Genomic DNA, 56,199 nt, shown 5'->3' on the forward strand with positions numbered 1-56,199 from the left:
GGCGGCGGTGGCTTCGGTTTCAGTGGTCATTTCCTGATCTCCTATTAGTGGTTTCGGCATAGTTGGTGTCGGCCGACGTGCATGTCCCAGGTAGCGGCAGCCGGATCTGGTCCGGGAAAGTGCCGGCGTTTAGAACGGTTCCAGGATCAGCCGCGCGGAACGGGCCCGGGAGACGCAGGTGGCGATCTGGTCGTTGGCCCTCTTTTCGCTGGCGGACAGGCAGTTGTCCCGGTGCTCGGGTTCGCCTTCCAGCACACCCATGACACAGGTGCCGCAGATCCCTTCCTTGCAGGAGGTGTCCACCGGAACCCCGTTCTCCTGCAGCACCTCGACGATGGAACGGTCGGCTGGAATCTCGAAGACCTCCCCGGAGTCCAGCTCCACCTCGAAACCGGTATCGCCCGAAGTGTCCGCCAGCTCGCCGGCCTGGAAGTGCTCGATATGGACGTTCTCTTCGCCGACCACCGGCCCGGCCAGGAAGAGCACGCGCTCCATGAAGCCCTCGGGCCCACACGTGTAGACGTGGGATCCGCCGGTCAGGCCCGTGAGGATCTCCTGCAGCACCGCGGGCTGCTCATCGCGCGGAATCCCGAAGTGGAAACGCACCTTCTCCGCGAAACCGCACCGTTCCTCGAGCAGTTCGGTGAAGGCTGCCAATTCCCGGGAACGGGCAAAGTAATGCAGTTCGAACGACCTGCCTTCCCGTTCCAACTGGTAAGCCATGCTGATCATGGGCGTCACGCCGATGCCTGCAGCCACCAGGACATGGCGATCGCCCGTTTCGGCCACCTGCATCAGGTTCCGCGGTGCGCTGACCTCCAGTTCGCTGCCGATGTCCAGCTGGTCATGCAGCGCGGCCGATCCTCCCCGGGACTCCGTCTCGCGTTTGACCGCCACTAGATAGGCGTCCAAATCATAGGGAGGGCAGCACAGCGAATACTGGCGCACCACGTTCGTTGGGCCGACGATGTCGATATGCGCTCCCGCCAGGTAGGGGTCGAAACCCTTTCCGTCCGCACGGACGAGCTTGAACGATTTGATGTGGTCGGTTTCCTCGAGAATCTCGGATACCTTCACGCGGAACATTCCCATGTCCCTGCTCCTTACTACTTCAGTTTCCGGACTCGGACCGCCGGCCCGCCGCCAGGGCGGTCAGCGCATGAACAGCCCGCCGTTGATGTCCCAGCAGGCTCCGTTGACGCTGGCAGCATCCGGGGAGGCCAGCAGGGCGACTGTGGAGGCGATGAACTCCGCGGAGCCCAACTGACCCACTGGAATGTTGGCCTTGATGCCCTCGAGTTTGTCCGGCGCGACGGTCTCATAGACCACCGGCAGGTCCAGCGGCCCGGGCGAGACGGCGTTGACCGTGACTCCCCCGGCCGCCAGGTCCCGCGCGAACACCTTGGTCAGGGTTCCGACGCCGCCCTTGGCTGCCGCGTAGTGCGCGCCGGTGGCCGTGCCGCCGTTCTGGCCAGCCAGCGAGCCAATGTTGACGATGCGGCCGTAGCCTTGGCCCGCGAAGTGCCGGCCGAACACCTGGCAGCCGAAGAACACCCCGTCCAGGTTCGTCGACACGATCGCCGAGAATTCCTCCGGACTGATGTCCATCACCGGCTGGACCTGGGAGCGGCCGGCGTTGTTGACCAGCACATGCGCCCCTCCCCAGCGTTCGACGGCGAGCGCGAGCGCGGCTTCGAAGTCGCCCTTGCGGCGGACATCCACCGCAGCCGCAGCCGCGGTGGAACCGCTCGGGTCAAGTTCGTCGGCCAGTTCCTGGACCTTCGCCAGGCGGCTGCCGGTAGCCAGCACCCGGTAGCCTTCACGGTGAAGCGTGCGGACAATGACTTCGCCCAGGCCGCGGGTGGCGCCGGTGACGACCGCGACCTGCCGCTCCCCCGCTTCGGTCCGCACAGGTACTGCCGGGCTTGATGTGGATGCCATGATCATGCCTTCCTAGAGCAGGAATCCGGAGGCCGTGACCGCGCCGTCGGAATTGACCAGCCGGACAACCTTCAGGTCGATCAATGCGCCCGCGTCCGTGAACCGGATGCGGTGGGTCAGGTCCGCGGCCAGGAGGAGATGCTTCTCGCGCTTGAAGCCCACCAGCACCTGTGCCGAACGCAGGGTGACGGATTCTTCATCGAGTTCCGCAACGGTGAACCGGGAAATGGTGCGGGCGGTGCGGGCGGCAGCCACCGCAGACATCGAATACCCTTCGACCAGGCGGGTCACGCGCATGCGGCGCATCCGCGCGTCGTCGTACACCATGTTCAGGTGCGTCTCGAAGTCCTCGGTCTCCGGATCGATCGGGATGATGTACTTGCCGTCCACGGTCCAGAGCCGCTCCCAGGCCTCATATTCCTTCGCGTCCAGCAGGGTGGCTTCGTGCCAGACCAATTCAATGGCCTTGGCCACCCGCGGGTCTGCCAGCCTGCCCGGCCCCAGTTCAAGGCCGCCGGCCGCTTCCAGTCCGGCCACGGTTGTCGGGCTAGTCATTGCTCATCATCCTTTTCCACTGTGCATAGGCCTCGCGCATGCCGGATTCGTCCGTGACATGCGATGTCTTCCAGCCCTCTTCGGTGATTTCCTCGCGGCCCAGACCGCGGTTGACCAGGATGGGCATTTCCTGGTTCCCGTAGGCTCCGCGCTGCACGCGGTCCCAGGCTTCCGAGTCATCCGGGGTGCCGAAACCGAAGGGGCCCTGGAAGTGTTCGTGGATCCTCAGCCGTTCCCGGTTGACGCTCTCCGGTCCCCCCTCCAACCCCAGGGCCAGGTGCTGGATTTCGGTCTCGTTGACGGAGACCGGGCGCAGCACGCGGAAGAAGGACATCGACATGGCCACGTTCGGGAAGAGGTTCAGGTTGAAGCCGGCCCCGTGCATGGAGCGGACAATCCGGCGCACCTGCTCCGGCGGCATGGTCTGCGAGAGTTCCTCGATGATGTGTCCGAAGCGTTCCTGAAGGTCCTCGGTCCCGTCGTCTTCGGCCAGGTCCACGTGCTCCGGAACCATGATGGCCACGCTGTGGCCGTTGCCTAGCGCGTGGGTCACGGCCTTTTCGTCGGTCATGAAGGAGAGCATGTCGGCCGTTTCGGCGTCCACCGAAGCCATCCAGGACCGGTGCACGATCGGGAAGTGGTAGCCGTCGGTAGTGTTTTCCAGTTGGATCTTCCAGTTCCCGTCGAACCGGAATCGGTGCTCGCCCTGGACCTTGATGGGGTAGCCGGCGCCCTGCTTCATGAACCGGTCGATCCAGATCTTCGCGTCGCCGAGGAAGTCCTCCAGCGGTTCGATGTCATGGTTGAAGGAGGCGAAGATCATGCCGGCATAGCTTTCCACCCGCAGGCGCTGCAGCGGCATGTCCTTCTTCTCCACGACGCCTTCATAGCCTTCGGGATACGGGATGCCGCGCAGCTGGCCCTCCAGGGAGTAGGACCAGGAGTGGTAGGGGCAGGTGAAGCCGTTGGCCTTGCCCTTGGGGACCTCGCAGACGCTGGCACCCCGGTGCCGGCAGCGGTTGAGCAGGACATTGAAGTTGCCCTTGCGGTCGCGGTTGACGATAACCGGCTGGCGGCCGATGGTCGCCATCTTGAAGCTGCCGGCCTCGGGGATTTCGCTCTCGTGGGCAACCCATACCCAGGTCCGGTAGAAGATCTTCTCCAGCTCCTGTTCGAAGATCCCGGGGTCGGTGTAGAGCTGTCCGGCCACGCGGTCGGTGCCGGCCAGGGCCGCGAAGTTGCGGCCGGTTTCCACTGGTGTCGTGGTCATCTGGTTCTCCTTTATGGTGCTGCAGTCAGCGGGTGGGGCGCTCGCGCCCCACCCTTGTTGGGCGCCGGGGCATCGTCCAGCGGCGCGGCGAAGAGCCTTTCGGTGCGGAAGCGCCGGATCGTGGCCAGGGCGCCGTCGAGGGCGAAGTCCACGTTCAGCCGGGCGGCCAACAGTTCCCGTCTCCCGTCGGCATGGACCGACAGCTGCTGCATGACCCACGTACCGTTGGCGGTGCTGCCGGTGACGTTGATGCGGCCGTCCCCCAGGACATGGGCATTGGCCGTGAAATGCTCCGACGGCGGCAGGTAGCCGGCGAGCATGGCCACGATGGCCTCGCGCCCGGTATGCCGGCCGAACTTGTCCGCGTAGTCCCGGCCGGCTCCCTCCCAAACGGCGTCAGGCTCGAAGAGCGAGCCGAGTTCGCCCAGGTCCAGCTGGGGATTCGGTACGTCGCACAACTGGAAGTAGCGGCCCATCACCCAGCGCACGGAGTCGGCGGCTTCCAGGATCCGCAGCCGGGCCTCCAGCCCGGCGACGGTCGTGCGCGGACGCGGGGATGCAGCCGGGCGGGAACCGGTGCCGGTCACGGCCGTTTCGGCCGGCGTGGATCCAGGCATGGTCAGGAGCCCGACTCGACGTCGTCGCGGATGGTCAGCGCCCGGCCCATCCGCGCCTCGATGGCCGCATAGCGCCAGAGCGCATGCTCGTCCACCGGCGTGGTGCGGAACAGGTTGCAGGCGGTCTTGACCGTTTCCTGCGTGTCGACATCGGCCAGGATGTAGCAGGTCCAGGGCCAGCCGGCGGACGGACCGACCATGTGGGAGTCGTCGTCCATGGTGCCGACCACCTGCACGCCGGGCAGCGCGGCGAGCTGGCTCATCATGCCCGAGAAGGCGGTCCAGACCATGCCGATCTGGCTCTTGGGCAGGTCGAAGAAGTTCTGGTTGATACCGATGCAGAACAGGACGCGCAGCGGTTCGGGTGTCTCAGCCATGGGATGCTCCCTTCGGACGGGTGGTGGATGGTTCAGAGGAAGGCAGGGATGGCCGGCGGCTGGCCCATCAGGACTGCGCCGGCGCCGTCGTACATTCCGTCGCCGAGGAAGGCATGCTGGGTCACCACGTTGGCATCGCGCAGGTAGCCCTGCAGCGGGTTGTCGTCATAGATGGCCGCCGTGCCGGACAGCGAATAGGCGGTCTGGACGGCGGCGGCGCCGGCCTTGGCGGCGTGGGTGCCGGCCAGGCGCAGCAGCGCCTTCTGCTTGTCGGTGGCAGGGTCCCCGGCGGCCACGGTGGCGTAGGTTTCCTCGGTGATGTCGTAGAAGAAGGCGGCCGCCGAACGCAGGCCGGCCTCGGCCTTGGCGATGTCGATACGGTAATAGGCGCGGTCGGCAAGCTTGGGGGCACCGGTGACACCGGTACGGCCGGCGCCGATTTCGATGGCGTAGTCCAGAGCGCCGCGGCCGGCGCCGAGGTTGACGACGGCGAGCACCTGGGCGGCGTACGCAATGGCCGGGTACCGGTAGAGCGGCTCATCGACGGTGGGCTCGCCACCGCGGATGAAGGTCCACTCCTGCGGTACGTCGACGCCGTCGACCACGATGTCATGGCTGCCGGTGCCGTGCAGTCCGATCACGTCCCAGTTGTCCTCGATCCGGGCCTGGTCCGGCCGGAGCAGCGCGGTCCGGGGCTTGCCGTTGGCTTCCTCGCCGCCTGCGATGCCGACGCCGAGGATGTCGGCGCCCTTGCTGCCGCTGGCGAACCGCCAGCGGCCGGACACGCGGTATTTCCCGCCGTCGAACGCCGCCGGCTGTACGGGGAACAAGCCACCGGCGAAGGCAAGGTCCGGGCCGTCCCTGTACAGCTCGGCCTGGGTCCCGAGCGGCAGGGCCGCAAAGTAAATGAGCGCGGAACCGAAGCTCGCCACCCAGCCCGTGGACGGGTCGACGGCGGAGATGCGCTCGATCCTGCGCAGGAACTCCGCCGGAGGCAGGGCGTCGCCGCCGAACCGGCGGGGCGTGGCGGCCCGGTAGAGGCCGGCCTGCTTCAGCTGGTCGATCACGTCCTTCGGAACGAACCGCTGCCGTCCGAATTCGCTGCGGCGGGCGGTGACCTCCGCGAGGACTGAGTCGAGTCCGTCCCTGGCGGGTGTGTCCAGCACTGCCGTCATTCGAACCCCTCCTTGTAGCCTGATGGTCTTGGTGTTGTGGTGTCGCCGATCACGCTATTTCCGCAATTACTGCGGCTCAATCGGTGCTTTTCCGCCCCGGCGCACAGGTTTCCGCCGAACCCCTAAGGGAATTACCTATGGGCAGGTAAGCGGGACGATGTACAACTAGGGAGTGTGGATGCGATATCTTTCCAGCCTTCCGACGGTGACTTCGGGGCCATGCTCGCCGCACTGCGGCACTGCATCCTGATCCACGACGCGGAAAGCAAGGACATTCTCTGGGCGAATCCCGCGGCCTGCGAGATGCTCGGGTTCACGCTTGAGGAACTCCGGCCGCTCAAGGCCCCCGACATGAGCAGTTCCGAACGCCGCTACCGCCGTTCAGTGGGCAGGCAATGGCTGCAGAACGCCGTCGAGCATGGCACCAGCCGGACGGAATGGATGTACCGGACGAAGGCCGGCGTCGACTTCCTGACCGAAGCCATCGCGACCAGGGTCCGGCTGTCCGAGCGGACGGTGGTCATGGTCCAGTTCCGGGACATCGAGAAGGAAGACGCGCTCAAGTCGGACCTGCAGCGGACCGAAAGCCGGCTGCGGGCATTCACCGACAGCATGCGTGAGGCGCTGCTGGTGGTGGCCGATGACGGCGTGGTCAGCTATGCCAGCCATTCGGCCGAATCCCAGCTCGGGATCTCCCTGGGCGAACTCCTCGGTTCGCGGCTGGCGGATTTCTGTACGGACGACTCCAAGCCCGCTTTGGAGCAGGCCCTGTCGGTGACTGGTACCTCCCCCCGTTCCAGCAGCTTCCGGCTTGCCCTCCGCCGCGACGATGGCAGCGACAACTGGTTCGCGGTCAATCCGCACCGGATCGACCTCCAGGACGACCTGCGCGGCACGCTGCTGTTCCTGCACGACATCACGGACCGGATCAGGTTCGAAAAGGAACACCAGCACGACCAGGACCGGCTCAACTACCTTGCCAGGCAAAACGTCATGGGAGACCTGGCCATGGCCCTGGCACACGAACTGGGACAGCCGCTGACCGCCGCGACCAACTTCATCACCGGCGCGAAACGAAGGCTGGATGCAGCCGGCGACGTGCCCGAGGGTTTGGCGTACGGGCTGGACAACGCGCAGAAGCAGATTGAGCGGGCCAACCAGATCCTGCGCAGCCTCAAGGGATTCGTCGGCACCCTGGAAACGTCCGAACAGGTAGTGGACCTGAACAAGATCGTGCGCGACTGCCTGTATTTCATCGACCTGACCGCAGAAGCCCACCAGACCAGCGTGAAGGTCAATCTGCACGAGGCCCCGATCCCGATCCGGTGCGAGATGGTGCTGATCGGCCAGGTGGTAATGAATCTGTGCCGCAACGCGGTCGAAGAGATGGCGCGGTTCCCGCAACAGGAACGGGAGGTCACCATTGAAACCCGGCCAGTGGATGGCTTCGGCGAGTTCAGCGTCAGCGACCGCGGCAGGGGTTTGGCGCATTTTCCGGATGGGCGGATTTTCGACGGCGCCTTCACCACCAAGGTGGGTGGCAGCGGCGTCGGACTGGCCCTCAGCCACCGCATCATTACCCGCCAACGCGGCACCATCACCGCGATGGAAAACCATCCCGGCGGCTCGATCTTCAGGTTCCGGCTGCCGCAGGCGGCCACAGCAGAAGTGAGCCAGTAGGTCCTCAGTCGAAGGACATATCCTCACGCACCTCGTGGCGGCCGTCCCTGTCTTCCGGCAGCGTGCGGCCCGGTGACGTGGAACGCGAAGGCGTCGCTTTTTTGTCACCGGCGGTTGCGGGGTACGCGATCATCAGCCCGGCCGAAACAACCCAGATGAGGCCGATCCCCGCCACGGTGAGCCCGCCGCTGAGGCCTGTCGCGGACCCAGCCAGTGCGGCACCGGCCGCGGCGGCACTGGTCCGGAGGCCTGCTCCGACGGTGAAGACCTGGGACCGGAGCCGGGGCGGGCTAAGCCGGCTGCGGAGGTGGAGCATGGCGGCCGTGGCGGATGCGGTGAAGGCCCCTGACAGGCCGATGGCGGCGGCCGTCCAGGCTGTCCCCAGATCCAGGGCGGCGGCGATGGTGGACAGCCCGGTGAAGACAAACCCCAGCATCATGACCGCCGGAAGCCGGGCGCGGGTGGGCCGGACAGTCTCCCACAGGGCACCCACGAGGCTGCCGATCGCAAAGGACGTGACGAGCAGCGCCCCATCGCCCGGTGCCCCGGTCCGTTCGATCGAGAGGGCCACCGCGGCGACGGCCAGGCCGCCCTGACCCAGCTGGCTCAGGGTGGATGCGGCGGTGACTACGGCCAGAGGACGGTGGCCGAGGATGTGGCCGAGCCCATCAAGGACCGACCGCGCTACGGAAACACCTGCGGCGGCATGGGACCGCAGCCCAATGGCCGCTGTGCTCAGGGCACCCAGGACTGCGGCAGCGGCCAGTAACCCGAGGGCGACCTGGGCCGGAAAGAACAGCGCCGCGAGGCCGACCAGGGCAGGTCCTGCGACCGCGGACACGTTGTAGGAGAGCGCGTCATAGGCAAAGGCACGCCGCCGGTCGGGCATCGCATCCGCGACAAAACTTGACAGGCCACCGAAATAGAACGGTGAGACAGCGCCGGCCAGGGCCAGGGATGCAAAGACCACGGGGAGCGGAATCTGACCGAGGAACGCAGTCACGGCAAAGGCGATGGCGGAAAGAAGACCCGAGCCGGCGATCAGCAGGCCGGGGCGGCGGGCCCGGTCCAGGGCGGCACCGACCAGCGGAGCCGCGAGGACACTCGGACCAAGCGAGACGGCCACCAAGGCACCGCCCAGGCCAACGTCGTTCATCTGCTGCACGGCCAGAATCGGGATGGCCACAGCCGAACCGGCAGAAGCCAGCCTCGGAGGCACCGAAGCAGCAAGGTATCCGAGCGTACTCATCCTTCGGTAAAACTGCCTTTCGGCCGGGACCGGTACGTCCATCGGACAACCGAGGTCCAGACGGACCGGCGGCGCATTGTCCGGCATCGGGGTGGAATGCTTCGACCCTACGCAAAGTGGAGATGCGAGGGGCAACGGCAAGCCGCACAGTGAAATATGACTTCATCCCGGACCGCCCGAGACCCCGGCCCCGGCGAGCCGGATGTGGTGCCGAGGTCGGGCTGCACCTCGACCCAGCGGTGCCGGCTTCCCCTGGCGACAGGAATCTTCCGCAGCTGTGGCAGCGTCCTGATCCGCCCGCGAAGGCAGGCGCGCATGGCGGTCAGGACCTGATGGCTTCGGGCCAGGGGCCGACCTTTTCGCGGCGGGGCAGGTCCCCTCCGGCGTCGGCCAGGTCGCCGACGCGGTGGACCTTGATCATGTTGGTGGAGCCAGGGACCCCGGGAGGGGACCCGGCGGCGATGACCACCAAGTCGTCCAACTCGACCAGGCCCGCATCGAACAGGGTCCGGTCCACTTGGGCGGTCATCTGGTCGGTGTGCGAGACGGGCTCGGCCAGGACCGGGGTGATGCCCCAGGCGAGGGCCAGCTCGGCGCGGACCTGCTCGGTGGGGGTGAAGGCGAACAGCGGCCGGACCGGGCGCAGCCTCGAGAGCCGGCGGGCCGAATCCCCGGACTGGGTGAAGGTGCAGATATACCTGGCATCCAGCTGCCCGGCGATCTCCACGGCAGCCCGGGTGATCGCCCCGCCGCGGGTACGTGGCATGCTGCCCAGGGCCGGAATGCGCTCCAGCCCGTGCTGCTCGGTGGATTCGATGATCCGCGCCATCGTGGCCACGGTCGCGACCGGGTACTTGCCCACGGAGGTCTCGCCCGAAAGCATGACCGCGTCGGCGCCGTCGAGCACGGCGTTGGCGCAGTCCGATGCTTCCGCGCGCGTGGGCCGGGGGTTTTCGATCATAGACTCGAGCACTTGGGTGGCCACGATCACCGGTTTGGCCCAGCGGCGGGCCAGCTCGACGGCGCGCTTCTGCACCACCGGGACCTGCTCCAGCGGCAACTCCACCCCGAGGTCACCGCGGGCGACCATGATCGCGTCGAATGCGTCGATGATCTCTTCAAGGGCGTCCACGGCCTGGGGCTTTTCGATCTTGGCGATCACCGGCACCCGCCGGCCCTCCTCGTCCATGATCTGGTGTACCCGCTTGATGTCAGCGGCATTGCGCACGAAGGACAGCGCGACCAGGTCGACCCCGGTGGCCAGCGCCCAGCGCAGGTCCGCCTCGTCCTTTTCGCTCAGCGCCGGTACGTTGACCGCAACCCCGGGCAGGTTGATGCCCTTGTTATCGGACACGGCCCCGGCCACGGTCACCTCGGTGACCACATTCAGGCCATCAACCTCGACGGCGCGCAGGGCGACCTTACCGTCGTCGATCAGCAGGGTGTCGCCCACTGCCACGTCCCCGGGCAGGCCCTTGTAGGTGGTGGAGCACATGTCCTTCGTTCCGGGCACGTCCTCGGCGGTGATGGTGAAGGTATCGCCCACTGCCAGGTGGTGCGGCCCGTCCTGGAAACGGCCCAGCCGGATCTTGGGTCCCTGCAGGTCCGCCATGATGCCCACGGCGCGGCCGAGTTCGGCGGCTGCCTGGCGGACATCGGCATAGGTGGTCTCGTGCACGGCGTGATCGCCGTGGCTCATGTTCAGCCGGGCGACGTCCACGCCGGCCTCCAGCACCGCCAGCGTCTTGTCGTACCCGGCGATGGCCGGCCCGAACGTGGCTACGATCTTTGCTCGTCTCATGGAAAGTCCCCTGTTGTAGGTGGTAATTGAACGGTGGAGGCGGCCGTGCGGTCAGCCGAACAGCACCGCCGCTTCCTCGTAGCGTGCTTCGGGTACCGTCTTGAGTTTCCCGAGGGCGTCAGCAAAGCCGGTCCGCACGATGTCGGTGCCCCGGAGCGCAACCATCGTGCCCCAGGCCCCGGCAGCAGCGGCGTCGGCAGCGGCCATGCCCAGACGGGTGGACAGCACCCGGTCATAGGCGGTGGGCACGCCGCCGCGCTGGATGTGCCCGAGCACGGTGGCCCGGGTCTCCAGGCCGGTGCGGGCCTCGATTTCCGGGGCAAGCCGGTCGGCAATGCCGCCCAAACGCGGCCGGCCGAAGGCGTCCAGGCCGCGGTGGGAATGGGCGGTATCGGCGCCTTCGGGCACGAAGCCCTCCGCCACCACGACCAGCGGCGCCCGTCCGCGCTTGTGCGCGTCGGTCACCCATTCGGTGACCTGGTCCATGGACACCTGCTGCTCGGGGATGAGGATGGCGTGGGCGCCGGAGGCCATGCCGGCATGCAGGGCGATCCACCCGGTGTTCCGGCCCATGACCTCGGCGATCATGCATCGGTGGTGTGACTCGCCGGTGGTGCGCAGCCGGTCGATGGCCTCGGTGGCGATCTGCACCGCGGTGTCGAAGCCGAAGGTGTAGTCGGTGGCGTCCAGGTCATTGTCCACGGTCTTGGGCACGCCGATGATGTTCAGGCCCGCCCCGGTCAGCCGCTGCGCGGCGGCCAGCGTCCCCTCGCCGCCGATGGCGATCACCGCCCCGACGCCCAGGCGCTCCAGGTGGCCCCGGACCACCTCGGGGCCGCCGTCGGGCCCGAACGGATTGGTCCGGGAGGTGCCCAGGATGGTGCCGCCCTGCTTGGAAATGCCGCGCACGCTGTGCCGGGGCAGATCCATCACGTCGCCCTCGACCAGACCCCGCCAGCCGTCCCGGAAGCCCACGAACTCGTGGCCGTGGGACTTGATGCCCTTCAGGACCGCCCCGCGGATCACCGCGTTCAGGCCCGGGCAGTCGCCCCCGCTGGTCAAAATGCCTATTTTCACAGTGTTGGGATCCTTCGTCTGTTCGATACAGGGCAGGGAAGTAGTCGCGGACCGTGATTCGTTCCGCAGCCGGATGGCAGCAGGCATGCGCCGTCTCTCGTTCGGGATGGTGTTGTTGCGAAGCCTCCCGACCGGGCGTGTTCAGACCAATTTTTATATAGTCTCTAAATTTATTGCCTGCCCGGCCATGATGCAATTCGCGCCCGGAGCGGGACCGCGCCTGCCTGCCTAGAACAGCGTGTACCCGCCGTCGACGACGAGGACGGTGCCGGACATGAAGCTGGATGCGTCGGAGGCAAAGAACACGACAGCGGAACTGGCCTCGTCTGGTGTTGCGTACCGCTGCTGGGGTGCGTCCTCGATCCAGTAGCGCTTGAAGCGGGGCTCGTCGACCGGTGACCTATCCGTCTTCCAAACCAATGACGAGGGGCTCCCGGACCCGGTCCTGAGCGAGCGTCTCAAGAACGCGCTTGGCCTAGGAAATTGTCAGGTGGTCCGCTCCAGCGGTAGCGACGACACGGTCCGCCAGCAGATCGGCGCTCGAACATCTGCCGCGCCTGTCCATCGTGCAGCTCACCGGTTTTATCGCCGGTGGCATCGGATCATCACCGATCGAAGTCGCACGGCAGGCATCCCGTCAGTCGGGCGGCGACGTCTACCCGCTCTTCGCTCCCCTGTTCGTCCAGGACCGTGAGACTGCAAAAGGCCTGCGCAACCACCCCGACATCCGCGGCGCGATGAACGTATTCCCCGCCATCATCGCCGCGCTCCTCTCCGTCGGTGCGTGGAATCCACCGGACACCCAGGTACGCGATGTTCTCCGTCCGGACGACTTCGAGAAGGCCGTCTCCGGCGGCTGCGTCGCCGACATCACCGGCATCCTCATCAAAGAGGACGGCACGCCCGTCGACCCCGCCTTCCAGGAGCGCTGTATCAATATCTCCTACGACCAGCTCCGCAACGTACCCCGCGTCGTCGCCGTCGCCGGTGGCGCCGCCAAGGCAGAAGCATCCGTGCCGTCATGCGCGGTGGCCTTGTCACCGAACTGGTGACCGACCACGCCCTCGCAATCCTGGGAGAAACAAATGCCTACGACAAACCCCACCGGAGTCGAACCGGCGAGGGTCCATGCGCGCCGGTGTGTCGGAATCAATTAATTTCGGGAAGCTTCGTCCATCCGGCAGTTCCCGTGGTTACCCGGTGCTTCCACATGCCTCGACAAGCTGACGCCGGTCCGCTGACGCCCTGCGCCCGCTGCGGCTCCTGTTGAAGGGCCAGGAGATCCACACCAAAGAGGAGCCGGAGGCGCTGCCGGTCGGCACCGTCGTCATTCTTCAGGGCTGGCAGACCGGAACCGGTTCACTATCTCCGGCGGAAACCGGCCCAACCGCTCCTTCACCCTCAACGCGGCTTATCAGATCCCCGGCGCCGGCTACGCCTGCGGCGGGAGGCGGTTTGCCTCCGGGCGCGCGCTGTGCGGGCCGGCGGTTATCGAACCACCGCGCACACCCGGGACCGCGGAGCGGAGCGTAGCCCACGTAACTTCAGCTCAGTAGATGACGGTTCCGGTGCTCTCCACCGTGGTGCCGGAATTGGCGTTGCGGCTGCTGACCTCGATCTGGATTCCGGTCCGCCGCATCGGTGTCTCCAACGCGGTGGACAGGTCGGGAAGGACACCGGTGTTGATCCGGTGCAGGAGGTCCTGGATGTCGGCTCGGTTGTTGACGGTGATTTTCATGGTCAGATCCGGTTCCGTGGCCGAGCCGCGCAGCAGGGCCGAGGAGCCCACCACGCCGGGCAGTGTATTGACCTGGTGCTCCACGGCCGAGGCCAGTACGGAGGGATCACACAGGGTGGTTCCGGAAGCCGGGTCCCGATGCAGCCGGTACTTGCCGGCGGGATTCTTCCGCGGAATCTGCGCCAGTATCCACCACAATCCCAGGCCACCTATGATGAGCCCGGCGACAAGGACAATGGCCGTGGCGTAGGCGGGGCCGAAAGCGGCATGCAGATCCATGGTTAGGACAGGACTGCCGGCAGGGGCGATTGCACTGCTCATGGTCTGCAGGGTTCCGCTGGCGATCAGCAGGATCAGGACACCGCCGGCCAGGGCGAGAACGCCGAGGATGGCCAGCCAGGTACGGTTCAGGGCTCCGGCGTGTTGCCGCATAGGGGTGCCTCCTTTCGGAAAACGGGCGGATGGACGGATGGCTGCCGCTCTTACTCCCTGGACCGGATGGAAGCGGTGACCTTCGGGACCGGATCGAGACCGGTCCCGGCCAGACGTTCGCTGACCGCGGCAATGACCCGGCCGCGCAGCTCAGCTGTTTCGTGCAGGACCGTGGCCACGTTCAGATGGACCGCACGCGGTGAGGCCTTGGCTGATGCGGAACGGACACCGTCGATGTGTTCACAGTGCGCGGCAGCAAGGCGCGCCACGGCGCGGCGGGTCATGATGGTCTCCTGGGTTCCCTCCACCTGTGCAGATCCGTCTCCGGGCGAGCCCAGCGGCAGTGCGTTGAAGCGACCTGGCATCAACGCCGCCAGCAGCAGAATGACACCGGCCACCGCCGCCACTGTCCCGACCGCCCAGACCCCGGGAGCGTTCCAGGTCAAACCGGCCAGCCAGTCCCGTGGCCCGGCCAGAAACGCCGGCCACGAACCGGTGAGCATCCGCGCCACTGCCGCCCACACCAGTGCCACCCCGGCCGCCAGCAGCAGCGTTCCCAGGATCAGGGCCGGAACGGCGCGGCTGGGACGGTGCCGCAGGGGCGTGGCCTTGCGGTCTCGCCGGCTCACAACAGCCTCCGGCGTCCGGTGGATTCAGCGGCAGGTTTCAGCCAGGACACCGTGATGTCGACCTGGCGCACCTGGACCCCGGTCAGGGCCGTGACGCGTTCGCTGATCCGGCGGCGCAGCTGTTCGGTCGCCTGCCGCAGTGGTACGGGATAGAGCAGGCCAACTTCCACCCTGAGGGCGGCGATATTGCCCGCGAGCTCCACCGAGGCCTGGGGACGGGCGGCAAAGTCCGCATGCGCCCCGATGCCCAGGAACCCTCCGGAGGCACCGCCGGCGAAGGACTCCTCGCCGGCAACCTGGCTGGCGATCTTCTCCACCACCTTCTGGTCCAGGACGGTACGCCCCCGCGAATCCAGGTCACCGGCATCCGGCAGAGAGCCCGCGTGTGCTGCGGGGGCATTCATCGGCTTGAGGCCTTGCCGAACAGGGCCTGCACGTCCAGTTTCCCTTCCGCGATGCGGCCCACGACCAGCCCGATCAGGCCAAAGAGGACCGCTATCAGCAGGGCGACGAAGCCTCCGAAGGCCAAGACAATTCCCAACACCAGACCAACTGCCAGACACCATCGTGTAGTGGACATGGGGTCCTCCTTCCAAATACGGCGGCCCCGGAACGGGGCGGGTTGCTACTGCAGCTCAGGGGTCTTTCTGGTCTCGGCCTCCTGCCGGTCGTCTTCCGGCAGATGGACATCGGTGACATGGACGTTCACTTCGAGCACTTCCAGACCGGTCGCACGCTCCACAGCCTGGATGACATTGCGCCTGATACCCTGGCTGACCTCGACAATGGATGTTCCATAGTCGACGACGATGCTGACGCCGATGGCTGTCTGGAGCTCGCCCTTTTCCACCACGACCCCGCCGCTGACATTCGTCTGGGCACCGGGAATGCGTTCGGCCATGGCGCTGAACGCACGCCGGGCCGCGCTGCCCATCGCATACACCCCGGGCACCTCGCGGGTGGCCATTCCCGCGAGCTTCTGCACCACGGTTTCCTCTATGGTGGTATCCCCCCGGTCCGTGTGCAGCGGCCCCGCCTTGCGGCGCTGCTCATCGACAGCGTTGCGCCTCTGCTCCTCCCCTGCCGCCGCTATTCCGCCGGACTGTGCGGGAATCTTCGGGGCTTCCGTCACGGGAATCATCTCCTCAATCAACAATGTGCTGCTTACATGGAGAAAGACGTACGTCACCACCAACCATCACGCTGCCAACACAAACTCTTTTGTCCTGCATCCATCCCCGTGCACGGCGTTCCGCTCGCCAGCCTCGTCTGGGATAGTGGTCATAAGCCCTCCGCCCTCGTGTTCGGGGAAAGGCCATGCAGATGGATAGGCGTGAACCCGTGGTCGTGATACGGCCCGATGAGCTGGACGAAACGACCGTCGTCGCCCGGGCACAGGACGGCGACCTGGATGCGTTCGAATACTTGGTCGGGGAATATCAGGGAAAACTGTTCCGCCTCGCTTTCCGGATGCTCAACGACCGGGGCGAAGCCGAGGATGTTGTGCAGGACACCCTGGTGGCCTGCTGGAGAAAGCTGCCGCTGCTGACCCATGCGCAGGCCTTTGGCGGCTGGCTATACCAAATGGCCACCAACCGGTGCCTGGACACTCTGCGCCGGCGCTCCATCCACCCGGAAACCATCCAGGAACCGGCAACCCTGGAAGAAAGCGCCGGTTGCACTGTCAGCGGCCCGGAAGCAGGAGGCGATCCGGCCCGCGCGGCGGAAATATCACTCGAGCTGGATGGCTTGGCCGCGGCACTGGAAACCCTCCCGCCTACGCAGCGTGCCTGCTGGCTCCTGCGGGAAATCCACGGGCGCAGCTACGCTGAGATAGCCTCAACGCTCAAGGTCAGTGAACAGACGGTCAGAGGCCGCCTGGCCAGAGCACGGATACAACTCGCGGAAAAGATGAGCCAATGGCGCTAGACGACAACATCCCCCGCCTCGGCTGCGGCCGCAGCATCGACGAGGTGTGGACCACCATCGACCAGCCGCCCAACGCCCACGAGCAAGACTGCGACCAGTGCCGGACGGCACGGGCAAGCTTGGCGCAGCTTTCGGAAGCCACCCGCACCATGCGCGGGCATGATGAGGAAGATCCTGGCCTGCAGCCGCGCAGTGCCGTCAAGGACGCCATCATGAGCTTGGCCCGCGCCGAAGTCCGGCGGGGCAACCGGATCCCCATCCACCAGGTCGAACAGGGGGTCATCGAGGTCAGCGAACAGGCCATCTCCACAGTCATCTGGTTCGGAGCCGACGCTCTTCCGGGAGTGCGGGCCCGCCGCTGCCGCGTCCATCCCGACTACCCGGATATCGCGGACAACCCCGGGCCCCCTGCCCGCACCGCCGGTCTCACAGTGGACCTCCGGATCGCCGTCGCCACCGGCACCTACATCCCCGAAGCCGCCCACCGGCTGCGTCAGCGGATCACCGGCATGATCACCGCACACGTCGGACTCAACGCCGGGACCATCAACATCGTCGTGGAGGATCTCTACGATGTCTGAGCGTCCCCTCGAAGCCCGGCTGATCAACAGCGACCTTGTGGCCGATCTGGCTGCCCGCGCCGCCCTCGATACACCCGGCGTTCTCCGGCTCGAACCGACCCTGAAGAACCTCCTCGCTCATCTGGGTGCAGGAACAGCCCACATCCTCGACAGAACCCGTACCGACTCCACCCCCACCCGGCGGGACGGAGTCTTCGCCACCGTCCACGACGGCGTCGCCGACATCCACCTCGACATCGCCACCGACATCGCCTACACAGCCCTGACAGTCGCCCAGGCCGTGCGAGTCCAGATCGCCCGGGCAGTCAGCCACACCGGCCTGACCCCGGGACGCATCGACATCGCGATCCTGGCCATAGAACACCCGCCCGCCGCCACAGAAGCCAGCCGCCCCAAGCCCGTCTGATCAGGGAAACCGACCGCCTTTTCGGGTCTCCAGAACCGTCACAGACGCATCCGACGTCAGCCGTCATTACGGTGGATGTGCGCAGGTCCGCACCACGGCTCTGCACCCCTAATCCGCTGGAACCCACCGCGGCCCGCTGCCACCGGCAGGGCTCTTCGACTACCGTCTCATCGGCACCCTCAACGATCCGGACGCCCGCGAAGCCTTTACCGTCCCGGCCAGGCAGGTCGGCCCGGGTTACAGCCCCGAGGCCCTGGAGGAAATGGTCAGGGTTTCCGGCCGCTACCCCTACTTCATCCAGGAGTTCTCCGGCGCAACCAGGAAACGGTCCGGCAGGCCGCCGGTCAGCCGCTCATACTCCTCTGCAACCGCATCGACAATCCCGTTGATCCGCTGTGCCCGTGTGGTCAGACCCGGAACTTCCGGTACATCCACAACCCATGAGTCGCCGGATCTGTGGGGGAAGGCCGTCAGCTCCATGCAGGCATTATGAGTGCACGAAAGCGCGGTGGCCAAGTAGCAGCCGTCGGTCTTCACGCGCCGAACACCTCGGCTCCTTTGGGATGACGAGTTGGTTGTCACGCGTGCCAACCAACTCGTCACTCCTCACCTGCATCTCACGCCAGTCGGTCTTTACCAACACCGCAGTCGCCCCATTTCGCCAACTGTGCGGCGAACCGCCCACGAACTCCAGGCCTCGCAGTGTTCCTAGGAACTGGTACCGCCTAGTTGGAAGAACTTCCAACTACCCGTACCGTTTCTTCCAACTAGGCCTGCATCTCACATGACCTAGAAATCCCAGTCCTCGTCCTCGGTGTTCACGGCCTTGCCGATCACGTAGGAGGATCCCGACCCGGAGAAGAAGTCGTGGTTCTCGTCGGCGTTCGGGCTCAGCGCCGAGAGGATCGCCGGGTTCACATCGGTCACGGAGGACGGGAACATCGCCTCGTAGCCCAGGTTCATCAGCGCCTTGTTGGCGTTGTAGTGCAGGAACTTCTTCACGTCCTCGGCCAGGCCCACCGCGTCGTAGAGGTCGTGGGTGTACTGGACCTCGTTCTCGTACAGCTCGTAGAGCAGTTCGAAGGTGTAGTCCTTGAGCTCCTGGCGCTTCTCCTCGGAGACCTGCTCCAGGCCCTTCTGGTACTTGTAGCCGATGTAGTAGCCGTGCACCGCTTCGTCACGGATGATCAACCGGATCAGGTCCGCGGTGTTGGTCAGCTTGGCCCGGGAGGACCAGTACATCGGCAGGTAGAAGCCGGAGTAGAACAGGAAGGACTCCAGCAGCGTGGAGGCCACCTTCTTCTTCAGCGGATCCTCGCCGTAGTAGTAGTCCATGATGATCTGCGCCTTCTTCTGCAGGTTCACGTTCTCAGTGGACCAGCGGAAGGCCTCGTCGATCTCCTTGGTGGAGCACAGGGTGGAGAAGATCGAGGAGTAGCTCTTGGCGTGCACGGACTCCATGAACGCGATGTTCGTGTAGACGGCCTCCTCATGCGGGGTCAGCGCATCGGGGATCAGGGACACGGCGCCGACGGTGCCCTGCACGGTGTCCAGCAGGGTCAGGCCGGTGAACACGCGCATGGTCAGCTGCTGCTCGGCCGGGGTCAGGGTGCCCCAGGACTGCACGTCGTTGGACAGCGGCACCTTCTCGGGCAGCCAGAAGTTGTTCACCAGCCGGTTCCAGACCTCCACGTCCTTGTCGTCCTGGATCCGGTTCCAGTTGATCGCCTCGACGTGGTGGAGGAGCTTGACCTTGTCAGTCATTTCCAATCCTCGGGTTTCTCTTTCGTTTCGTGAAATCTGTCAGGGGTGCGACGACGGCGGCAGGCTGCCGCCGTCGTCGCACTTTTAGTTGCTTGCAGAAACTAAAGCATGCAGCTGACGCAGCCTTCCACCTCGGTCCCCTCGAGGGCGAGTTGGCGCAGGCGGATGTAGTAGATGGTCTTGATGCCCTTCTTCCACGCGTAGATCTGCGCCTTGTTGATGTCCCGGGTGGTGGCGGTGTCCTTGAAGAACAGCGTCAGGGACAGGCCCTGGTCCACGTGCTGGGTGGCCGCGGCGTAGGTGTCGATGACCTTCTCGTAGCCGATCTCGTACGCGTCCTGGTAGTACTCCAGGTTGTCGTTGGTCAGGTACGGCGCCGGGTAGTAGACGCGGCCAATCTTGCCTTCCTTGCGGATCTCGATCTTCGAGGCCACCGGGTGGATGGAGGAGGTCGAGTTGTTGATGTAGGAGATCGAGCCGGTGGGCGGGACGGCCTGCAGGTTCTGGTTGTAGATGCCGTGCTCCATGACGGAGTCCTTCAGGGCGGCCCAGTCCTCCCGGGTGGGGACGTGGACGTCCTGGAAGAGCTCCTTGACCTTCTCGGTCTGCGGCAGCCAGTCCTCGTCCGTGTACTTGTCGAAGAACTCGCCGGTGGCGTACTTGGAGTCCTCGAAGCCGCCGAACTTCTCCCCCGTCTCCTTCGCGATCGCGTTGGAGGCACGCAGGCAGTGGTACAGCACGGTGGCGAAGTAGATGTTGGTGAAGTCCAGGCCTTCTTCGGAGCCGTAGTGGACCCGCTCGCGGGCCAGGTAGCCGTGCAGGTTCATCTGGCCCAGGCCGATGGCGTGGGACTGGGCATTGCCGGCAGCGATGGAGGGCACCGAGTTGATGTGGGACATGTCCGAGACCGCGCTCAGTGCCCGAATGGCCGTCTCGATGGAGGCGCCGAAGTCCGGCGAGTCCATGGTCTTGGCGATGTTCATCGAGCCGAGGTTGCAGGAGATGTCCTTGCCGACGACGTCGTAGCTCAGGTCTTCGGCGTACTCCGACGGGGTGGAGACCTGCAGGATCTCCGAGCAGAGGTTGCTCATGGTGATCTTGCCGGCGATCGGGTTGGCCCGGTTCACCGTGTCCTCGAACATGATGTACGGGTAGCCGGACTCGAACTGGATCTCGGCCAGGGTCTGGAAGAACTCGCGGGCGTTGATCTTGGTCTTCTTGATCCGCGCGTCGTCCACCATCTCGTAGTACTTCTCGGTGACGGAGACGTCGGAGAAGGGCACGCCGTAGACGCGCTCGACGTCGTACGGGGAGAACAGGTACATGTCCTCATTGCGCTTGGCCAGCTCGAAGGTGATGTCCGGGACCACCACGCCCAGCGAGAGGGTCTTGATCCGGATCTTCTCATCCGCGTTCTCGCGCTTGGTGTCCAGGAAGCGGTAGATGTCCGGGTGGTGCGCGTGCAGGTAGACGGCGCCGGCGCCCTGGCGGGCCCCGAGCTGGTTGGCGTAGGAGAAAGAGTCCTCGAGCAGCTTCATCACGGGGATGACGCCGGAGGACTGGTTCTCGATCTGCTTGATCGGGGCGCCGTGCTCGCGGATGTTCGTCAGGGACAGGGCCACGCCGCCGCCGCGCTTGGACAGCTGCAGGGCCGAGTTGATGCCGCGGGCGATGGACTCCATGTTGTCCTCGATGCGCAGCAGGAAGCAGGAAACGAGCTCGCCGCGCTGCTTCTTGCCGGCGTTCAGGAACGTGGGCGTGGCCGGCTGGAAGCGTCCCTCGATGACCTCGTCCACCAGGCGGGTGGCCAGCTCCTCGTTGCCGCGGGCCAGGTGCAGGGCCACCATGCAGACACGGTCTTCGTAGCGCTCCAGGTAGCGCTTGCCGTCGAAGGTCTTGAGCGTGTACGACGTGTAGAACTTGAACGCGCCGAGGAAGGTCTCGAAGCGGAACTTCTTCTTGTACGCGCGCTTGAACAGGTCACGGATGAAGTTCATCGTGTACTGGTCCAGCGTCTCGCGCTCGTAGTAGTCGTGCTTGACCAGGTATTCCAGCTTCTCGTCCAGGTCATGGAAGAAGACCGTGTTGTTGTTCACGTGCTCCAGGAAGTACTGGCGCGCTGCCCAGCGGTCCGCCTCGAACTGGATCTTCCCGTCCGGCCCGTAGAGGTTCAGCATCGCGTTGAGCTCGTGGTAGCCGAGCCCCTTGTAGGCGGCCGGCAGCTCCTTGGCGTTGTCTGCGGCCTTCGCTACTGCGCCGTCTGCGACTGTCGTGTCCAAAAGTCTTCCAAGCCCTTCTTCACGCGGTCGACGTCGTCCGACGTCCCCATAAGTTCGAATCGATAGAGTGCAGGCACATGGCATTTGGCCGCGATCTTGTCCGCGGCCAGGCAGTACGTTGTGCCGAAGTTCGTATTGCCTGCCCCGATGACTCCGCGCAGCAGGGACCGGTTCCGTTCCTGGTTGAGAAACTTGATCACCTGCGGCGGAATCGAATTCCTGCCCGACTCCCCGCCGTAGGTGGGGAGGACCAGGACGAAAGGCCTGCGGGCGTAAATCGTTTCATCATTGGTATGAAGCGGGATGCGCGCGGCTTCCAGCCCCAGTTTTTCAACAAAGCGGTGGGTGTTCTCCGAGGCCGAGGAGAAATAAATCAGCTGGGCGTCGGTACTTGACCCCGGCGCCGCTCCACGGCCGTGCCCGACGGCGCCGTCGGCCATCTGGACAGCGGTCATGGAGGATTCCTCCGTAGCTTCCGGGAGCCTCAGGCCACCGAAGCGGCAGCCTGGGCGAGTTCTTCGATCTTGTCGGGGCGGAAGCCGGACCAGTGGTCCTGCTCGGTCACGACAACGGGTGCCTGCATGTAGCCGAGGGCGCGCACGCGCTCAAGGGCGGCCGGGTCCTGGGACAGGTCAACGCTGTGGTACTCGATGCCCTTCTTGTCAAGAGCGCGGTAGGTGGCGTTGCACTGAACGCAGGACGGCTTGGTGTAAACCGTGACAGTCATGATCCCTCTTCCCCTTGGGAAACTATGCGAATGTCTGAAATATTCCGAGGGGCTCCGCGGTGTTTCCGCGGAACCGGCAGACCGCGCCCCTCCAGCTGGTTCAATACTACATCTAGTGCAGGCGACCGTCCGGGACCCCTAGATGATGTATTACAAGTATGTCATTTATCACCCCTCCAGTCCACAGGCACTGGGGATAATCTTGGCCCGGAAACCGGCGGAAATCCGCGGCTTTCACCAGGCCGTCCACACCCTGTGGACGGCCTTCTCCCCAGTTGAAAAGGGGGCGTGTCGCCGATCCCTCGGCGTGTCGCTGCCACCGGCGGTTTGACGTCCTTCTGGTTCAATGAGCACATGGTCAATCCGGTCCACCTGCGGACCCTGCTGGAGGTCACCCGCAGGGGTTCCTTCGCCGCCGCCGCCCTGCAGCTGGGCTATACCGCCTCGGCGGTCTCGCAGCAGATGTCCGCGCTCGAGCGCGCGGCCGGGGTGAAGCTCTTCGAGCGCTCGGCCCGCAGCGTGCAGCCCACCGAGGCCGCCGTCGTGATGTCCCGCCACGCGGCCAAGGTCCTCACCGACATCGACGCACTGCTGGCCGCCACCTCCAGCACCTACGAAAGCACCCACGAGGAACTGCGGGTGGGGATCTTTCCCAGCCTGGCCACCTATGCGCTCCCCCGGCTGCTGCGGACCCCGGCCTGGCGCGACCTGGGGCTGAACCTGAAAGTCTTCGTGGCCGAGCCGGCCCAAACGATCCACGGCCTGCGCACCGGCGGCGAACTGGACATCGCCCTGGTGTACCAGGTGGGCCAGGGTGGCCTGGCGTGGCCGCACACGGTGAGCCGGCAGTGGATCGGCGATGACAACTTCCGTGTGGTGCTGCCCCAGTCCTGGGGCATCCGCTCCGGCTCGGAGGTGTCGGCGTCGCAGCTGGCGGAGATGCCCTGGATCATGCACCATCCCGGAACCGCGGACGCGACGGTGATCGAGCGGCTGTTCGCCAGCTGCAGCCTGCATCCGCGGGTGGCGGCCTACTGCGATGACTTCAATGCCAGCCTGGAACTGGCCGCGGCCGGCGTCGGCGCGGCGCTGGTGCCCGAACTGGCCCTGCAGCGCGGAACCTCCGGCGTCGTGGTGCTGGATGTGCCCGAGATCCGGCTGGCACGCAGCATCTTCGCCCTGCTCCTGAACGAAAAGCAGAACGTCCAGGTGGACCTCTTTATGGACCAGCTCTCCGGGATCCTGCGCGGGCTGAGCATCGCGCCGAAGCACCAGTAGGCCGCCCGTTCCCTAGCCCGGCCCCGGTCCCTATACTCCATCTATGGGCCATGCCCGCCGGACGCGGAACGCGACTCCCACCAGGCAGCACCCCTGGGTCGATAGCTATGTTCCCGGGATCAATGCCGCCCGGAACTACCGCCGCGGCGACCTGAGGCCCGACCTGGTGGCCGGCCTCACGCTCTTCACCCTGTTGATACCGGCAGGCATGGCCTACGCGGAACTGGCCGGGCTGCCCCCGGTGACCGGGCTCTACGCCACCATCCTGCCGCTGCTGGCCTACGCGCTGTTCGGCCCGTCGAAGGTACTCGTCCTGGGTCCCGATTCCTCGCTCGGGCCCATGATCGCCGCGGCCATCCTGCCGCTGGCCCTCGGCAACACCGACAGGGCCGTGGCCCTGGCCGGGCTGCTGGCCATCATCGTGGGGCTGCTGATGGTCCTGGGCCGCTTCCTGAACCTTGGCTTCGTCACCGACCTGCTGTCCAAACCCATCCGGCTCGGCTACCTCAACGGGATCGCGCTGGTGGTTTTCGCCGGCCAGCTGCCCAAGCTGCTGGGCATCTCGGTCCCCGGCGAAACCATCTGGGCGGAACTGACCGGCAGCGCCGCCGCGCTCATCTCCGGCGCCTTCAATCCGGTGGCCCTGTTGATGGGACTGGGATGCCTGGTGCTGATCAAACTCCCGTCCTGGCTGCACTTGAGGATCCCCGGCACCATGCTGGCCGTGGTGGCTGCCGTGGCGGTCACCTTTATCTTCGGCCTGACCGACAAGCTGCCCATGGTCGGCGCCCTCCCGCCGGGTCTGCCCGCGCCCGCATTATCCGGGTTGGCCTGGCCCGATGTCGCGGCGCTGGCCGGCCCGGCCGCCGGCATCGCGCTGATCGCCTTCGCGGACACCGGCGTGCTGTCCCGGACGATCGCAGCACGGCGGGGCGAATCGGTCAGCGGCAACGCGGAACTGGGTGCCCTGGGCGTCGCCAACGTGGCCTCCGGGCTGTTCGGCGGCTTCCCGGTGTCCTCCAGTACTTCCCGTACCCCGGTGGCGATCCAGGCCGGGTCGCGGACCCAGTTGACCGGCGTCGTCGCCGCGACGCTGCTGGTCGCCTTCATGCTGTTGGCTCCCGGCGTCACTGCTTACCTGCCGGTCACCACGCTGGCCGCCGTCATCATTGTTGCGGCGGGGTCCATGGTCGACATCGCCGGCCTGCGCCTGATGTGGCGGGCGAGCAGGACCGAGACCGTGCTGATGTTTTCCGCTTTCCTGGGCGTCGCCGTGGTGGGCGTGCTGCAGGGCATCCTCGTGGCCATCGCGCTGTCCCTGCTGGCCTTCGTGCAGCGCGCTTGGAACCCCTACCGAACCGAACTGGTCCGGGTCCCGGGCATGCCCGGCTACCATGATGTGGACCGCCACCCGGATGGCACGCGCATCTCCGGATTGATCATCGCCCGCTTCGACGCGCCGCTGTTCTTCGCCAACGGCGCCGTTTTCGCCGCCCACATCCGTGAACTGGTGGATCAGGCTCCCGGACCCGTACACCGCGTGGTGGTGGCAGCCGAAGCGATTACCGGAATCGATACCACCGCCTTGGATGACCTGGTGGAGCTGGACAAGTACCTGGAGCAGCATGGCATCGACCTGGTGTTCGCCGAAATGAAGGGGCCGGTCAAGGACCGTCTGGCGCGGCTGAGTGTGGGCGCCCGGTTCGGACCGGAAAATTTCTTCCCCACCATCGAGAGCGCCCTCCGCTCCGTGGGCGGCAACGGATCCGGGACCGGCTGACGGGACCGGCTGAATGGGTTCCGGGCCCGGTCAGGTGGTTTCCTGCACGGCGGCAAGGAGAAAGACGAGAGGTCCGTGAGCGTGCAGCGCAAATGGATTGACCGGTTCGTTCCCGGAATCGGCGTCGCGCTGGAATACGACCGCTCGTGGCTGCGCTCCGATCTGGTGGCCGGAGCGGCCTTGTTCACCTTGCTCATCCCGGCGGGGATGGCCTACGCCGAAGCCGCCGGGCTGCCGCCGGTCACCGGTCTTTATGCCACGATCATCCCGCTGCTGGCCTATGCGGTCTTCGGCCCGTCCAAAGTGCTGGTGATCGGGCCGGACTCGTCGCTGGCCCCGATGATCGCCGCGGCAGTGCTGCCGCTCGCCGTGGACGACACGGACCGGGCCGTTGCCCTGGCCGGACTGCTCGCCATCCTCACCGGCCTCATTCTCATCGTCGGGCGCGCCCTGAACCTGGGCTTCGTCACCGGACTGCTGTCCAAACCTGTCCGGGTCGGTTACCTGAACGGCATCGCCCTGGTGGTCTTCGCCAGCCAACTGCCGAAACTCATGGGAGTCTCCGGATCGGCCGAATCAACGTGGGACCACTTCGGGCAGGTGCTGAACGCCGTTGCCGCCGGAGGCATCAACGCTACGGCGTTCCTGATCGGGCTGGCCTCCCTCGTGGCCATCGGCATTCCCAAACTGCTGCATTGGAAGTTTCCGGGCATTGTTGTGGCCGTGGCCGGCTCCATGATTGCGACGGCGGTGCTGGGGCTCACCGACGTCGTGCCCGTCGTTGGTGCCCTGCCCCAGGGGCTTCCTGCTCCTGCACTGTCCGGGCTGCAGCCGTCGGATCTTGCGTCGCTGATCGGACCCGCGGCCGGGATTGCCCTGATCGCGTTCGCGGACACCGGTGTGCTGTCCCGGACGCTGGCCGACCGTTATGGCTACCGGGTGGACGGCAGCCAGGAAATGGGTGCCCTGGGGGTAGCCAACCTTGCCGGCGGCGTCCTGGGCGGATTCCCGATCAGCGCCAGCACCTCACGTACGCCGGTCTCGATCGAGGCCGGCGCCCGCACCCAGTTGGCAGGTTTCGTGGCGGCCCTGCTGGTGGCGGTCTTTATGCTGTTGGCACCGGGCCTGATGGCGTTCCTGCCCTCCAGCACGCTGGCCGCCGTCGTGATCGCCGCCGTCGCCTCGATTGTGGATATCAAGACCTTGGTGCGGCTGGCCCGGATGAGCCGGACCGAAACGGTGCTGCTCATTGCGGCCTTCCTCGGCGTTGTTTTCGTGGGAGTGCTCCAAGGCATTGCCATCGCGGTCGGGCTGGCTTTGCTGGCCTTTGTGCGGCAGGCCTGGAGCCCCTACCGGACGGAACTGGTGAAGGTAGGCGACGTGCCGGGATTCCACGACATCGACAGGCACCCTGAGGGGGAACGGATTCCGGGGCTGGTCATCGCCCGCTTCGACGCGCCGCTGTTCTTTGCCAACAGCACCCTGTTCAGCGACTACATCAGAGGCCTGGTGGCCGAGGCTCCGGAGCCTGTCCTCATGGTCATTGTGGCCGCCGAACCGATCACCGGCCTGGACACCACGGCCACCGATACCTTGGTCGAACTGGACAAGCACCTGGAGCAGGAGGGTATCGATCTGGTGTTTGCCGAGATGAAGGGGCCGGTCAAGGACCGACTGGTGAAGTTCGGGGTGGGCAGCCGGTTCGGGCCGGACCATTTCTTTCCGACAACCAATAACGCGGTCAAGGCCTACAAAGGGGACCTGGACGACTAGCGTACTCACCAGAGGTGATGGCATGGCTATGAGGCAATCGACGAGCGTCCGGCCAGTGCTGCCGGTGTTTTGCGCGGCGGTCCTGGCCGGGGCGTTGGTGCTCTCCGGCTGCAGCCCGCCGACAGAATTGCCGCAGGCCGGCACCTCGATTCCGTCCGCGGCGCCGGCCACGAAGCCAGCAGACGGGACCTCGGTGCATTTCACCGCGGCAGGCGACTTCGGCGCCAATGAGCACACCAAAGCGGTCCTGGCCGAAACCGCCCGGCTGCAGCCGGACCTGAGCCTGGCCCTGGGCGACTTCTCCTACGGCGAGACGGCCAGCGAGCGCGACTGGTGCCGTCTGGTCACCGACGCAGTCGGGCCGGAGCATCCCTTCGAGCTCATTTCCGGCAACCACGAGAGCGACGGCGCAGACGGCGACATCGCCGAGTTCGTCCGCTGCCTGCCCAACCGGCTGCCCGGGCTGGTCGGAACCTACGGGCGCCAGTGGTACGTGGACGTGCCGCAGCAGGACCCGGTCCTCCGGCTGATCATGATCTCTCCCGGTCTGCAATTCCCCGATTCCAGCGACACCGACTACACGGCAGGCAGCCCGCAGTACCGCTGGACGGCGGAGGCGATCGACTCCGCGCGGTCCGCCGGCATCCCCTGGGTAGTGGTGGGTGCGCACAAGCCGTGCCACAGCCTGGGCAGGTACGGCTGCGGCCTGGGCCAGGACATGACCAACCTGCTGGTGCAGAAGAAGGTGGATCTGGTGCTGCACGGCCACGAGCACTTCTACCAGCGCACCGTCCAGCTCGGCCTGGGGCCGGGCTGCCCCTCGCTGGCCGCGGGCGCTGCCCTTAACGCCTGCATCCGGGACAAGTCAGGTCCGTTCGATGCCGGGGCCGGCACCGTGTTCGCCACGGTCGGCACCGGCGGCAAGGAACTGCGCAACCTGAACCTGCAGGATCCGGAAGCGCCGTATTTCGCTGCCTACTCCGCCGAAAACGTCGAACCGACATACGGGGTACTGGACGTGCATGTGACCCGGACAGCACTGTCCGCCGCGTTTGTCCCGGCCGCCGGAAACGGCTTCCGCGACCAGTTCACCCTGCGCCGGCGCTGACAGTTCTCCTGCGGGAGATGCTAGGTCGGCGGGCCGGCCGCCAGGTAGTTGTGCACGCCGACGAAAGTGGTATCCCCGAAATGCAGACCCTCGTCGGCGGCGATTGGGTCGACGTGGTCCCGGTAGAAGGCGTCGAACTGTTCCCGGCTCTCCCAGACGTCCGTGATGCGGATGCCGGGGCGGGTGCTGGCCACCCAGTGGAACAGCCTGCCTGCAGGAGCCGAACCTCCCGGCGTCGAATGCAGTCTTCGGATCACCTCGTCATACTGCGCCAAGGTTGCTTCCGGAAACTCCACGATGGCAGCGATCGCCATGATGGCCTCCTTATGTTGTTGCTGATACGGACGGCTACTGTTCCGGCTGCGGTATCGGCTGCTCTGGAGCGAGCTTCTTCGCCACTTCGGCCAGGATGGCGCCGTCGGCCTCGACATAATTGCCCTCGGCGTCGAACGCGCTGGACGCGTAGGTGGTGGCCACGGCGATCGACAGCTTCTCGGGGGGCAGGTAGCCGGCCGCCGCTCCGGCGCCGGCGAAGAGCTTGTCCTGGGTGATCCAAGGCCCGCGCAGGATGACGCCAAGGCCGTAGGACGCCGCCTCGGTGTTCGCCCGGCAGGCTGCGCAGCCGGGCACCTCCTTGCCGAATCCTGCCAGTTCCGGTGACACCTGGGCGCTGTGTGAGGCGCTCGAGAGCAAGGTGCCCTCCCCCACTGCGGCTATGGACGTGGCCACGTCCGCGATATCGGAGACCTGGACGGCACCGCCGGCGGTGGTCCACGAGGGATTCCAGAAGGTGGCTTCTTCGTAGAAGGGCGTGCCTGCCGGGATGTCCAAGGCCTGGCGGCGCTCGGAGGTGAAGCTGTGCAGCACCGGTTCGGGCACTACCGGCGTGGCCAGGCTCTGCGTCTGCGTCAGCTTCAGCGGGTCGATGATGTAGGTCCGCATCAGCTGGTCCATGGAGACGCCCGAAGCCTTCTCCAGCACCCGGGCCAGGATGGCGTAGTCGGTGTGCGAATAGCCCCAGTTGGTGCCGGGCTCGAACATCATCGGTTTCGACGTCCCGATCCGGATCAGTTCGTCGGTGGTCCACTGCTGGAACGGATTACGGGAGATCCCGTCCAGGATCTCGGGCTGGTAGACATAGTCCGCATAGCCGGCGGTCATGTTGGCGAGCATCTTCAAGGTGACCGCGTCGGCGTGGGGCAGATCGGGATAATACTGCGAGAGCTTGTCATGCAAATGCAGCTTCTGGTCGTCCACCAGCTTGAGCAGGATGGTGCTCATGTAAGTAAAGGCTACGGCACCGTTGCGGAAGTGCATCTGCGGCGTGGCGGCCACTCCGGTCATGGTTTCGCCGGCGGCACCCTCGTAGAGGACCTGGCCGTCCTTGGTCGCCCGCACGATGAGCGCGGCGAGGTTGTGCCGGGACAATAAGGAACGCAGGAGTTTGTCCATCTCTGCCTGCTGCTCCCCGCCGCCGGAAGCCGATTCCGGATCCGACTGCCGGCTCGGTTGTTCCGCCGTCTGCGACACGGCCGTGGGCGTCCGGTCCGGCGACACAGTGCCGGGCCCGGCGGAACCGGTTACCACAATGAGCGTGGCGGCAGCGCCCAGTCCCAGGACCGTGCGCCAGGGATGTGACCAGAGGAAATCTCCCATGGATGTAGCTCCTTACTCGTACGGGCCGGGCGGGCCGGGCTCATCGGAGTGGTTCCATTCCCGCCGGACCGGCGTACACCTGCCTGGCGACGGCGCGGGCGATGGTGGTGGCCGGGCTGCGGCCGTCCGGGGCCGGGGTGAGGTTGGCCCAGACCACCAACGTGACATGGTTGGCCGGATCATAGCCGGCGAAGGTGCTGAAGCCCGGCAGTTCGCCGGCGTGGCCGTAGAGCCCACCGAACTTGGCCAGGGCCAGGCCGTACCGGGCAATGCCCAAGGTGCCGGCGGCCGGTGATTCGGTGCTGGCCAGCCGGGTGCGCTGCTGGCGGGCGTTCAGCAGCTTCCCGGCCGCCAGTGCCCGGGCCCAGGTGGCCAGGTCCGCGGCGCTGGAGACCCCGGCGCCGGCGGCCCAGATCCAGGATGGGTTCAACGCCGTGACGTCGCCCGGTTTCAGCGATCCGGCCCGGGCCCGCTGCTGCAGGAAGGCCGGGAGTCCCTGGCTGTACAGCGTCTCAGTGTTGGTGCCGTACATGTAGCCTTGCGGATGTGGTGCGGGGATGCCGCCTGACTCCGCGGCGGGGAACATACTGTCCTTCATTCCCAACGGGGTGAACAGGCGGTCCTGGAAGATCCGGGCCAGCGGCTTGCCGTCCAGCTTTTCGGCAATCAGGCCGAGCAGGATGGCGTTGGTGTTGGAGTAGTAGAACCCATTGTCCGGCGCAAAGTAGGGTCGCTGGGTCCAGGCCAGGGCCAGCAGGTCCGCCGGCGCCCAGACCCTGCCCGGCCGGGCGTCGATCGCCTCATTCAGCTCGGGGGTCTCACTGTAGCTGTACAGTCCGCTGCGCATGTCCAGCAGTTGGGCAATGGTGATCTTCCTGCCGTTGGGCACGCCGCGGCGGTACTTCGAGACCGGGTCATCCAGTTTCAACTTGCCTTCCTGGACGAGTTGGAGGATCACGGTGCCGGTCCAGGTCTTGGTGATGGAGCCAATCCGGATATGGTCCGCCAGGCCGACCGGAGTGGTTCCGCGGTAGGTCCTGGTTCCGTAGGCGTAGCTGAACTCCCCCGCGGGCGTCTGCACCAGGACGACGGCGCCGGGCACCATCAGCTCGGCGGCCAGGGACCTGACCGTCTTCTGCAGGGCGCGTGCGTCCAGCGGTCGCAGCGCCGGGTTGCGGGGAACCGCGGTGGCCGTGGGCTTGGCCGTGGGCGCCGTCAGGACGGGGGCCGGGAACGGGACAGACGCCGCCGTCGCGGGGGCTGTGGCCGAGGGCGTCGCGGATGCGCCGGCAGCTGACGCCGGCATCCCCGCCGCCGTGGCGGACGGCAGCACGGAGCCGGCAGGTACGGGCGCCGTCGTCGTGCACGCACACAGCAGCACGCAGGACACCGCCGCCAGCGCGCCGGAGAATGCCGTGCTGCGGCCTCTGGGACTCCCCCTCTGTCCGGACGCAGTGCGTGGACCCCGGTACGCCGTCACTGTCCGGCCGGGCGCGTCTCTGGGTTCATCACTGGTGAAGCGTCCCATGGTTGCTCCAGTGCTGCGCACAGCACGTCGAAGGGCACTGCGTAGCTGCCATGATGGCACAGGAGCCTCGTCACTGTCTGCTGGATCCATTCACCGCCGGTGCCGCGGCACCGCGCCCCGGCGACGCCACCCAGCACGGCACGGGCCAACGCCGCCTCATATGGGTAGGCCATCACCCCAGGACGGTGTCCTGGCTCCCGTCCGACGGCGTGGGATCCGGCAAACGCATCATCCGGAACGAGTTCACCAAACCGATCAGCGTGGCGAGCAACGGAATGAGAAGCGCCACTTGGAGAGCGAGCGGCCGGGCCTCGGTGTTGATGCGGATGATTTCGTCCCGGATCTGCGGCGGTTGATCAACGAGCAACTGCTCAAGCTGGGAATTGCTCATCACTTGCGCGTCCTCCTCGAGCACCTGGGCGACCTGCTGCTGTTCGGCCGGCGGGAGCACGTCGCTCTGCTCCGCCATGGTGGTGAACGTGGTAGCAAGCGTGGCCAGCATGATCGCGCCGGCGAAGGCCAGACCGAATGACAGCCCAAAGGAGCCGGCCGCGGAGTTCACCCCGGCGGCCTCGCTGACTCGTTCCTCCGAGATCGGTGCAAGGGTGTAGTTGTTGAGCTGGGACACCAGCAAGCCCAGTCCCGAGCCGACCAGCACCAGCGGGCCAACGAGGTACCAGCCGGAGTCTGCGCGCGGCACGATGAAGATGAGGAATCCCATCCCAATGGCGGCCAGCAGGAACCCCCACCGGATGATGGCGGCCGCCCGCCGGTTTCCCGCCTTCTTCCCGGCGAGCAGCGCTACGCCGAACATGGTCAGCGAGAGCGGGGCCAGCGACAGCCCCGCCTGCATAGCGTTGTACTCGAGCACCATCTGCAGGTAGATCGGCAGCGCGATCATGATGCCGCCCAAGGAGATCTGCTGCAGCATTTGCCCGGAGATGCCCAGACGGTAGCCCTTGGCTTTGAAAAGGTCGGGATCCAGCAGGACTGTCCTGCTTTGACGTTTGCGCGAGACCAGCCAGTAGGCCAGCAGGGCCATCGCGATAGCGCCAATGGCAAACAGCAGGCCGACAGCTTCGCCACCCTCCTGCCAGGCCAGGATGCTTAGCACCAGGCCGCCCATGCCCAGGATCGAGAACAAGGCGCCGATCAGGTCCAGGCTGCGAGGTCCCTCATATGCCACATCATGCACGAGTTTGATGCCGGACAGCACGACCGCGATGACAACGACCTCGAACAGGAACGCGATCCGCCAGGACAGGTAGGTAGTGATGAAGCCGCCGAGCAGCGGTCCCACGGCGGCGGCAATCGCCGCTGCCGCCCCGACCAGGGCATACGCCTTCCGCTGGGCGGGTCCTTCGAAATTGCCATGGACCAAGGACTGCATGGCGGGCAGCAGCAGCGATGCGCCGAGCCCACCGATAATCGCCCAGAACACGATGACAGCGGTGAGGCTCTGGGCGAGCGCCATCGCCAAGGCCCCGATTGCGTAACCGCACAGCCCCAGGATGTAGGCCTTCTTCCGCCCGATCAGGTCTCCGACCTTGCTGCCGATCAGGATGAACGCCGCGGAGACCAATGCCTCCAAGGCGATTGCGGACTGGACACCGCTGACCGTGGTGCCCAAGTCCCGCGTCACCGCCGAAATCGAGACGTTCATAATTGACGTATCAACGACCAGCACGAACATCGCCATGGACAGCAAGAGGGCGAGCAGCCGCTCGCTCCTGCTCTGCTGGCGCTCGCCCGCACTGCTACCCGCAGTAGTCATATCCGCAGCCTAGGCTTTGCCCGGGCATGGGTGATCATCTGAAATAGGTGAGATGTGGGACTGCTCGAAACCGTTTCCGGGAAAACCCCGATTCGGAGAACACGGCCATCCGGAACGTCGGATCCGTATCGAAAGTACTGGCCTTTGCCAGCCACCATGATGGTGGAGCTGAGGGGACTCGAACCCCTGACCCCCTGCATGCCATGCAGGTGCGCTACCAGCTGCGCCACAGCCCCTTACCGGAGACGGACATCCCTAAAGAGTGCCTCGTCAGTGGAGCTGAGGGGACTCGAACCCCTGACCCCCTGCATGCCATGCAGGTGCGCTACCAGCTGCGCCACAGCCCCGTTTCCGGATCGCTTTCCTCGAAAGCAACTTGAATATTCTAGACAGACTTCCGCGCGGATTCCAAATCGAGGTGGCCCACCGCGTGGCGGAGCGGATTTGGGTGCTGGGCCACGCCCTGGATTGGGCCTCCCCGCCCGTCTTTAGCTTTCACGCCATCTGCTGACCTGCGCGGATGCCGGCACCCGATTTCGCTGCTGGGCAGGAGGGCCCGCCCGGGCCCGTCGGGCGGGACGGGACAGCCACCGGCACCGCCCGGTCGCCGTCGCCCGGTCGCCGTCGCCCTCGCCCTCGCCCTCGCCCTCGCCCTCGCCCTTAAACAGCAAAGCAGCCGGACCCCGGAGGGGCCGGCTGCTCGACCGGCAGCCGCCAACGGCGGCCGCCATACTAGGCGCCTGGGCTCACTCCGCTTCCGCGGCCTGGGCCGGCGCCTCTTCCAACTGCAGGTCGATGGCCGGGCAGTCCTTCCACAGCCGCTCGAGGGCATAGAAGACCCGGTCCTCCTCGTGCTGGACGTGGATCACCACTTCGGCATAGTCCAGCAGCACCCACCGGCCTTCGGAACGGCCCTCGCGGCGCACCGGGCGCAGGTCCTGCTTGTGGAGTTCCTCCTCGATACCGTCCACGATCGCATTCACCTGGCGTTCGTTCGGCGCCGAGGCGATCAGGAACACGTCGGTGATGGCCAGCCGGTCGCTGACATCGATGGCGACAATGTCCCGGGCGATCTTGGCTGAGGCCGCTTTGGCTGCGGCGCGGGCAATTTCAATGGATTTTTCGGTGGCGGTCACGGGACTCCTTTGTGGTGGCTGCCGGCGGCATGAGAGGTAATGGCCGCAACTGCTGTGTCAGTTGCTCAATCCGATGATCATCATGATCAGGCCAAGGGCGAAAGCCAGTCCGCCCATGGCCAGGGCACCAATGACCAGCAGCCGGTCCCGATTGGCCTTAGCCAGTCCGGCTGTGCGTGCGTCCAGTGGTTCCAGCCCGTGTGCGCGGGTCGCCCGCAGCGGCTGGACGTCGCCTGCCACGACGGCGGCAGACAGAACCTCCCGGCGGCGCGTGGACGGGGTCTGGCTCCGCCGGGTCGCCGGTGCTTCGGTTGCCCGGGCGGTCGGCGCTTCAGTACGCCGGGACGTCGGAACCGCGTCCCGCCGGGTCGCCGGCGCTTCGGGTCGCTCAGTGCGGCGCGCCGGGGCATCGGCGCGGCGCGTCGGCGCGGCTTCGCTTCGCCGCGTGGCCGGCGCGGCAGAGCGCCGGGAGGAGGCCGCACCGGCGGCCGGAGGCACGACGACGGCCGCAGGCGGCACTGTGCCGGCTGCCGGCGGCACGGCGGAGGTACCTCCGGCTGCCGCTTCGGCCTTGGCAAGCAACCGCGAGCGGGCGCCAGATGCCGGGGCCGGCCGGGCCGGCGACGTCGGGCCGGCGGCCGCAGGTTTGGCTGCGGACCGGACCACGGACACGGGTTCCGTGGCAGGAGCGGCCGAGGGCTTGGGGGCCGGCTTCACGGTGGTAACCGACTCGGTGCGCCGCGCCGTGTTGGTACTGCTGTCGGGCCTGGCCTGGGCTGCGCGAACGGCCCCCAGGTCCGGTCCGGACTTTGCGGCCGGGGCCGCCTTGGGCACCGCCACGGTCCTGGGCACGCTCCGGCTGGGCTGCTCCTTCGCAGGCGGCGTTGATCCGGACTGCGGTGTGGCAGCGGCCGGCCTTGATGCTCCCCTGGTACCGGCAGGCTGGGCGGGAGTCGGATCGGTGGCTACCGGCACGTAGGTGGTCACGGCCGGCCGCATCACCTGGCGGTCGCTGCCAGGCAGCGTCACGAATTCCATCGGTGCCGAGACCGGATCCCGCCGGGCTGCGGGCTTATCTGCGGCCGGCCCGCCCTGCTTGGTTTCCTGGCTCAGCCGCAGTTTGTCCGCGGCCCTGCGGTTGAGGATCGCGGCCCGTTCAGCCAGCGCCTTCTGTTCGGCGAGCAGCTTCAGGTCCACCTTGCTGGGATCCTGAGCGGCCTCGGCCTCGATCATGCTGGCCAGGTCGGCAGCGTGGCCCAGCACCTCTTCGCGGGCGGCCAGGGCCTCGTCGGCGGACAACGCTTCCACGGCTGCATCGGCAGCGGGACCGGACCGCCGGCGTTCGCGCCGGTCCCGGCGTCCGCTCTGCACAGCAGACCGGTCAGGCTTCCGGACTGCATCCGGCACAGCCGCGGCCGGCGCGGCGGGCTGTTCCGCAGCGGCGACAGGGGCGGGCCTGCTTGCTGCGGTCGGGGCCGGCGTCGGCGCAGGCGCTTCAGCTGCCGTCGGCGTCCTGCCCTGTTCGCGTTCCAGTTGCTGCATCCGGAGCTGGCGCCTGGTCGGCATAGGCGCGGAGGCGGGCTCGATCTTGGGCAGGGCGCCGGTCAGCGCGTTGTACGTCTGGCGCGCCTCCCGGTCGCGGGCGCGCGCCTGGGATGCGCGTTCGGCCGAACCGGAGGAAGTTCCCGTCCCGGCGTCGGCACGGGACGTTCCGGCGGTGCGGGACGGGGCCGGAACGGCGTCGAAAGACTTGGGAGTCTCAACCGCCAGCTGGCCGCGCTGCTCCGAGCCTGTAGCCGGCGCACGGCGTGCCTGCAAGCGGGCCTCTCGGCGGCTCCGCGGCGGCTGGGATTCCTGGCTCATGAACTACTTCTACCCCGTACTGTGATCTTCTCGGCGGTGCTAATTCGACTCCGCCGCACCCATAGCTACCGGGCGGTAAAGTCGATGTTTGGCTATGTACTGTACTACGCCGTCCGGCACCAGGTACCAGACGGGATGGTCGTGTTCGACCCGCTCGCGGCAATCCGTCGATGAGATGGCCAGTGCAGGCACCTCGAGCAGGCTGACATCGTCCCGGCCCAGGTTGTTCAGGACATGGCCCGGACGGGTGACCCCCACGAAATGGGCCAGCGACCACAGTTCGTCCATGTCCTTCCACGACACGATCTGCGCCATAGCGTCCGCACCGGTGATGAAGAAAAGCTCAGCGTCCGGCCGGGCCGCCCGCAGATCCCGCAGGGTATCGATGGTATACGTCTGGCCCGGCCGGTCGATGTCGACCCGGCTCACGGTGAAGCGCGGGTTCGATGCCGTGGCGATGACGGTCATCAGATACCGGTGTTCGGCGGGGCTGACGTCCCGGTCGGACTTCTGCCATGGCTGTCCGGTCGGGACGAAAACCACCTCGTCCAAATCAAACACGGCGGCGACTTCGCTGGCAGCGACCAGGTGGCCGTGATGGATGGGATCGAAGGTCCCGCCCATCACGCCGAGCCGGAACTTACGCCCCGGTCCGGCCGCGCTGGCAGGAGCGTTGAACGGGCCCATGGGGCCGTTCAGTGCTTGGCGCCGAAGCCCGGGTGCTTGGCCGGATGCTGGCGGTGGGGATCTGCGTGTTCCTCGACTGCCGGGTGCCGCTGTCCCACACTCCGGAAAGCGATGGTGGCGAACATCAGGAGCAGGAAAACCGCAAAGATCCCGCCTCCAACGAGGAACGGGGACACGGTTTCAACGTGGGCTTCGCCGGCCGCTTCGGCGGCGGCAAGGACCTGGGTCAGCATAGTTCTCCCTGAACAATTATCATCCGGCGGCACCTGCCGCACGGTAAAAATAAATCAGTCCCATGTTACGCGGTTCCCGGCTGGATCCGAATTCCGCAACACCGCAGAACACGAGCCTGACCGCCGAGGGCCCCGCCGCGAGCGAAGCGAGTGGTGGGAGGCGGTTAGGCGCTGACCGCCGAGGCCCCGCCGCGAGCGAAGCGAGTGGTGGGAGGCGGTTAGGCGCTACCTGCGGATCTGGCCGTCGCCCTGCACAATCCACTTGGTGGTGGTCAGTTCCTGCAGTCCCATGGGTCCGCGGGCATGCATCTTCTGGGTGGAAATCCCCACCTCGGCACCGAGCCCGAGTTCGCCGCCGTCGGTGAAGCGCGTCGACGCATTGACAATCACCGCCGCCGAGTCGATCTCCGCGATGAACTTCTCGGAGTTCGCCAGGTCATTGGTAATGATTGCCTCGGTGTGGCCGGTGGTCCATTTGCGGATGTGGTCGATGGCCTCGTCCATGGAGTCCACCATGGCCACGGCCAAGTCCAGGTCCATGTATTCGCGGCCCCAGTCCTCGTCGGTGGCCGGCTGCCCCTGCGCGTCCCCGGGCAGCAGGGCCGCCACCCGGTTGTCCACATGCAGCCGGACCCCGGCGGCCGCCAATGCGGCGAGCACGGCGGGGGCGGCGGGGGCCTCGGAGTGGACCAGCAGGGTTTCCACGGTGTTGCAGACCGAGGGACGCTGCGTCTTGGCATTGAGCAGGATGTCCACGGCCATCTGCTCGCTGGCGGACTTGTCCAGGAAAATGTGGACATTGCCCTCGCCGGTTTCGATCACGGGAACCTTGGCATTGGTGACGACGGTCTGGATCAGGTCGTGGCCGCCGCGGGGAATGAGCACGTCCACCCGGCCGCGCGCCTGCATCAGGACGCTGGCGCCCTCCCGGCCGTATTCATCCACGGTCTGCACGGCGTCCGCAGGCAGACCAACCCGGTCCAGGGCATCCCGGATGATGCCGATCAGGGCGGCGTTGGTGTGTGCCGCGGCGCTGCCGCCGCGCAGGATGACCGCGTTGCCGCTCTTGAGCGCAAGCCCCGCGATGTCCACGGTCACGTTGGGACGGGCCTCGTAGATCGCCGCGACCACGCCCATCGGGACGTGGACCTGGCGCAGGCGCAGGCCGTTGGGCAGGGTCTGGCCGCGCTCCACCGTGCCCACCGGGTCCGGCAGGCCGGCCAGGTTGCGCAGGGCGGCGGCCAGACCGTCGATCCGGCCCGGATCCAGGCTCAGGCGGTCCAGCAGGGCGGCACTGGTGCCATTGCTGCGCCCGGCTTCCAGATCCTGCCTGTTGGCGGCGATGACAAGGTCCTGCTTGGCCACCAGCGACTCGGCAATCTGCAGCAGTGCCCGGTCCTTCCACGCCCGGTTCGCGCGGGCCAGCAGCCGGGAGGCCGTACGGGCCCGGTCCGCGATGGCGTGGACAGCCGCGGTGACGTCACGCGGGGCAGCGCCTGCCTCGGGTACGGTGGCTCCGTCAGTAGTCTGGGGTACGGCTGTCTCAGTCATACCTTCGATATTACAAGGCGGCGCCCGGCCAGGGCGTACCGGCCGCCACCGTTACAGGACCACCAGGTCGTCCACGTGGACCACTTCACGCTCATACTGGCGGCCGAGGCTGGAGGCCAGTTCCTTCGTGGAACGGCCGAGCATCCGCGGCAGTTCGTAGGAGGAGAAGTTCACCAGCCCGCGCGCGATGACCTGGCCCTCCGCGTCGGCCAACTCCACTGGGTCACCGGGCTCGAAGTCCCCCTTGACCGAGGTGATGCCCGCCGGCAGCAGCGACCGGTGGCGTTCGCGCACGGCCTTCACCGCGCCGTCGTCCAGGATGAGCCGCCCCTGGATGGAGGCCAGATGGGCGAGCCAGAGCAGCCGGGGCGTGCGGCGCGAGCCGTTGATGCTGAACCAGGTGCCCACGTCCTCGCCCGCCAGCGCCGCCGCGGCATTGGCGGTGGAGGTCACCAGGGCGGGGATCCCCGAGCCGGCGGCGATGTTCGCAGCCTCGACCTTGGTCACCATGCCACCGGTGCCGACGCCGGCCTTGCCGCTGCTGCCGATGTTCGCCTGGGCCAGGTCCGCGGGACCAGTGACCAGCGGGATCCGGATCCCGCCGGCCTGCGGCGGACGGTCGTAGATCGCGTCCACGTCGGAGAGCAGCACCATCGCATCGGCCTTGACCAGATGCGCCACCAGAGCGGCCAGGCGGTCATTGTCGCCGAACCGGATCTCGTGCGTGGCCACCGTATCGTTTTCGTTGACCACCGGCACGACGCCAAGGTGCAGCAGCCGGTTCAGCGCGCGGTAGGCATTGGCGTACTGCTGGCGCCGCATCAGGTCCTCGGCGGTGAGCAGGACCTGGCTCACCGTGACGCCGTGGGCGCCGAAGGCCTGGGTGTACCGTGCCATGAGCAGGCCCTGCCCCACGCTGGCCGCGGCCTGCTGGGTGGCCAGGTCGCGGGGCCGGCGGCCCAGGCCCAGCGGCGCCAGGCCCGCGGCGATCGCGCCGGAAGAGACCAGGATGAGCTCGCTGCCGGCATTCCGGCGCTCGGCCAGCACGTCCACCAGCGCCAGCAGCGCCTCTTCGGAGATGCCGCCGGCCAGCGAGGTCAGCGAGGACGAGCCAACCTTGACCACCAGGCGCTTGGCGGTCCGCAGCAGCCCGCGGTCCGCCCGCACCGGCTTCTTCGCCGAGGCCCGGTCCCGGGCCTGCGCGGTGCCGACGGCGTCCGGCGCGGTCCCGGGCCGGCCGGCGTCAGTTGTCATCGTCATCGACGGGCTGTTCCTTGTAGGACTCGGTCCAGATACCGGCCTTCCGCTCGGCCTCGAGTTCGGCGCGCGCAGCGGCCTTGGCATCCTTGCGGTCCTGATACTCCTCGCGCTTCTGGGCGCGGGTGGGCCGGATGAATTCCTCCAGCCGCAGGTCGGTGCCGCGCGGCGAGGCAAGCAGTTCGGCGCCGCCCATCATGGTCGGCTCCCAGTCGAAGACCACTCCGTCCTCGCCGCCAATGACCACGGTGTCCCCGGGCTTGGCACCGGCCTTGAACAGGCCGTCCTCAACACCGAGCTTGGCCAGGCGGTCGGCCAGGTAGCCCACGGCTTCGTCATTGTTGAAGTCCGTCTGCTTGACCCAGCGCTCCGGCTTGTCCCCGAGGACCCGGAAGAGCGGCTGCAGTGCTTTCTCCTCGCGGCGGATGGTGAAACCGGTCTCGTTGACCGCACGCGGGCGCAGGACCGCCGGCTTGACCTTCGGCGGAGCGGTCTTGACGGCCTCGCGGGCGGCCTCGACGATTTCGGCCATGGCGAAGCCCAGCTCGCGCAGGCCCTCGCGCGTCATCGCGGAAACCTCGAAGACGCGGTAGCCTCGCTTCTCCAGTTCGGGGCGGACAAACTCGGCCATGTCCCGACCGTCGGGCATGTCCACCTTGTTCAGCACCACCAGCCGGGGACGCTCATTCAGCGGGACCACTTCCCCGTCCACGCCCGCATAGCTCATGTCCACCGCATACTTGTCCAGCTCGGCCTCGATGATCTCCAGGTCCGCGACTGGGTTGCGCTCCGATTCCAGCGCGGCGCAGTCGAGCACATGCACCAAGGCGGCGCAGCGCTCCACATGGCGCAGGAAGTTGTGGCCCAGGCCCTTGCCCTCGCTGGCACCTTCGATGAGTCCGGGCACGTCGGCAATGGTGAACCGCGTATCCCCGGCCTGCACCACGCCCAGGTTCGGCACCAGGGTGGTGAACGGATAGTCGGCGATCTTCGGCCTGGCCGCGGACATCGCAGCGATCAGGCTGGACTTGCCCGCGGACGGGAACCCGACCAGGGCGATATCGGCAATCGACTTCAGCTCCAGCACGATGTCCCGGGCGTCCCCCGGGATCCCCAGCAGCGCGAAACCCGGTGCCTTGCGTTTGGCCGAGGACAGTGCGGCATTGCCCAGCCCGCCCTGGCCGCCGCCGGCGGCCACATACTCGGCGCCCTCGCCGACCAGGTCCGCCAGCACCTCGCCGTCGGGACTCTTGACCACCGTGCCATCGGGCACCGGCAGCACCAGCGTCTCGCCGTTGCGGCCGTCGCGCCAGTCCCCCATCCCGGGGCCGCCGTTGGTGGCATGGCGGTGCGGGGCATGGTGGTAGTCCAGCAGCGTGGTGGTCTGGTAGTCCACGCGCAGGATTACGTCCCCGCCGTTGCCACCGTTGCCGCCGTCCGGGCCGCCGAGGGGCTTGAACTTTTCGCGCTTGACGGAGACACACCCGTGGCCACCCGTCCCGCCGGATACATGCAGAACTACCCGGTCAACGAATGTTGCCACGATTATCTCCTTGGTACTGGGACAGGCATCAACGACAGATGCCCACCCGTGATTTTAGTCTGGTTAAACAGCAGTGAGGCGGACCGATGGCCCGCCTCACCACACAGCTTGGTCGGCTGCAGATTACTCGGCAGCTGCTGCCGCGACGATGTTCACCACGCGGCGGCCACGGCGGGTGCCGAATTCGACGGCGCCGGCCTCGAGGGCGAAGAGCGTGTCATCCTTGCCGCGGCCAACATTGGCGCCCGGGTGGAAGTGGGTGCCGCGCTGGCGGACGATGATCTCGCCGGATTTGACGACCTGGCCGCCGTAGCGCTTGACGCCCAGGAACTGTGCGTTGGAATCGCGGCCATTGCGAGTGGAGCTCGCACCCTTCTTATGTGCCATTGGCTTTGCCTACCTTTTTGTCTTGGAAAACTTCTCGGGAACCTGCAGCGCAATTAAGCGATGGAGGTGACCTTGACCTTGGTCAGTTCAGAACGGTGACCCTGGCGCTTCTTGTAGCCGGTCTTGTTCTTGTACTTCTGAATGACGATCTTCGGGCCGCGCAGATTCTCGATGATCTCGGCGGTCACGGTGACCTTGGACAGGGCATCAGCCTGGGAGGTGACCTTGTCGCCGTCGACCAGGAGCAGTGCGGGCAGCTCAATGGTGCTGCCGGCTCCACCGGCGACGCGGTCCAGGGTCACGAAGTCTCCAACGGAAACCTTTTCTTGGCGGCCGCCGGCGCGGACAATCGCGTACACCACTTGGGAACTCACTTCTCTCGACGTCTAGTACATTTCTGCGCTTCGATACGCGGGCGGCAGCTCCGCCCGTTCAGCGCTGTGCAGTCACGCCTACGAGATATTCCCTTCGAAGGCGGTCGCACCGAAGATCCAGCCTACGCCATGGCGGCTAATTCCCGCAAATGGCGCGGCCCGGGGCGGTGCACCGCACCGCAGGATCCACATCCGGTCCGAGGAACCGTCCCACCCGAGGCGGAACCGGCCCCAAGGCCGCAACAAGCTTACCCGCCCTGGACACGGGACCGGGCATAGACACGCGGGGCATCGAAGAAATCCAGCTCATAGCGGCAGGACTGCTCGAACGCGGTGCGCATCCGCAGCCGGCCCGCTTCCGATTCCGCGGCGGCCGCAGCATCCATGATGGCCACTGCCTGCCTGGACGCTTCGGCAAAAGCCTCATCCGCATAGGTCCGCAGCCAGGCGCCGTACGGATGGCCGTCCGCGGGGCCGCCGGAATGCTGGGCGGACAGCTGCTCCCCCACGTGGGCATAAAGCCAGTAGCAAGGGATGACGGCGGCCACCAGTTCGCCGTAGCTGCCGCCGCCGGCGATGGCCTGCAGATGGTCCACGTACTGCTTGGTGACCGGGCCGAACTCGCCGGACACGCCGCGCCCGGACAGCCAGCTGCGGTGCAGCTCCGCTTCGACCTCCAGGCACTGGTGGGCGCCCTTGGCCCAGAACAGCTGTTCCGCCTCGGTGGGCGCGAGGGCGCTGGCCCGGGCCAGCACGCGGGAGTAGCCGTTGAGGTACCGGGCGTCCTGGGCGAGGTAGTAGCCGAAGTCGTCTTCGTCCAGTGTCCCGGCCGACAGTTCCTGGATGAACGGCAGCGCCATAATCGCCTCACGCACCCCGGCGGTTAGCCCCCACAGCCGGGAACTGAAGGCCTGGCCGCTGGCCGGCTGCAGATGGTGGAAATGGTGGATGGGTCCGTGGCCGCGGCCCACCTCCAGTTCGTCCGAGCGTTCCAAGGCCCCGGTCAGCCAGTGCTTGACCCGGCGGAGGCTTTCGGGCCAGTCCAGCGTACGGGCCTGGACCGTGGCCATGGCCGCCGAAAGCGAGCAGCCCGTACCGTGGGTGTTCGCCGTGTCCACCCGGTGCGAGAACAGTTCCAGCAGGTCCTGGCCGGGGCCCGCAGCGGCGTCCACCAGGGCGTCGGGGCTGTCCGCTCCCTGGAGGTGTCCGCCCTTGACCAGCACCTTCAGCCCGTAGCGGCGGGACAGCTCCCGCCCCTGGGCCAAGGCCTGGGCCCAATCGGCCGCGACCGGCGCATCCAGCAGGACGGCCAGCTCGGGCAGGTTGGGGGTGACCAGGTGCACCAGCGGCAGCAGTCCGCGCAGGGCGTCCTCGGCCTCGGGCCGCAGCAGCCGGTCATTGCTCGTGGCGACCATCACCGGATCGAGCACCACGACCGGCGGCCGCACCTGCTCCAGCCACTCCTTGACCACCTGGACGACCACGGCGTCCCCCAGCATGCCGATCTTCACCGCGTCGATGACGACGTCGTCGCTGACCGCCTGCAGCTGCTCGCGCAGGAAGTCCGCCGGCGGGGTATGGACGGACCGGACGCCGCAGGTGTTCTGCGCCACCAGGGCGGTGACAACGGCCATGCCGTAGCCGCCGTGTGCGGCGATGCTCTTGAGGTCCGCCTGGATGCCTGCGCCGCCGGTGGGGTCCGTACCCGCGATGCTGAGCACCCGGGGCACGGCCCGCGCCACGGAGCCGGCGGCGCGCTCCGCTGCCTGCTCGCCCGCCCTGTCCGGCGAAACAGTTTCCGGACCCAGCTGCTGTGCCTGCTGCATCAGTTCCACTGCGCCACCAGCTTCCGTGCCGCGGCAGCCGGGTCGCCTGCTGCGCAGATGGCAGAGACGACGGCGATGCCGGCCGCACCGGCCGCCTTCAGGCCGGCGGCATCCGCCGCCGTAATGCCGCCGATGGCCACGCAAGGCAGCGGCGCGGCCGCCGCTGCGGCCGCGAAGCCAGCCACCCCCAGCGGCTCCGGATGGTCCGGTTTGGTCGAGGTGGGATGGACGGCCCCCACACCGAGATAGTCCACGGTGCCGGCGGCGAAGCCCGCGGCCTCGCGCAGCTGAACTCCGGTCGCGGCGCTCAGCCCGACAATGGCTTCCGGTCCGGCCAGCTGCCGCACCAGCTCCGGCGGCAGGTCCGACTGGCCGATATGCACGCCGTCCACCGCCAGGCCGGCTGCCCGTGCCGCCAGATAAACGTCCACCCGGTCGTTGAGCAGCACCGGTACGCGCCCGGCGGCAGCATCGGCCACCGAAGCCAGCAGCGCCAGCAGCTCCCGGGCCGTGGCATGCTTGTCCCGCACCTGCACGCAGGTGACGCCGCCGTCGATTGCCTGTGCCACCACCGCCGCAGTGCCGCGGTCCCCACACAACCGGGTATCCGTCACCAGGTACAGGGGAAGGTAGGAAGCCGGGTCCCGCCGGGCCATCAGAGCGCTCCCTGCTGCTGCAGAGCCGCCGGTGCCAGGGCCTGAAGCCGCAGTGCGGCCGCGACGTCCCCGGGTGCTACGGCGGCCAGTTCATCCAGCAGCGCCACCGCGAAGCTGCCCGGGCCGGAGGCCAGCCGGGCCGCGCGCTCGGCGGCCACAGTGTAGGTGCCGGTGGCCGCCGCGGCGGCCAGGACGGCGTCGGGGGTCACCGCCAGGAACGCGGCCATCACCGCGCCCAGCGCGCAGCCGCCGCCGGTAACCCGGGTCAAGAGCACATGGCCATTGGCAATGCCGACGCCGGTGCCGTCCGCCCCGAAGACCAGATCACGTGCGCCGGAGACCGCCACTGCAGCACCCGTGGCGGTTGCGAGCGAACGCGCAGCGGCCTCCGCCGCCGCGGGTGTGTCGGTCGAATCCACTCCCCGGCCGCCCGTGCCTGCACCGGCCAGGGCCATGATTTCTGAGGCATTGCCGCGGATAATGGCCGGGCCCAGATCCGCCAGCGTGCGCGCCGCCGCGGTGCGCACGGACAATGCACCGACGGCCACCGGATCCAGCACCCACGGGGTTCCGGCAGCCCGGGCCGCTTCCGCGGCCTCAACCATGGCCGCGCGCTGGGACTGCGTGGGCGTGCCCAGGTTGACCAGCACCCCGGAGGCCACCGGGGCGAATTCCGCGGCCTCGCCGGGAATATCCACCATGGCCGGGGCGGCACCGAGAGCCAGCAGGACATTGGCGGTGAAGTTCGTCACCACCGCATTGGTGAGGCACTGGATAAGAGGCTGCTGCGTCCGCACGGCCGAAAGCAGGTGGGCACAGTCTTCTGGTGTGTAGCGAATAGCCATCCGCGACATCCCTTCGCTAGTCCGAACTAGATCAGGTTCGACGGGTATTCATCTCAGCTGCGCCCGGTGGGCCAGCACCCCGTGTCACTCGTTTCACCCTATAACAAAGGCCCGGGGCCGCCGCATTGTTGCGGCGGCCCCGGGCCTTGCCTGTCTTGCCTGCCCGGCAGGCGGCGGGCCTAGAGCTCGGAGGCCGGAACCCCGACGCCGAGGATGATCGGACCGGACTTGGCTGCCTCGGCCTGCGGCTTCCCTCCGCCGGACTCCTGGGCAGAAGCCTGGCCGGCGGCCCGGCCGGGCGCCTGGGCGGTGAAGGAGTGCGCGGCAGCTTCCTGCCCGGTTTCCGGGCCGTCACTGGCCTGCTCGACGGCGCTCTCGTTGGCAGCGCCCTGGGCGCGGCTGGCCGAACGATGCCGGCGGCCGCGGCGGCGGCCGGTGCGCAACGCTGCCTCGTCGTCGCCCTCGGCAGCACCGGTACCGGCATGCGGCTCCGCCACCACGGGGGCCGGGGCCACCCGGTTGAAGGCTTCGGTCAGGCTCTCCAGGGTCAGGGCCGGTTCCTCCACAACCGCCGCCGGCAAGTGCTCGGCCCGCGGCAGTGCCACCTTTTCGCCATTAATGGTCAGGACCGGCGACCCGGGTTCGACGACGTGTTCCTGGCCGGCAGGTTCCGGAACCTGGGCGACGGCATGGTCCTCGGCCTCGTGGGCCGCATGGGCCGCTGCGGCGATGTTCGCCAGCGCGGCCCGGGCCTTGGCCTGGCGCTCGGCGTCGTCCTGGTGCGCCCCGGCGGCCGGCTGCTCCTGGACCTGCGGCTGGCTCTGGCCCCGGGTGCGCCGCTTCTCGCTGCGCGACGGCTTCTCCGGGCGGGCCTGCTGCTTTTCCACCCGTGCCTGCACGTGATGCTGGTGCTCGGCCACCACGGCGGCCCGGCGGTGCTCCAGCGGCTCCTCATGCGTGATCACACCGCGGCCGGCGCAGTGCTCGCACTGCTCGCCGAAGACCTCCAGCAGGCCGGTGCCCATACGCTTGCGGGTCATCTGGACCAGGCCCAGCGAGGTTACCTCGGCCACCTGGTGCTTGGTCCGGTCCCGGCCCAGGCACTCGACCAGGCGGCGGAGCACCAGGTCGCGGTTGGACTCCAGCACCATGTCGATGAAGTCGATCACGATGATGCCGCCGATATCGCGCAGCCGCAGCTGGCGGACCACTTCCTCGGCAGCCTCAAGGTTGTTCTTGGTGACGGTCTCCTCGAGGTTTCCGCCGGAGCCGGTGAACTTTCCGGTGTTGACATCGACCACGGTCATGGCTTCGGTGCGGTCGATCACCAGCGAGCCGCCGGAAGGCAGGAAGACCTTGCGCTCGAGCGCCTTGTAGATCTGCTCGTCGATCCGGTTGGCCGCGAAGATATCCTCCTCGGCAGTCCATTTTTCCAGCCGGTCCACCAGGTCCGGGGCCACGTAGGTCACATAGGCCTCGATGGTGTCCCAGGCCTCGTCGCCGGAGACGATCAGCTTGGAGAAGTCCTCATTGAACACATCGCGCACGACCTTGATGGTCAGGTCCGGCTCGGCATAGAGCAGCTCCGGCGGCAGCGTCTTGCTGTCGGTGGCCCGGGCCTCGATCCCCTCCCACTGGGCGCGCAGGCGGTTGATGTCATTCATCAACTCTTCCTCGCTGGCGCCCTCGGCGGCGGTACGCACAATCACCCCGGCGCCGTCCGGCACATGCTCCTTGAGGATCTTCTTCAGCCGGTTCCGCTCCACGTCCGGCAGCTTCCGGGAAATACCCGTCATCGAACCGCCCGGGACGTAGACCAGGAAGCGGCCGGGCAGCGAGATCTGGCTCGTCAGCCGCGCGCCCTTATGGCCCACCGGGTCCTTGGTCACCTGGACCAGCACCGAGTCGCCGGACTTCAGGGCCAGTTCGATGCGCCGGGGCTGTCCGTCCAGGTGGGCGGCATCCCAATTGACCTCGCCGGCATACAGCACGGCGTTGCGGCCGCGGCCGATATCGACGAAGGCGGCCTCCATGCTGGGCAGCACGTTCTGGACCTTGCCCAGGTAGACATTGCCGATCAGCGAATCCTGCTGGGTCTTGGAAACGAAATGCTCGGCCAGCACGCCGTCTTCGAGCACGCCGATCTGGATCCGTTCGTCACGCTGACGCACCACCATCTGGCGGTCCACCGATTCGCGGCGGGCCAGGAACTCGGCCTCGGTGATCACCTGCCGGCGGCGGCCGGACTCCCGGGATTCACGCCGGCGCTGCCGCTTGGCCTCCAGCCGGGTGGATCCCTTGACCGAGGCAACCCGGCCGGCCGGTGCGGTCTCGGTGGACTGGCGCGGCGCGCGGACCCGGGTGACGGTGTTGGGCGGATCGGTCTCCAGCCCGCCGGTCAATTCCAGGTCCTGGTCGCCACGGCGGCGCCGGCGGCGGCGGCGCGAGGTCACGCCGTCGGCAGCCTCGGCTTGGTCGACGGCGCCCCCTTCCGCGGGCTCCTCAGCCTCGGCGGCCTCGGTTTCGGCGGATTCACCGCGGCCGCGGCTCCGGCTGCGGCGGCTGCGCCGGCCGCGGCGGCTGCCGGACTGCTCGTCGTCGTCTTCGTTCTCGTCTTCGGGTTCCTCCTCCTCGGCGGCGCGGGTGGCGGCAATCACGGAAAGATCCGGGGCGTGGAAGAGCAGGGAAACCGGCGAGTCAGGCACCATGAACGGCGAGGGAACGGCGGTGTCCTGCCCGGCAGTGTCCTGGGCCGGGGGCGTTGCGGTGTCCTCCGGCTGGGCTGCCACCGGTTCCTGGGCGGCCGGTTCGGCCTCCGGAGTTGCGGCCGCTTCAGCCGCCGTGTCCGGAGCCGCGGGCTCGACGGCGGCTGACTCGACGGCCGCAGCTGGCTCCGCGCCGGCTGCCGGCACCTCGGCTGTCGGCTTCTGGGCTGCCGGCGCTGCCACGGCGGCATCGACCGGCTCGGCGGCGGGGCCGGCCTCCTCGACGGCGGCTTCGGGGACGGGCTTGGCCGCGGCCTTGCGGCGGCGGGGCGCCCGCGCCTTCGGAGCGGTTTCCTTGGCCTCCCCGGCTTCCGGCGCAGGTTCGGCCTGGGCAGGGGCGGTTTCGTCCGGCTGCCCGGCAGCTTCGGCCGCCGCGGGTGCTTCTTCGGCCGCCGGAGCGGCCGCCTTGCGCGTGCGGCGTGTCCTGGGCTTGGCCGCAGCGGCCTCTGCCGGCGGTGCGGCTTGCTCTACAACGTCGGTGCCCGGGATTGCGGTCTGGACGGGCCCGGCGCTTTCGGCCGGCTCGGCAGCCTTTTTGCGGCGCGTACGGACTGGCTTCGTGGCGGGAGCTTCCCCGTCTTCGGGTGCTGCCAGGTTCAACTGTTCATTATCCATTTATCACTGCGCTCCAGCCCTTGCAGCGCCTGCCACATCCCGGCGCCCTCGGGGGCAAGTAGCCGGTTATCCTTCGGGCCCTGCGGCCACCCGTCACCGGAAGTCGTTTTGGTATCACCCGGGCTCGCACCATCAGTGGGGCGCGGCACACCCGGGAGACCAGCGGCTCTTCCCTACTACCGCATATATTCTCTTCATCGGTAGGTTGCCAAGCGGATTCTCCGTACGCCCATCCGGGTGATGGGCACCGTATCGAGAAGCATCGCCGACAACGCTGGAAGCCTGTCGCTGGACCGGCAATGGAATGTGGATCCACTACCAGCCAAGACCCATTCTCTCACAAGTGGCCGTTTTTGCTTATCCTTTGCAACTTTTTCGGGCGATAGAATCATGGCAATCAACCGACAATGAGCAGGAGACCGGTGAACCACAACACTCAGACCCAGGAATCTGCCGCGGAGCCTGCCGAAGACCGCGGGGTTGAGGCCAAGCACCTTCGCCGGATCCCGTTCGCCTGGCTGCTGCTGGTGACCGGAGCGGTGGGCTGGGTGATGTCCTTCATCCTCGTGCTGGAACGGCTTGAGGTGTACAAGAACCCCGCCCACGTGACCAGCTGCGACATCAGCCCCTGGATATCCTGCGGCGCCGTCTTCCAGCACTGGCAGGCCTCCCTGTTCGGATTCCCGAACCCGATCATCGGCATCGTGGCATTCGCCGTGCCGATCACCACGGCGATGGCCATGTTTGCCGGGGCGCAGTTCCGCCGCTGGTACTGGATCGGGCTGCAGACCGGTGTGACCCTCGGGTTCATCTTCGTCGTCTGGCTGTGGAGCCAGGCCCTCTTCGACATCTATATCCTGTGCCTGTACTGCATGGGAGTCTGGGCCATGATGATCCCGATGTTCGTCCAGCTGACGGCCCGGAACCTGGCGCACGGAGTCATCCCGGCCCCCGCCGGCGTCGTCCGGTTCGTCTCCAACTGGTCCTGGACCATTACGGCGCTGCTCTGGGTCGCGACGGCGGCCAGCGTCTTCTTCCGCTTCCTCGGCGCCTTCATCGGAGCCTAGGAACCGGACGCCGTACGGTAACGGCCGGGGCCGCATCCACTGGATGCGGCCCCGGCCCTTTTCAGTCCTGCCGGCTGGTCCGCGGCTTTAGGCGAACCAAATGCCGATCTCACGCTCGGCGGATTCGGGCGAATCCGAGCCGTGCACCAGGTTCTGCTGCACCTTCAGTCCCCAGTCCCGGCCGAAGTCGCCGCGGATGGTGCCCGGGGCGGCGGTGGTGGGTTCCGTGGTGCCAGCCAGCGACCGGAAGCCCTCGATAACGCGCTGGCCCTCGAAGACCGCGGCTGCCACCGGCCCGCTGAGCATGAATTCCACGAGCGGCTCGTAGAACGGCTTGCCAACGTGCTCTTCGTAGTGGCGCTCCAGCAGCTCACGGGTGGCGTTGACCAGCTTCAGCTCCACCAGCTTGTAGCCCTTGGCCTCCACCCGCGAAAGAATCGTGCCGGTCAGGCCGCGTGCCACGCCGTCCGGCTTGATCAGGACAAGTGTGCGCTCATCGCTCACGTAGTTACTCCTCTGGGTTCGTCAGTTCTTGCAGAGTGGGGCGCTCCCACGGTGTCCGCTTCGCCCGTTTACTCTAATCGTTCTCGGGATTGTTGCGCTCCCATTCCGCCTGGGCGGCGTCGCGCTCCTTGTTCTCCCGGTCGATCCGCGCCCCGGTCACCACGCCGTACCACCAGGTGAGGGCGAACAGGGCACCGACCACAAACATCATCGGCACCGCGAAGCCGGTGGCGATAATCACCAACTGCAGCACCCAGCCGAGCTTGTAGCCCAGGGGCCGGCCCAGCAGCGCGCAGCAACCGATCAGCAACAGGGACAGGACGATGCCCGCCCCCAGCACCAGCGGCTGCGGGATAGTGTCCTTGAGCAGCCCAAATGCCACCAGCGTGCCGAAGAACACCACAAAGGCTTCCAGCGACAGGACGGTCGAGGCGAAGGTCACCTTGATGGACCGCCGCTTCTTGGGCATGTCCGGGCGCCATTCGCGCTGGGCTTTGGTCAGTCGTGCCATGGCCTACTTTCCAGTCGTTCCGGGCGTGCCCGGCGTTCCGAGCAGGATGCGGGCGTCCGCCACCAAGGTGATGGAGCCGGTGATCAGCACGCCGCCGGCCAGGTCATTGTTGGCCTCGGCCTGCTCCACCGCCCAGACCACCGCATCATCCAGCTTTGGTTCGATATGCACGGCGTCGGCGGGGAACCCGGCAGCCACCGCGTCCTCGGCCAGCCGTTCCGGATCAACCGCCCGCGGCGAGTTGGAGGCGGTGACACAGATTTCCTGTACCAGGTCGCCGAACTGTGTGCGCAGTGCCTCGAGCACCGCCACCGAGTCCTTCTCCTGCAGGATGCCCACCACGGGGACAAGCTTGCTGAAGTTGAAGGCTTCCGTGACCGCTTGGGCGGTCACCCGCATACCGTCCGGGTTGTGGGCGGCATCGACGATGATCGTCGGTGCGGTGCGGAGCACCTCGATACGCCCGGGCGAGGTGACGGTGCGGAAGGCCTCGCGCAGGACCTCGACATCCAGCGGCTTCTCGCCGCCACCCAGGAACGCCTCCAGTGCAGCCACCGCCACGGCAGCGTTCTCGGCTTGGTGTGCGCCGAAGAGCGGCAGCAGCAGGTCCTCGTAGCGCCCCGCCAGCCCGGAGATCGTCAACTGCTGGCCGCCGACGGCCAGCAGCCGGGACTCCGCCCCGAACTCCACGCCTTCGAAGCGGAAGGGCACGTGCACCTCCCGGGCCTTCTCCAGCAGCACCTGCGCGGCCTCCACCGGCTGGGCGGCACTGACCAGGAAGCCACCGGGCTTGATAATCCCGGCCTTCTCGTAGGCGATCTCCTCCACCGATTCGCCGAGCAGGTCGGTGTGGTCCAACGAGATGGGCGTGATGACGGCGACCTGTCCATCGATCACATTCGTGGCATCGGTGATGCCACCGAGCCCCACCTCCACCACAGCCACTTCCACCGGCTCGTCCGCGAAGATGGCGATAGCCAGGATGGTCATGCACTCGAAGTAGGTCAGCCTTGGTTCGCTAACGGCATTCAGCTCCTGGTCGACGATCTCCAGGTAGGGACGGATTTCGTCCCAGTTCCGTACAAACGTCTCATCCGCGACCGGCTCGCCGTCGATGCTGATCCGTTCGGTCACCTTGGTCAGGTGCGGGCTGGTGTACCGCCCGGTACGCAGGCCGTGCGCGCGCAGGCCGGCGTCGATCATCCGGGCGGTGGAGGTCTTGCCGTTGGTTCCGGTGATGTGGATGCTGGCAAAGGCCTTGTTGGGCTCGCCAAGGATCTCCATGGCCCGGAGCATCGGTTCCATCCGGGGCTCGATCTTGTTTTCCGGTGCGCGGCTCAACAGCTCCGCGTAGACGCTTTCGACGCCGAACTCATCGCTCATGTGCTGCCCCTCACGCCTCTACTTTTTCGACGGTTACCTGCTGGCCGCCGTCGGCTGCCACCAGCACCAGGTCCACGGTCAGCGTCTCCCCGGAGACCAGCTCGCGGTAGGCGTTGACTGCGTCCAGCACGGACTGGCCGGCGCTGACGGTGGTGCGGATCCTGTCGCTGACCACCAGGTCGGCGTCCTTGCGGGCCTGCTGGATGGCGCGGACCATGTCGCGCGCCACGCCTTCGGCCTCAAGGTCCGCAGTCACCTCGGTGTTCAGCACCACGAAACCCCCACCGGGCAGCATGGCCACGGAGGCGGAGCCGCTCCCCTCGCTCGAGACGACGGTTTCCAGCGTGTACTCCTGCGGTTCGAGCGCCAGCCCGCCGGCGGTGACGTTGCCGGCTTCGTCCGCCGACCAGTCACCGGACTTGGCCGCCTTGATGGTCGCCTGCACGTTCTTGCCCAGCCGCGGACCGGCGGCGCGGGCATTGACCACCAGCCTCTGCTCGATGCCGAACTCCTCGGGCGAGGCAGTGCCGGCTTCGACCAGGCGGACGGACTTGATGTTCAGCTCATCCTTGATGATCTCCTCGTAACCGCCGGCCAGCTCCCCGGCAAGGGGGGAGACGACGGTGAGTTCGGAGAGCGGCAGCCGCACGCGCAGGTTCGCAGCCTTGCGCAGGCTCGAGCCCACGGAGCAGACCCGGCGGGTGGCCTCCATGCGCTGAACCAGTTCCTCCATCACCGGGAAGGCTGCGGCGTCGGGCCAGTCGGTCAGATGCACCGAACGTCCGCCGGTCAGGCCGCGCCAGATCTCCTCGGTGACCAGCGGGAGCAGCGACGCGGCGGTCCGGCAGACCGCCTCGAGGCAGGTGTACAGCACGTCAAAGGCGTCGGCATCCTCGTCGAAGAAGCGCTGGCGGCTGCGGCGGACGTACCAGTTGGTGAGCGTGTCCAGGTATTCGCGCAGGGCGTCGCAGGCGCCGCTGACATCGTAGCTGTCCAGGCTGGCGGTCATGCTGCGGATGACATCGCCGGTGTTGGCCAGGATGTACTGGTCCAGCGAGTCCAGCGACGCAATCCGCGCCTCGTCGCCGAGCACGGAGGTGGCCTCGTAGCCGTCGCCGTTGTTGGCCGTGTTGGTGTACAGCTTGAAGAAGTGCCACACGTTCCACAACGGCAGCATCACCTGGCGGACACCGTCGCGGATGCCCTGTTCGGTGACAATCAGGTTGCCGCCGCGCAGGATGGGCGAGGACATCAGGAACCAGCGCATCGCATCGGAACCGTCCCGGTCCAGCACCTCGGAGACATCCGGGTAGTTCCGCAGGCTCTTGGACATCTTCTGCCCGTCCGAGCCGAGCACGATGCCGTGGCTGATCACATTGCGGAACGCCGGCCGGTCGAACAGCGCGGTGGCCAGGATGTGCAGCGTGTAGAACCAGCCGCGGGTCTGGCCAATGTATTCGACGATGAAGTCGCCCGGGAAGTGGTGCTCGAACCAGTCCTGGTTCTCGTGCGGGTAATGCACCTGGGCATAGGGCATGGACCCGGAATCGAACCAGACATCGAGCACGTCCGGCACGCGGCGCATGGTCGACCGGCCGGTCGGATCGTCCGGATTGGGCCGGGTGAGGTCGTCGATGTAGGGCCGGTGCAGGTCCGGCTCGCCTGCCTCGTTGACCGGCAGCCGGCCGAAGTCCGCCTCCAGCTCGGCCAGCGAACCGTAGACGTCCTGGCGCGGATAGTCCGGATTGTCCGATTCCCAGACCGGGATCGGGCTGCCCCAGTACCGGTTGCGGCTGATGGACCAGTCCCGGGCGTTCTCCAGCCATTTGCCGAACTGGCCGTCCTTGACGTTTTCCGGGATCCAGTTGATCTGCTGGTTCAGCTCGACCATCCGGTCCTTGATCTTGGTGACCTCCACGTACCACGAGGAGATCGCCCGGTAGATCAGCGGCGTGCGGCAGCGCCAGCAGTGCGGGTAGCTGTGCTCGTAGCTGGCCTGCCGGAGCAGGCGGCCCTCGGCCTTGAGCACGCGGGTGATCGGCTTATTGGCCTCGAAGACCTGCAGGCCGGGGATCTCCGCCAGCGGACCTTCGGCAAAGGTGGAGAGGAACTTGGCCCCCTCATCCACCGAAACAATCACCGGGATGCCGTAGGCCTCGCAGATCCGCTGGTCGTCCTCGCCGAAAGCCGGCGCCTGATGCACCAGGCCGGTACCGTCCGTGGTGGTGACATAGTCCGCCACCAGGATCCGCCAGGCGTTCTGCGTCTGCCACTTTTCGGTGTCTGCGTAGTAGTCCCAGAGCGGCTGGTAGTGCAGGCCTTCGAGCTGCTTGCCGGTGTAGGTGGCGGTGACCGCCGCGGCCGCGGCAGTGGCGTCGTCGTACCCCAGGTCCTTGGCATAGGTACCCAGCAGATCCTGCGCGAGCAGGAACTTCCCGCCCTGGGCTGCGGTCCCGTTCGGGCCCGCCGGGACGACGGCGTAGGCGATCTCCGGCCCGACGGCGAGCGCCATGTTGGTCGGCAGGGTCCAGGGCGTAGTGGTCCAGGCCAAGGCATTGACGCCCGCCAGCTCCCGGCCGGTTTCGCTGTCCCCGGCCAGGATCGGGAAGGTGACCGTGACGGTCTGGTCCTGCCGGTTCTTGTAGACGTCGTCGTCCATGCGCAGCTCGTGGTTGGACAGCGGAGTCTCGTCCTTCCAGCAATAGGGCAGGACGCGGTAGCCGTTGTAGGTCAGGCCTTTGGCGTGCAGCTGCTTGAAGGCCCAGATCACCGACTCCATGTACTCGACGTTGAGCGTCTTGTAGTCGTTCTCGAAGTCCACCCAGCGGGCCTGGCGGGTGACGTAGGCTTCCCATTCCTTGGTGTAGCGCAGCACGGATTCACGGCTGGCGGCGTTGAACTTATCGATGCCCATGGCCTCGATCTGCTGCTTGTCCGTCATGCCCAGCTGTTTCATGGCTTCCAGCTCGGCGGGCAGGCCGTGGGTGTCCCAGCCGAAGCGGCGCTCGACGCGCTTGCCGCGCTGGGTCTGGTAGCGGCCCACAATGTCCTTGACATAGCCGGTGAGCAGGTGGCCGTAGTGCGGCAGCCCGTTGGCGAAGGGCGGGCCGTCATAGAAGACGAACTCGCTGGAGCCGTTCTCCCCGGGATCGCGCTGGTCGATGGAGGCCTGGAAGGTGCCGTCCTCGTCCCAGTACTTCAAGACCAGTTCCTCGATCTCGGGGAACTTCGGAGAGCTCTGGGCGGCGGCCTCACCGGCGGTGGTGGCCTTGGGGTAGATCTGTGGCATGTGCGTCATCCTGGAAAGACAAGCTGCTGGGCAAGGGCGGGTACTTCCTGCGAGGACGTGCCCTGCGCCGGCTGCCTGCAGCTCATCGCTGCGGCCGGCCGGTGCGGAACCCGCGGTACCACCTCACTTGCCGCCCGCCGTCGTCCCCGTTGCCGGGGGCTGCCAGGGACAGCCACTCATTCGCTGCTGTAACGGGCATACCCGTCCGGTTCTACTGAGCTTGCGCCGTTCTTCCGGAAGCTCCCCGGTGATAGCCGGATCTGTGCTTATCCATCCAGTTTAGGACCAGAGAGCTTTCGGTGTCGAAACCGCCTCGGACTCTTCCAAGGTCCGGGTCCCGGACCCGCGCGCCTCCGGCCGGTCCGCGCCGATGGCGGCAGCAGACGCAGCGGTGTGCCAGTAGCGGTTTCGTCGGCGGCGCCTGCGTGGATCCACGCAGGCCGGCGGGATGAACCACGGTACACCGTCCTCGACCACGATGTCCCAGTCCCCCTCGTCGATCAGGTCATGGTGGAAGATACAGAGGAGGCAGCCGTTGGAAGCCTTGGTCTTCCCGCCCCGCCACCAGGGGACGATGTGGTGG

General features: G+C 67.1%; 54 protein-coding genes, 2 tRNA genes and 1 riboswitch (1 of these 57 only partly in view). Of the genes, 10 read left to right on the top strand and 46 right to left on the bottom strand.

Annotation, left to right across the window (positions count from 1 at the left end; genetic code table 11):
• Positions 1–129: 129 nt before the first annotated feature.
• Genes LVY72_RS20895 through LVY72_RS20925 form a run of 7 tightly spaced genes read right to left on the bottom strand, consistent with a single transcriptional unit; the run spans position 130 to position 5,935 of the window.
• Complete coding sequence (locus LVY72_RS20895; protein WP_237826147.1) at positions 130–1,092, bottom strand: PDR/VanB family oxidoreductase; 963 nt, start codon at positions 1,090–1,092, stop codon at positions 130–132.
• A gap of 60 nt (positions 1,093–1,152) precedes the next feature.
• Complete coding sequence (locus tag LVY72_RS20900) at positions 1,153–1,941, bottom strand: SDR family NAD(P)-dependent oxidoreductase (protein ID WP_237826149.1); 789 nt, start codon at positions 1,939–1,941, stop codon at positions 1,153–1,155.
• A gap of 12 nt (positions 1,942–1,953) precedes the next feature.
• Complete coding sequence (locus LVY72_RS20905; protein WP_237826150.1) at positions 1,954–2,496, bottom strand: aromatic-ring-hydroxylating dioxygenase subunit beta; 543 nt, start codon at positions 2,494–2,496, stop codon at positions 1,954–1,956.
• On the bottom strand, positions 2,489–3,766 hold the full coding sequence (locus tag LVY72_RS20910) for an aromatic ring-hydroxylating oxygenase subunit alpha (RefSeq protein ID WP_237826151.1): 1,278 nt from the start codon (positions 3,764–3,766) through the stop codon (positions 2,489–2,491). The genes LVY72_RS20905 and LVY72_RS20910 overlap by 8 nt, the downstream gene beginning before the upstream one ends.
• 11 nt (positions 3,767–3,777) lie before the next feature.
• A complete protein-coding gene (locus tag LVY72_RS20915) occupies positions 3,778–4,383 on the bottom strand; it encodes a nuclear transport factor 2 family protein (RefSeq protein ID WP_237826152.1) in 606 nt (201 codons plus the stop codon).
• Between the two features lie 2 nt (positions 4,384–4,385).
• Positions 4,386–4,760, bottom strand: a complete 375-nt coding sequence (locus tag LVY72_RS20920; RefSeq protein WP_237826153.1) for a hypothetical protein — start codon at positions 4,758–4,760, stop codon at positions 4,386–4,388.
• Between the two features lie 32 nt (positions 4,761–4,792).
• A complete protein-coding gene (locus LVY72_RS20925) occupies positions 4,793–5,935 on the bottom strand; it encodes an acyl-CoA dehydrogenase family protein (RefSeq protein WP_237826157.1) in 1,143 nt (380 codons plus the stop codon).
• A gap of 174 nt (positions 5,936–6,109) precedes the next feature.
• Here LVY72_RS20925 and LVY72_RS20930 point away from each other — a divergent pair, with 174 nt between their 5' ends.
• Entirely contained in the window at positions 6,110–7,615 is a 1,506-nt protein-coding gene (locus LVY72_RS20930) for a PAS domain S-box protein (RefSeq protein ID WP_237826159.1), read from the top strand.
• Between the two features lie 4 nt (positions 7,616–7,619).
• On the opposite strand, the gene LVY72_RS20935 is transcribed toward LVY72_RS20930, so the two are convergent.
• The 4 genes from LVY72_RS20935 to LVY72_RS20950 all read right to left on the bottom strand — a co-directional run bounded on the left by LVY72_RS20935 (position 7,620) and on the right by LVY72_RS20950 (position 12,162).
• Positions 7,620–8,951, bottom strand: coding sequence for an MFS transporter (locus tag LVY72_RS20935; protein ID WP_372463743.1), 1,332 nt, complete (start codon positions 8,949–8,951; stop codon positions 7,620–7,622).
• A gap of 235 nt (positions 8,952–9,186) precedes the next feature.
• Complete coding sequence (gene pyk / locus LVY72_RS20940) at positions 9,187–10,665, bottom strand: pyruvate kinase (RefSeq protein WP_237826163.1); 1,479 nt, start codon at positions 10,663–10,665, stop codon at positions 9,187–9,189.
• Between the two features lie 51 nt (positions 10,666–10,716).
• Positions 10,717–11,742 (bottom strand): ATP-dependent 6-phosphofructokinase, encoded by a 1,026-nt coding sequence (locus tag LVY72_RS20945; RefSeq protein ID WP_237826164.1) that lies wholly within the window; start codon positions 11,740–11,742, stop codon positions 10,717–10,719.
• A gap of 228 nt (positions 11,743–11,970) precedes the next feature.
• A complete protein-coding gene (locus LVY72_RS20950) occupies positions 11,971–12,162 on the bottom strand; it encodes an SDR family oxidoreductase (RefSeq protein ID WP_237826165.1) in 192 nt (63 codons plus the stop codon).
• A gap of 137 nt (positions 12,163–12,299) precedes the next feature.
• On the opposite strand from LVY72_RS20950, the gene LVY72_RS20955 reads away from it, so the two are divergent.
• Positions 12,300–12,794, top strand: coding sequence for a sugar-binding domain-containing protein (locus LVY72_RS20955; RefSeq protein ID WP_372463748.1), 495 nt, complete (start codon positions 12,300–12,302; stop codon positions 12,792–12,794).
• A 497-nt stretch (positions 12,795–13,291) separates the two neighbouring features.
• On the opposite strand, the gene LVY72_RS20960 is transcribed toward LVY72_RS20955, so the two are convergent.
• The 5 genes from LVY72_RS20960 to LVY72_RS20980 are packed head-to-tail and all read right to left on the bottom strand — an operon-like array spanning position 13,292 to position 15,682.
• Positions 13,292–13,912: an Asp23/Gls24 family envelope stress response protein gene (locus LVY72_RS20960; protein WP_237826167.1), complete on the bottom strand. Its 621-nt coding sequence runs from the start codon at positions 13,910–13,912 to the stop codon at positions 13,292–13,294.
• Between the two features lie 50 nt (positions 13,913–13,962).
• Complete coding sequence (locus tag LVY72_RS20965; RefSeq protein WP_237826170.1) at positions 13,963–14,541, bottom strand: DUF6286 domain-containing protein; 579 nt, start codon at positions 14,539–14,541, stop codon at positions 13,963–13,965.
• Positions 14,538–14,945, bottom strand: a complete 408-nt coding sequence (locus LVY72_RS20970) for an Asp23/Gls24 family envelope stress response protein (RefSeq protein ID WP_237826171.1) — start codon at positions 14,943–14,945, stop codon at positions 14,538–14,540. The genes LVY72_RS20965 and LVY72_RS20970 overlap by 4 nt, the downstream gene beginning before the upstream one ends.
• Positions 14,942–15,121, bottom strand: coding sequence for a hypothetical protein (locus tag LVY72_RS20975; RefSeq protein WP_237826172.1), 180 nt, complete (start codon positions 15,119–15,121; stop codon positions 14,942–14,944). Before LVY72_RS20975 ends, LVY72_RS20970 begins: the two co-directional genes overlap by 4 nt.
• 45 nt (positions 15,122–15,166) lie before the next feature.
• Positions 15,167–15,682 (bottom strand): Asp23/Gls24 family envelope stress response protein, encoded by a 516-nt coding sequence (locus LVY72_RS20980; protein ID WP_372463744.1) that lies wholly within the window; start codon positions 15,680–15,682, stop codon positions 15,167–15,169.
• A gap of 176 nt (positions 15,683–15,858) precedes the next feature.
• On the opposite strand from LVY72_RS20980, the gene LVY72_RS20985 reads away from it, so the two are divergent.
• From LVY72_RS20985 to LVY72_RS20995, 3 genes are read left to right on the top strand one after another with little or no spacing between them, the layout of a single operon-like run.
• Positions 15,859–16,470 carry an RNA polymerase sigma factor gene (locus LVY72_RS20985; RefSeq protein WP_237826173.1) on the top strand — a complete coding sequence of 204 codons (612 nt, stop codon included), beginning with the start codon at positions 15,859–15,861 and terminating at the stop codon, positions 16,468–16,470.
• Positions 16,461–17,051: an Asp23/Gls24 family envelope stress response protein gene (locus tag LVY72_RS20990; protein ID WP_237826174.1), complete on the top strand. Its 591-nt coding sequence runs from the start codon at positions 16,461–16,463 to the stop codon at positions 17,049–17,051. The genes LVY72_RS20985 and LVY72_RS20990 overlap by 10 nt, the downstream gene beginning before the upstream one ends.
• A complete protein-coding gene (locus LVY72_RS20995; protein WP_237826175.1) occupies positions 17,044–17,457 on the top strand; it encodes a hypothetical protein in 414 nt (137 codons plus the stop codon). Before LVY72_RS20990 ends, LVY72_RS20995 begins: the two co-directional genes overlap by 8 nt.
• Before the next feature lie 288 nt (positions 17,458–17,745).
• Here LVY72_RS20995 and LVY72_RS21000 read toward each other — a convergent pair whose 3' ends face one another.
• The 5 genes from LVY72_RS21000 to nrdH all read right to left on the bottom strand — a co-directional run bounded on the left by LVY72_RS21000 (position 17,746) and on the right by nrdH (position 22,227).
• Entirely contained in the window at positions 17,746–17,937 is a 192-nt protein-coding gene (locus LVY72_RS21000) for a hypothetical protein (RefSeq protein WP_237826176.1), read from the bottom strand.
• A 309-nt stretch (positions 17,938–18,246) separates the two neighbouring features.
• Complete coding sequence (nrdF, locus tag LVY72_RS21005; RefSeq protein ID WP_237826181.1) at positions 18,247–19,221, bottom strand: class 1b ribonucleoside-diphosphate reductase subunit beta; 975 nt, start codon at positions 19,219–19,221, stop codon at positions 18,247–18,249.
• 101 nt (positions 19,222–19,322) lie between these two features.
• Positions 19,323–21,443, bottom strand: a complete 2,121-nt coding sequence (gene nrdE, locus LVY72_RS21010) for a class 1b ribonucleoside-diphosphate reductase subunit alpha (protein WP_269092775.1) — start codon at positions 21,441–21,443, stop codon at positions 19,323–19,325.
• Between the two features lie 26 nt (positions 21,444–21,469).
• A complete protein-coding gene (nrdI, locus tag LVY72_RS21015) occupies positions 21,470–21,940 on the bottom strand; it encodes a class Ib ribonucleoside-diphosphate reductase assembly flavoprotein NrdI (RefSeq protein WP_237826271.1) in 471 nt (156 codons plus the stop codon).
• Positions 21,941–21,984: 44 nt separating this feature from the next.
• Positions 21,985–22,227 (bottom strand): glutaredoxin-like protein NrdH, encoded by a 243-nt coding sequence (gene nrdH, locus LVY72_RS21020; protein WP_237826183.1) that lies wholly within the window; start codon positions 22,225–22,227, stop codon positions 21,985–21,987.
• A gap of 354 nt (positions 22,228–22,581) precedes the next feature.
• Here nrdH and LVY72_RS21025 point away from each other — a divergent pair, with 354 nt between their 5' ends.
• The 4 genes from LVY72_RS21025 to LVY72_RS21040 all read left to right on the top strand — a co-directional run bounded on the left by LVY72_RS21025 (position 22,582) and on the right by LVY72_RS21040 (position 28,166).
• On the top strand, positions 22,582–23,505 hold the full coding sequence (locus LVY72_RS21025) for a LysR family transcriptional regulator (protein ID WP_237826273.1): 924 nt from the start codon (positions 22,582–22,584) through the stop codon (positions 23,503–23,505).
• A 43-nt stretch (positions 23,506–23,548) separates the two neighbouring features.
• On the top strand, positions 23,549–25,285 hold the full coding sequence (locus tag LVY72_RS21030) for a SulP family inorganic anion transporter (RefSeq protein WP_237826185.1): 1,737 nt from the start codon (positions 23,549–23,551) through the stop codon (positions 25,283–25,285).
• 75 nt (positions 25,286–25,360) lie between these two features.
• A complete protein-coding gene (locus LVY72_RS21035; RefSeq protein ID WP_237826188.1) occupies positions 25,361–27,058 on the top strand; it encodes a SulP family inorganic anion transporter in 1,698 nt (565 codons plus the stop codon).
• 22 nt (positions 27,059–27,080) lie between these two features.
• Positions 27,081–28,166 carry a metallophosphoesterase gene (locus LVY72_RS21040; RefSeq protein ID WP_237826191.1) on the top strand — a complete coding sequence of 362 codons (1,086 nt, stop codon included), beginning with the start codon at positions 27,081–27,083 and terminating at the stop codon, positions 28,164–28,166.
• 20 nt (positions 28,167–28,186) lie between these two features.
• Here LVY72_RS21040 and LVY72_RS21045 read toward each other — a convergent pair whose 3' ends face one another.
• The 20 genes from LVY72_RS21045 to LVY72_RS21140 all read right to left on the bottom strand — a co-directional run bounded on the left by LVY72_RS21045 (position 28,187) and on the right by LVY72_RS21140 (position 48,862).
• Positions 28,187–28,480, bottom strand: coding sequence for a hypothetical protein (locus LVY72_RS21045; RefSeq protein ID WP_237826192.1), 294 nt, complete (start codon positions 28,478–28,480; stop codon positions 28,187–28,189).
• A gap of 34 nt (positions 28,481–28,514) precedes the next feature.
• The gene (locus LVY72_RS21050) at positions 28,515–29,822 is read right to left on the bottom strand and encodes a serine hydrolase domain-containing protein (RefSeq protein ID WP_237826193.1); all 1,308 of its coding nucleotides are present in this window, start codon (positions 29,820–29,822) and stop codon (positions 28,515–28,517) included.
• A gap of 40 nt (positions 29,823–29,862) precedes the next feature.
• A complete protein-coding gene (locus LVY72_RS21055) occupies positions 29,863–31,128 on the bottom strand; it encodes a serine hydrolase domain-containing protein (RefSeq protein WP_237826194.1) in 1,266 nt (421 codons plus the stop codon).
• A gap of 170 nt (positions 31,129–31,298) precedes the next feature.
• Entirely contained in the window at positions 31,299–31,526 is a 228-nt protein-coding gene (locus LVY72_RS21060) for a hypothetical protein (protein ID WP_237826196.1), read from the bottom strand.
• Complete coding sequence (locus LVY72_RS21065) at positions 31,523–33,124, bottom strand: MFS transporter (RefSeq protein ID WP_237826197.1); 1,602 nt, start codon at positions 33,122–33,124, stop codon at positions 31,523–31,525. The genes LVY72_RS21060 and LVY72_RS21065 overlap by 4 nt, the downstream gene beginning before the upstream one ends.
• A 160-nt stretch (positions 33,125–33,284) precedes the next feature.
• Positions 33,285–33,360 (bottom strand) — tRNA-Ala (locus LVY72_RS21070).
• 38 nt (positions 33,361–33,398) lie between these two features.
• Positions 33,399–33,471, bottom strand: a tRNA-Ala gene (locus LVY72_RS21075).
• A gap of 399 nt (positions 33,472–33,870) precedes the next feature.
• Positions 33,871–34,260, bottom strand: coding sequence for a ribosome silencing factor (gene rsfS, locus LVY72_RS21080; RefSeq protein WP_237826202.1), 390 nt, complete (start codon positions 34,258–34,260; stop codon positions 33,871–33,873).
• 57 nt (positions 34,261–34,317) lie between these two features.
• Complete coding sequence (locus LVY72_RS21085; protein ID WP_237826203.1) at positions 34,318–36,123, bottom strand: hypothetical protein; 1,806 nt, start codon at positions 36,121–36,123, stop codon at positions 34,318–34,320.
• Between the two features lie 39 nt (positions 36,124–36,162).
• Positions 36,163–36,810: a nicotinate-nucleotide adenylyltransferase gene (gene nadD, locus LVY72_RS21090; RefSeq protein ID WP_269092769.1), complete on the bottom strand. Its 648-nt coding sequence runs from the start codon at positions 36,808–36,810 to the stop codon at positions 36,163–36,165.
• Positions 36,811–36,818: 8 nt separating this feature from the next.
• Positions 36,819–37,043 (bottom strand): hypothetical protein, encoded by a 225-nt coding sequence (locus tag LVY72_RS21095; protein ID WP_237826204.1) that lies wholly within the window; start codon positions 37,041–37,043, stop codon positions 36,819–36,821.
• 225 nt (positions 37,044–37,268) lie between these two features.
• Positions 37,269–38,594, bottom strand: a complete 1,326-nt coding sequence (locus LVY72_RS21100; protein WP_237826208.1) for a glutamate-5-semialdehyde dehydrogenase — start codon at positions 38,592–38,594, stop codon at positions 37,269–37,271.
• Between the two features lie 51 nt (positions 38,595–38,645).
• Entirely contained in the window at positions 38,646–39,743 is a 1,098-nt protein-coding gene (proB, locus tag LVY72_RS21105; protein WP_308190854.1) for a glutamate 5-kinase, read from the bottom strand.
• Positions 39,744–39,837: 94 nt separating this feature from the next.
• The gene (gene obgE / locus LVY72_RS21110; RefSeq protein WP_237826212.1) at positions 39,838–41,394 is read right to left on the bottom strand and encodes a GTPase ObgE; all 1,557 of its coding nucleotides are present in this window, start codon (positions 41,392–41,394) and stop codon (positions 39,838–39,840) included.
• 123 nt (positions 41,395–41,517) lie between these two features.
• On the bottom strand, positions 41,518–41,781 hold the full coding sequence (gene rpmA / locus LVY72_RS21115) for a 50S ribosomal protein L27 (RefSeq protein WP_237826217.1): 264 nt from the start codon (positions 41,779–41,781) through the stop codon (positions 41,518–41,520).
• A 53-nt stretch (positions 41,782–41,834) separates the two neighbouring features.
• On the bottom strand, positions 41,835–42,143 hold the full coding sequence (rplU, locus tag LVY72_RS21120) for a 50S ribosomal protein L21 (protein WP_237826277.1): 309 nt from the start codon (positions 42,141–42,143) through the stop codon (positions 41,835–41,837).
• A 260-nt stretch (positions 42,144–42,403) separates the two neighbouring features.
• A complete protein-coding gene (gene thiD, locus LVY72_RS21125; protein ID WP_237826280.1) occupies positions 42,404–43,981 on the bottom strand; it encodes a bifunctional hydroxymethylpyrimidine kinase/phosphomethylpyrimidine kinase in 1,578 nt (525 codons plus the stop codon).
• Positions 43,981–44,637, bottom strand: a complete 657-nt coding sequence (gene thiE, locus LVY72_RS21130) for a thiamine phosphate synthase (protein ID WP_237826219.1) — start codon at positions 44,635–44,637, stop codon at positions 43,981–43,983. Before thiE ends, thiD begins: the two co-directional genes overlap by 1 nt.
• Positions 44,637–45,482: a hydroxyethylthiazole kinase gene (gene thiM, locus LVY72_RS21135; protein WP_372463745.1), complete on the bottom strand. Its 846-nt coding sequence runs from the start codon at positions 45,480–45,482 to the stop codon at positions 44,637–44,639. The genes thiE and thiM overlap by 1 nt, the downstream gene beginning before the upstream one ends.
• Positions 45,474–45,574: riboswitch (TPP riboswitch) on the bottom strand. It overlaps the preceding gene by 9 nt.
• Positions 45,575–45,661: 87 nt before the next feature.
• A complete protein-coding gene (locus LVY72_RS21140; protein WP_237826221.1) occupies positions 45,662–48,862 on the bottom strand; it encodes an Rne/Rng family ribonuclease in 3,201 nt (1,066 codons plus the stop codon).
• A 407-nt stretch (positions 48,863–49,269) separates the two neighbouring features.
• Between LVY72_RS21140 and LVY72_RS21145 the strand changes: the two genes are divergently transcribed.
• Positions 49,270–49,929, top strand: a complete 660-nt coding sequence (locus LVY72_RS21145; RefSeq protein WP_372463746.1) for a vitamin K epoxide reductase family protein — start codon at positions 49,270–49,272, stop codon at positions 49,927–49,929.
• Between the two features lie 87 nt (positions 49,930–50,016).
• Here LVY72_RS21145 and ndk read toward each other — a convergent pair whose 3' ends face one another.
• From ndk to LVY72_RS21170, 5 genes are all read right to left on the bottom strand, one after another.
• Positions 50,017–50,433: a nucleoside-diphosphate kinase gene (ndk, locus tag LVY72_RS21150; RefSeq protein WP_237826223.1), complete on the bottom strand. Its 417-nt coding sequence runs from the start codon at positions 50,431–50,433 to the stop codon at positions 50,017–50,019.
• A gap of 73 nt (positions 50,434–50,506) precedes the next feature.
• The gene (locus LVY72_RS21155) at positions 50,507–50,944 is read right to left on the bottom strand and encodes a DUF4233 domain-containing protein (protein ID WP_237826224.1); all 438 of its coding nucleotides are present in this window, start codon (positions 50,942–50,944) and stop codon (positions 50,507–50,509) included.
• A 3-nt stretch (positions 50,945–50,947) separates the two neighbouring features.
• On the bottom strand, positions 50,948–52,327 hold the full coding sequence (locus tag LVY72_RS21160; protein ID WP_237826226.1) for a bifunctional folylpolyglutamate synthase/dihydrofolate synthase: 1,380 nt from the start codon (positions 52,325–52,327) through the stop codon (positions 50,948–50,950).
• A gap of 10 nt (positions 52,328–52,337) precedes the next feature.
• Positions 52,338–55,616: an isoleucine--tRNA ligase gene (gene ileS, locus LVY72_RS21165; protein ID WP_372463747.1), complete on the bottom strand. Its 3,279-nt coding sequence runs from the start codon at positions 55,614–55,616 to the stop codon at positions 52,338–52,340.
• A gap of 279 nt (positions 55,617–55,895) precedes the next feature.
• Positions 55,896–56,199 carry the 3' end of an HNH endonuclease gene (locus LVY72_RS21170; RefSeq protein WP_237826231.1) on the bottom strand. It continues 1,406 nt past the right edge of the window, so only the last 304 of its 1,710 coding nucleotides appear in the window; its start codon lies off the right edge, out of view; it ends in the stop codon at positions 55,896–55,898.

The sequence above is a fragment of the Arthrobacter hankyongi genome (assembly GCF_022012395.1).
GTDB lineage: Bacteria > Actinomycetota > Actinomycetes > Actinomycetales > Micrococcaceae > Crystallibacter > Crystallibacter hankyongi.

Excerpts from the sequence above, each read along its gene's own strand:
- thiM (WP_372463745.1), bottom strand. The coding sequence starts at position 45,482 with ATGGCTATTCGCTACACACCAGAAGACTGTGCCCACCTGCTTTCGGCC.
- LVY72_RS20975 (WP_237826172.1), bottom strand. The coding sequence starts at position 15,121 with ATGTCCACTACACGATGGTGTCTGGCAGTTGGTCTGGTGTTGGGAATT.
- LVY72_RS20970 (WP_237826171.1), bottom strand. The coding sequence starts at position 14,945 with ATGAATGCCCCCGCAGCACACGCGGGCTCTCTGCCGGATGCCGGTGAC.
- rpmA (WP_237826217.1), bottom strand. The coding sequence starts at position 41,781 with ATGGCACATAAGAAGGGTGCGAGCTCCACTCGCAATGGCCGCGATTCC.
- LVY72_RS21155 (WP_237826224.1), bottom strand. The coding sequence starts at position 50,944 with ATGGCACGACTGACCAAAGCCCAGCGCGAATGGCGCCCGGACATGCCC.
- LVY72_RS21030 (WP_237826185.1), top strand. The coding sequence starts at position 23,549 with ATGGGCCATGCCCGCCGGACGCGGAACGCGACTCCCACCAGGCAGCAC.
- LVY72_RS20990 (WP_237826174.1), top strand. The coding sequence starts at position 16,461 with ATGGCGCTAGACGACAACATCCCCCGCCTCGGCTGCGGCCGCAGCATC.
- LVY72_RS21000 (WP_237826176.1), bottom strand. The coding sequence starts at position 17,937 with ATGGAGCTGACGGCCTTCCCCCACAGATCCGGCGACTCATGGGTTGTG.
- LVY72_RS20985 (WP_237826173.1), top strand. The coding sequence starts at position 15,859 with ATGCAGATGGATAGGCGTGAACCCGTGGTCGTGATACGGCCCGATGAG.
- LVY72_RS21040 (WP_237826191.1), top strand. The coding sequence starts at position 27,081 with ATGGCTATGAGGCAATCGACGAGCGTCCGGCCAGTGCTGCCGGTGTTT.
- LVY72_RS21100 (WP_237826208.1), bottom strand. The coding sequence starts at position 38,594 with ATGACTGAGACAGCCGTACCCCAGACTACTGACGGAGCCACCGTACCC.
- pyk (WP_237826163.1), bottom strand. The coding sequence starts at position 10,665 with ATGAGACGAGCAAAGATCGTAGCCACGTTCGGGCCGGCCATCGCCGGG.
- LVY72_RS20925 (WP_237826157.1), bottom strand. The coding sequence starts at position 5,935 with ATGACGGCAGTGCTGGACACACCCGCCAGGGACGGACTCGACTCAGTC.
- LVY72_RS21055 (WP_237826194.1), bottom strand. The coding sequence starts at position 31,128 with ATGCCGGCGTCAGCTGCCGGCGCATCCGCGACGCCCTCGGCCACAGCC.
- thiD (WP_237826280.1), bottom strand. The coding sequence starts at position 43,981 with ATGCAGCAGGCACAGCAGCTGGGTCCGGAAACTGTTTCGCCGGACAGG.
- ileS (WP_372463747.1), bottom strand. The coding sequence starts at position 55,616 with ATGCCACAGATCTACCCCAAGGCCACCACCGCCGGTGAGGCCGCCGCC.
- LVY72_RS21050 (WP_237826193.1), bottom strand. The coding sequence starts at position 29,822 with ATGGGAGATTTCCTCTGGTCACATCCCTGGCGCACGGTCCTGGGACTG.
- LVY72_RS20900 (WP_237826149.1), bottom strand. The coding sequence starts at position 1,941 with ATGGCATCCACATCAAGCCCGGCAGTACCTGTGCGGACCGAAGCGGGG.
- LVY72_RS21085 (WP_237826203.1), bottom strand. The coding sequence starts at position 36,123 with ATGAGCCAGGAATCCCAGCCGCCGCGGAGCCGCCGAGAGGCCCGCTTG.
- LVY72_RS21145 (WP_372463746.1), top strand. The coding sequence starts at position 49,270 with ATGAGCAGGAGACCGGTGAACCACAACACTCAGACCCAGGAATCTGCC.
- LVY72_RS21045 (WP_237826192.1), bottom strand. The coding sequence starts at position 28,480 with ATGGCGATCGCTGCCATCGTGGAGTTTCCGGAAGCAACCTTGGCGCAG.
- LVY72_RS21160 (WP_237826226.1), bottom strand. The coding sequence starts at position 52,327 with ATGAGCGATGAGTTCGGCGTCGAAAGCGTCTACGCGGAGCTGTTGAGC.
- LVY72_RS20980 (WP_372463744.1), bottom strand. The coding sequence starts at position 15,682 with ATGATTCCCGTGACGGAAGCCCCGAAGATTCCCGCACAGTCCGGCGGA.
- nrdH (WP_237826183.1), bottom strand. The coding sequence starts at position 22,227 with ATGACTGTCACGGTTTACACCAAGCCGTCCTGCGTTCAGTGCAACGCC.
- LVY72_RS21025 (WP_237826273.1), top strand. The coding sequence starts at position 22,582 with ATGGTCAATCCGGTCCACCTGCGGACCCTGCTGGAGGTCACCCGCAGG.
- LVY72_RS21065 (WP_237826197.1), bottom strand. The coding sequence starts at position 33,124 with ATGACTACTGCGGGTAGCAGTGCGGGCGAGCGCCAGCAGAGCAGGAGC.
- LVY72_RS20935 (WP_372463743.1), bottom strand. The coding sequence starts at position 8,951 with ATGCCGGACAATGCGCCGCCGGTCCGTCTGGACCTCGGTTGTCCGATG.
- LVY72_RS20920 (WP_237826153.1), bottom strand. The coding sequence starts at position 4,760 with ATGGCTGAGACACCCGAACCGCTGCGCGTCCTGTTCTGCATCGGTATC.
- LVY72_RS20905 (WP_237826150.1), bottom strand. The coding sequence starts at position 2,496 with ATGACTAGCCCGACAACCGTGGCCGGACTGGAAGCGGCCGGCGGCCTT.
- LVY72_RS20915 (WP_237826152.1), bottom strand. The coding sequence starts at position 4,383 with ATGCCTGGATCCACGCCGGCCGAAACGGCCGTGACCGGCACCGGTTCC.
- nrdF (WP_237826181.1), bottom strand. The coding sequence starts at position 19,221 with ATGACTGACAAGGTCAAGCTCCTCCACCACGTCGAGGCGATCAACTGG.
- nadD (WP_269092769.1), bottom strand. The coding sequence starts at position 36,810 with ATGGGCCCGTTCAACGCTCCTGCCAGCGCGGCCGGACCGGGGCGTAAG.
- LVY72_RS20960 (WP_237826167.1), bottom strand. The coding sequence starts at position 13,912 with ATGCGGCAACACGCCGGAGCCCTGAACCGTACCTGGCTGGCCATCCTC.
- LVY72_RS20895 (WP_237826147.1), bottom strand. The coding sequence starts at position 1,092 with ATGGGAATGTTCCGCGTGAAGGTATCCGAGATTCTCGAGGAAACCGAC.
- LVY72_RS20910 (WP_237826151.1), bottom strand. The coding sequence starts at position 3,766 with ATGACCACGACACCAGTGGAAACCGGCCGCAACTTCGCGGCCCTGGCC.
- LVY72_RS20995 (WP_237826175.1), top strand. The coding sequence starts at position 17,044 with ATGTCTGAGCGTCCCCTCGAAGCCCGGCTGATCAACAGCGACCTTGTG.
- nrdI (WP_237826271.1), bottom strand. The coding sequence starts at position 21,940 with ATGGCCGACGGCGCCGTCGGGCACGGCCGTGGAGCGGCGCCGGGGTCA.
- LVY72_RS21095 (WP_237826204.1), bottom strand. The coding sequence starts at position 37,043 with ATGCTGACCCAGGTCCTTGCCGCCGCCGAAGCGGCCGGCGAAGCCCAC.
- thiE (WP_237826219.1), bottom strand. The coding sequence starts at position 44,637 with ATGGCCCGGCGGGACCCGGCTTCCTACCTTCCCCTGTACCTGGTGACG.
- LVY72_RS21140 (WP_237826221.1), bottom strand. The coding sequence starts at position 48,862 with ATGGATAATGAACAGTTGAACCTGGCAGCACCCGAAGACGGGGAAGCT.